Source organism: Haemophilus parainfluenzae, assembly GCF_900450995.1.
Taxonomy (GTDB): Bacteria; Pseudomonadota; Gammaproteobacteria; order Enterobacterales; family Pasteurellaceae; genus Haemophilus_D; species Haemophilus_D parainfluenzae_O.
Window position 1 is genome coordinate 783872 of record NZ_UGHY01000002.1, and the last position, 53629, is coordinate 837500.

54 protein-coding genes, 2 rRNA genes and 2 pseudogenes (2 of these 58 cut by a window edge) are annotated in these 53629 nt (G+C 40.3%); 27 read left to right on the plus strand and 31 right to left on the minus strand.

What is annotated here, in order from left to right:
• From aroQ to menB, 3 genes are all read right to left on the minus strand, one after another.
• Nucleotides 1–393 carry the 5' portion of a type II 3-dehydroquinate dehydratase gene (gene aroQ / locus DX522_RS03960; RefSeq protein ID WP_049363389.1) on the minus strand. The gene continues 60 nt to the left of window position 1, outside the view, so the window shows 393 of its 453 coding nt (coding positions 1–393); the start codon lies at nt 391–393; its stop codon lies beyond the left edge, outside the window.
• A gap of 60 nt (nt 394–453) precedes the next feature.
• Nucleotides 454–1443, minus strand: coding sequence for an o-succinylbenzoate synthase (gene menC / locus DX522_RS03965; RefSeq protein WP_115179902.1), 990 nt, complete (start codon nt 1441–1443; stop codon nt 454–456).
• Nucleotides 1444–1512: 69 nt separating this feature from the next.
• Entirely contained in the window at nt 1513–2370 is an 858-nt protein-coding gene (gene menB, locus DX522_RS03970) for a 1,4-dihydroxy-2-naphthoyl-CoA synthase (protein WP_005698319.1), read from the minus strand.
• 174 nt (nt 2371–2544) lie between these two features.
• Here menB and DX522_RS03975 point away from each other — a divergent pair, with 174 nt between their 5' ends.
• Entirely contained in the window at nt 2545–3084 is a 540-nt protein-coding gene (locus DX522_RS03975; RefSeq protein ID WP_081380449.1) for a DUF5358 domain-containing protein, read from the plus strand.
• 191 nt (nt 3085–3275) lie between these two features.
• Nucleotides 3276–4934 (plus strand): phospho-sugar mutase, encoded by a 1659-nt coding sequence (locus DX522_RS03980; protein ID WP_115179903.1) that lies wholly within the window; start codon nt 3276–3278, stop codon nt 4932–4934.
• A gap of 60 nt (nt 4935–4994) precedes the next feature.
• On the opposite strand, the gene murQ is transcribed toward DX522_RS03980, so the two are convergent.
• The 8 genes and pseudogenes from murQ to DX522_RS04020 all read right to left on the minus strand — a co-directional run bounded on the left by murQ (nt 4995) and on the right by DX522_RS04020 (nt 13672).
• Nucleotides 4995–5903: an N-acetylmuramic acid 6-phosphate etherase gene (murQ, locus tag DX522_RS03985; RefSeq protein ID WP_115179904.1), complete on the minus strand. Its 909-nt coding sequence runs from the start codon at nt 5901–5903 to the stop codon at nt 4995–4997.
• Nucleotides 5904–5906: 3 nt separating this feature from the next.
• Nucleotides 5907–7024: pseudogene (locus DX522_RS03990) on the minus strand (anhydro-N-acetylmuramic acid kinase).
• Nucleotides 7025–7121: 97 nt separating this feature from the next.
• Complete coding sequence (locus DX522_RS03995) at nt 7122–7820, minus strand: lactate utilization protein C (protein WP_115179905.1); 699 nt, start codon at nt 7818–7820, stop codon at nt 7122–7124.
• Between the two features lie 5 nt (nt 7821–7825).
• The gene (locus tag DX522_RS04000) at nt 7826–9238 is read right to left on the minus strand and encodes a LutB/LldF family L-lactate oxidation iron-sulfur protein (RefSeq protein WP_075875173.1); all 1413 of its coding nucleotides are present in this window, start codon (nt 9236–9238) and stop codon (nt 7826–7828) included.
• A gap of 1 nt (nt 9239) precedes the next feature.
• Nucleotides 9240–9971 (minus strand): (Fe-S)-binding protein, encoded by a 732-nt coding sequence (locus DX522_RS04005; RefSeq protein ID WP_115179906.1) that lies wholly within the window; start codon nt 9969–9971, stop codon nt 9240–9242.
• Nucleotides 9972–10067: 96 nt separating this feature from the next.
• Nucleotides 10068–11669, minus strand: coding sequence for a lactate permease LctP family transporter (locus DX522_RS04010; RefSeq protein WP_115179907.1), 1602 nt, complete (start codon nt 11667–11669; stop codon nt 10068–10070).
• A 291-nt stretch (nt 11670–11960) separates the two neighbouring features.
• Nucleotides 11961–12800 (minus strand): folate-binding protein YgfZ, encoded by an 840-nt coding sequence (locus DX522_RS04015; protein ID WP_115179908.1) that lies wholly within the window; start codon nt 12798–12800, stop codon nt 11961–11963.
• Nucleotides 12801–12808: 8 nt separating this feature from the next.
• Nucleotides 12809–13672 (minus strand): YicC/YloC family endoribonuclease, encoded by an 864-nt coding sequence (locus DX522_RS04020; protein ID WP_115179909.1) that lies wholly within the window; start codon nt 13670–13672, stop codon nt 12809–12811.
• 176 nt (nt 13673–13848) lie between these two features.
• Between DX522_RS04020 and DX522_RS04025 the strand changes: the two genes are divergently transcribed.
• Nucleotides 13849–15063 (plus strand): aromatic amino acid transport family protein, encoded by a 1215-nt coding sequence (locus DX522_RS04025; RefSeq protein ID WP_115179910.1) that lies wholly within the window; start codon nt 13849–13851, stop codon nt 15061–15063.
• Between the two features lie 42 nt (nt 15064–15105).
• On the opposite strand, the gene DX522_RS04030 is transcribed toward DX522_RS04025, so the two are convergent.
• Together DX522_RS04030 and DX522_RS04035 are read right to left on the minus strand one after the other, a co-directional pair.
• Entirely contained in the window at nt 15106–15741 is a 636-nt protein-coding gene (locus DX522_RS04030; protein WP_049365275.1) for a DUF421 domain-containing protein, read from the minus strand.
• Nucleotides 15741–16196 carry a DUF3290 family protein gene (locus DX522_RS04035; RefSeq protein WP_065244655.1) on the minus strand — a complete coding sequence of 152 codons (456 nt, stop codon included), beginning with the start codon at nt 16194–16196 and terminating at the stop codon, nt 15741–15743. Before DX522_RS04035 ends, DX522_RS04030 begins: the two co-directional genes overlap by 1 nt.
• A 148-nt stretch (nt 16197–16344) precedes the next feature.
• On the opposite strand from DX522_RS04035, the gene nudC reads away from it, so the two are divergent.
• The 6 genes from nudC (at nt 16345) to glmS (ending at nt 22018) form a co-directional block, all read left to right on the plus strand.
• A complete protein-coding gene (nudC, locus tag DX522_RS04040) occupies nt 16345–17139 on the plus strand; it encodes an NAD(+) diphosphatase (RefSeq protein WP_049356113.1) in 795 nt (264 codons plus the stop codon).
• Nucleotides 17140–17149: 10 nt separating this feature from the next.
• Nucleotides 17150–18214, plus strand: a complete 1065-nt coding sequence (hemE, locus tag DX522_RS04045) for a uroporphyrinogen decarboxylase (RefSeq protein WP_115179911.1) — start codon at nt 17150–17152, stop codon at nt 18212–18214.
• Nucleotides 18215–18225: 11 nt separating this feature from the next.
• The gene (locus tag DX522_RS04050) at nt 18226–18816 is read left to right on the plus strand and encodes a YjaG family protein (RefSeq protein WP_115179912.1); all 591 of its coding nucleotides are present in this window, start codon (nt 18226–18228) and stop codon (nt 18814–18816) included.
• 137 nt (nt 18817–18953) lie between these two features.
• On the plus strand, nt 18954–19226 hold the full coding sequence (locus DX522_RS04055; protein ID WP_005696943.1) for an HU family DNA-binding protein: 273 nt from the start codon (nt 18954–18956) through the stop codon (nt 19224–19226).
• 126 nt (nt 19227–19352) lie between these two features.
• Nucleotides 19353–20135 (plus strand): DeoR/GlpR family DNA-binding transcription regulator, encoded by a 783-nt coding sequence (locus DX522_RS04060; protein WP_115179913.1) that lies wholly within the window; start codon nt 19353–19355, stop codon nt 20133–20135.
• Nucleotides 20136–20185: 50 nt separating this feature from the next.
• Nucleotides 20186–22018, plus strand: coding sequence for a glutamine--fructose-6-phosphate transaminase (isomerizing) (gene glmS, locus DX522_RS04065; protein WP_115179914.1), 1833 nt, complete (start codon nt 20186–20188; stop codon nt 22016–22018).
• 64 nt (nt 22019–22082) lie between these two features.
• Here glmS and lpxH read toward each other — a convergent pair whose 3' ends face one another.
• Nucleotides 22083–22787, minus strand: a complete 705-nt coding sequence (gene lpxH, locus DX522_RS04070; RefSeq protein WP_115179915.1) for a UDP-2,3-diacylglucosamine diphosphatase — start codon at nt 22785–22787, stop codon at nt 22083–22085.
• 87 nt (nt 22788–22874) lie between these two features.
• Here lpxH and DX522_RS04075 point away from each other — a divergent pair, with 87 nt between their 5' ends.
• The 8 genes from DX522_RS04075 (at nt 22875) to DX522_RS04110 (ending at nt 29744) form a co-directional block, all read left to right on the plus strand.
• The gene (locus DX522_RS04075) at nt 22875–23597 is read left to right on the plus strand and encodes a 1-acylglycerol-3-phosphate O-acyltransferase (RefSeq protein WP_115179916.1); all 723 of its coding nucleotides are present in this window, start codon (nt 22875–22877) and stop codon (nt 23595–23597) included.
• A 1-nt stretch (nt 23598) separates the two neighbouring features.
• The gene (locus DX522_RS04080) at nt 23599–25008 is read left to right on the plus strand and encodes a multicopper oxidase domain-containing protein (protein WP_115179917.1); all 1410 of its coding nucleotides are present in this window, start codon (nt 23599–23601) and stop codon (nt 25006–25008) included.
• A 127-nt stretch (nt 25009–25135) separates the two neighbouring features.
• Complete coding sequence (locus DX522_RS04085; RefSeq protein ID WP_262054159.1) at nt 25136–25525, plus strand: hypothetical protein; 390 nt, start codon at nt 25136–25138, stop codon at nt 25523–25525.
• A 147-nt stretch (nt 25526–25672) separates the two neighbouring features.
• Nucleotides 25673–26032, plus strand: coding sequence for an MmcQ/YjbR family DNA-binding protein (locus DX522_RS04090; RefSeq protein ID WP_115179918.1), 360 nt, complete (start codon nt 25673–25675; stop codon nt 26030–26032).
• Nucleotides 26033–26165: 133 nt separating this feature from the next.
• A complete protein-coding gene (locus tag DX522_RS04095; RefSeq protein ID WP_115179919.1) occupies nt 26166–27143 on the plus strand; it encodes an ABC transporter substrate-binding protein in 978 nt (325 codons plus the stop codon).
• Between the two features lie 21 nt (nt 27144–27164).
• The gene (locus tag DX522_RS04100) at nt 27165–27962 is read left to right on the plus strand and encodes an ABC transporter permease (RefSeq protein WP_111406601.1); all 798 of its coding nucleotides are present in this window, start codon (nt 27165–27167) and stop codon (nt 27960–27962) included.
• Entirely contained in the window at nt 27962–28654 is a 693-nt protein-coding gene (locus DX522_RS04105) for an ATP-binding cassette domain-containing protein (RefSeq protein ID WP_178410690.1), read from the plus strand. The genes DX522_RS04100 and DX522_RS04105 overlap by 1 nt, the downstream gene beginning before the upstream one ends.
• Nucleotides 28647–29744 (plus strand): NnrS family protein, encoded by a 1098-nt coding sequence (locus tag DX522_RS04110; protein WP_115179920.1) that lies wholly within the window; start codon nt 28647–28649, stop codon nt 29742–29744. The genes DX522_RS04105 and DX522_RS04110 overlap by 8 nt, the downstream gene beginning before the upstream one ends.
• Before the next feature lie 51 nt (nt 29745–29795).
• Here the strand turns inward: DX522_RS04110 and DX522_RS04115 are convergent, their stop codons facing one another.
• Nucleotides 29796–30179: a MerR family transcriptional regulator gene (locus DX522_RS04115; RefSeq protein ID WP_049363434.1), complete on the minus strand. Its 384-nt coding sequence runs from the start codon at nt 30177–30179 to the stop codon at nt 29796–29798.
• A gap of 85 nt (nt 30180–30264) precedes the next feature.
• Here DX522_RS04115 and DX522_RS04120 point away from each other — a divergent pair, with 85 nt between their 5' ends.
• Complete coding sequence (locus tag DX522_RS04120) at nt 30265–30876, plus strand: cation diffusion facilitator family transporter (RefSeq protein ID WP_049363436.1); 612 nt, start codon at nt 30265–30267, stop codon at nt 30874–30876.
• A gap of 54 nt (nt 30877–30930) precedes the next feature.
• Here the strand turns inward: DX522_RS04120 and folB are convergent, their stop codons facing one another.
• Nucleotides 30931–31287, minus strand: coding sequence for a dihydroneopterin aldolase (folB, locus tag DX522_RS04125; RefSeq protein ID WP_049363438.1), 357 nt, complete (start codon nt 31285–31287; stop codon nt 30931–30933).
• A 97-nt stretch (nt 31288–31384) separates the two neighbouring features.
• Between folB and plsY the strand changes: the two genes are divergently transcribed.
• Nucleotides 31385–31984, plus strand: a complete 600-nt coding sequence (gene plsY, locus DX522_RS04130) for a glycerol-3-phosphate 1-O-acyltransferase PlsY (RefSeq protein WP_049363440.1) — start codon at nt 31385–31387, stop codon at nt 31982–31984.
• A 49-nt stretch (nt 31985–32033) separates the two neighbouring features.
• On the opposite strand, the gene rpoH is transcribed toward plsY, so the two are convergent.
• The 7 genes from rpoH to DX522_RS04165 all read right to left on the minus strand — a co-directional run bounded on the left by rpoH (nt 32034) and on the right by DX522_RS04165 (nt 38032).
• Nucleotides 32034–32876, minus strand: coding sequence for an RNA polymerase sigma factor RpoH (gene rpoH, locus DX522_RS04135; protein ID WP_070714948.1), 843 nt, complete (start codon nt 32874–32876; stop codon nt 32034–32036).
• 146 nt (nt 32877–33022) lie between these two features.
• Nucleotides 33023–33334, minus strand: a complete 312-nt coding sequence (locus DX522_RS04140; protein ID WP_115179921.1) for a DUF2322 family protein — start codon at nt 33332–33334, stop codon at nt 33023–33025.
• Nucleotides 33335–33353: 19 nt separating this feature from the next.
• On the minus strand, nt 33354–34379 hold the full coding sequence (murB, locus tag DX522_RS04145) for a UDP-N-acetylmuramate dehydrogenase (RefSeq protein WP_115179922.1): 1026 nt from the start codon (nt 34377–34379) through the stop codon (nt 33354–33356).
• A gap of 9 nt (nt 34380–34388) precedes the next feature.
• On the minus strand, nt 34389–36092 hold the full coding sequence (narQ, locus tag DX522_RS04150; RefSeq protein ID WP_115179923.1) for a nitrate/nitrite two-component system sensor histidine kinase NarQ: 1704 nt from the start codon (nt 36090–36092) through the stop codon (nt 34389–34391).
• A 134-nt stretch (nt 36093–36226) separates the two neighbouring features.
• Nucleotides 36227–37441 (minus strand): MFS transporter, encoded by a 1215-nt coding sequence (locus DX522_RS04155; RefSeq protein WP_115179924.1) that lies wholly within the window; start codon nt 37439–37441, stop codon nt 36227–36229.
• Between the two features lie 142 nt (nt 37442–37583).
• Nucleotides 37584–37736, minus strand: a complete 153-nt coding sequence (locus DX522_RS04160) for a DUF1232 domain-containing protein (protein WP_005696968.1) — start codon at nt 37734–37736, stop codon at nt 37584–37586.
• A gap of 35 nt (nt 37737–37771) precedes the next feature.
• Nucleotides 37772–38032 carry a YfhL family 4Fe-4S dicluster ferredoxin gene (locus DX522_RS04165; RefSeq protein ID WP_014064693.1) on the minus strand — a complete coding sequence of 87 codons (261 nt, stop codon included), beginning with the start codon at nt 38030–38032 and terminating at the stop codon, nt 37772–37774.
• 75 nt (nt 38033–38107) lie between these two features.
• On the opposite strand from DX522_RS04165, the gene DX522_RS04170 reads away from it, so the two are divergent.
• From DX522_RS04170 to DX522_RS04190, 5 genes are all read left to right on the plus strand, one after another.
• Complete coding sequence (locus tag DX522_RS04170) at nt 38108–38821, plus strand: ribonuclease T2 family protein (RefSeq protein WP_115179925.1); 714 nt, start codon at nt 38108–38110, stop codon at nt 38819–38821.
• 98 nt (nt 38822–38919) lie between these two features.
• The gene (gene pgk, locus DX522_RS04175; RefSeq protein WP_115179926.1) at nt 38920–40080 is read left to right on the plus strand and encodes a phosphoglycerate kinase; all 1161 of its coding nucleotides are present in this window, start codon (nt 38920–38922) and stop codon (nt 40078–40080) included.
• Between the two features lie 92 nt (nt 40081–40172).
• Nucleotides 40173–41252 carry a class II fructose-bisphosphate aldolase gene (gene fbaA, locus DX522_RS04180; RefSeq protein ID WP_115179927.1) on the plus strand — a complete coding sequence of 360 codons (1080 nt, stop codon included), beginning with the start codon at nt 40173–40175 and terminating at the stop codon, nt 41250–41252.
• An 81-nt stretch (nt 41253–41333) separates the two neighbouring features.
• Nucleotides 41334–42578 (plus strand): O-antigen ligase family protein, encoded by a 1245-nt coding sequence (locus tag DX522_RS04185; protein ID WP_115179928.1) that lies wholly within the window; start codon nt 41334–41336, stop codon nt 42576–42578.
• Nucleotides 42575–43606, plus strand: coding sequence for a glycosyltransferase family 9 protein (locus DX522_RS04190; RefSeq protein WP_115179929.1), 1032 nt, complete (start codon nt 42575–42577; stop codon nt 43604–43606). The genes DX522_RS04185 and DX522_RS04190 overlap by 4 nt, the downstream gene beginning before the upstream one ends.
• Here DX522_RS04190 and DX522_RS04195 read toward each other — a convergent pair.
• The gene (locus tag DX522_RS04195) at nt 43556–44221 is read right to left on the minus strand and encodes a YczE/YyaS/YitT family protein (RefSeq protein ID WP_115179930.1); all 666 of its coding nucleotides are present in this window, start codon (nt 44219–44221) and stop codon (nt 43556–43558) included. The genes DX522_RS04190 and DX522_RS04195 overlap by 51 nt on opposite strands.
• A 190-nt stretch (nt 44222–44411) precedes the next feature.
• Here DX522_RS04195 and DX522_RS04200 point away from each other — a divergent pair, with 190 nt between their 5' ends.
• Nucleotides 44412–45953, plus strand: coding sequence for a YjjI family glycine radical enzyme (locus DX522_RS04200; RefSeq protein WP_115179931.1), 1542 nt, complete (start codon nt 44412–44414; stop codon nt 45951–45953).
• Nucleotides 45954–45993: 40 nt separating this feature from the next.
• Here the strand turns inward: DX522_RS04200 and recQ are convergent.
• A pseudogene (recQ, locus tag DX522_RS04205) lies at nt 45994–47858 on the minus strand (DNA helicase RecQ).
• Complete coding sequence (gene cyaY, locus DX522_RS04210; protein ID WP_115179932.1) at nt 47858–48163, minus strand: iron donor protein CyaY; 306 nt, start codon at nt 48161–48163, stop codon at nt 47858–47860. The pseudogene recQ and the gene cyaY overlap by 1 nt, the downstream one beginning before the upstream one ends.
• Before the next feature lie 95 nt (nt 48164–48258).
• On the opposite strand from cyaY, the gene lptM reads away from it, so the two are divergent.
• On the plus strand, nt 48259–48384 hold the full coding sequence (gene lptM / locus DX522_RS04215) for an LPS translocon maturation chaperone LptM (protein ID WP_005697346.1): 126 nt from the start codon (nt 48259–48261) through the stop codon (nt 48382–48384).
• A gap of 27 nt (nt 48385–48411) precedes the next feature.
• Nucleotides 48412–49662 (plus strand): diaminopimelate decarboxylase, encoded by a 1251-nt coding sequence (lysA, locus tag DX522_RS04220; protein WP_115179933.1) that lies wholly within the window; start codon nt 48412–48414, stop codon nt 49660–49662.
• Nucleotides 49663–49715: 53 nt separating this feature from the next.
• On the opposite strand, the gene hemN is transcribed toward lysA, so the two are convergent.
• From hemN to DX522_RS04245, 5 genes are all read right to left on the minus strand, one after another.
• Nucleotides 49716–51083 (minus strand): oxygen-independent coproporphyrinogen III oxidase, encoded by a 1368-nt coding sequence (gene hemN / locus DX522_RS04225; RefSeq protein ID WP_049374725.1) that lies wholly within the window; start codon nt 51081–51083, stop codon nt 49716–49718.
• Nucleotides 51083–51526, minus strand: coding sequence for a DUF2489 domain-containing protein (locus DX522_RS04230; RefSeq protein WP_115179934.1), 444 nt, complete (start codon nt 51524–51526; stop codon nt 51083–51085). Before DX522_RS04230 ends, hemN begins: the two co-directional genes overlap by 1 nt.
• A 5-nt stretch (nt 51527–51531) precedes the next feature.
• Nucleotides 51532–52089 (minus strand): Der GTPase-activating protein YihI, encoded by a 558-nt coding sequence (gene yihI / locus DX522_RS04235; protein WP_115179935.1) that lies wholly within the window; start codon nt 52087–52089, stop codon nt 51532–51534.
• A gap of 180 nt (nt 52090–52269) precedes the next feature.
• Nucleotides 52270–52385 (minus strand): 5S ribosomal RNA (gene rrf, locus DX522_RS04240).
• A 150-nt stretch (nt 52386–52535) separates the two neighbouring features.
• Nucleotides 52536–53629, minus strand: a 23S ribosomal RNA gene (locus DX522_RS04245) (it continues 1802 nt past the right edge of the window).

A 53629-nucleotide genomic window follows, 5' to 3' on the forward strand; every position in this document is an offset into this window, starting at 1 on the left:
ACCTAAGCCACAAATCACCCCTTCTGCTACATCACTAAAGTAAGAATGATGACGGAATGGCTCGCGCTTATGTACATTAGACAAATGGATTTCAACAAAAGGAATTGACACAGCAAGCAACGCATCACGTAATGCAACACTGGTATGCGTATAAGCTGCAGGGTTAATTAAAATAAAATCCACTTTCTGAAAACTTTGATGAATCTTATCGATTAACTTTTCTTCGCTATTTGCTTGAAAGCACGACAAATTCACATCATGCTGCGCCGCAAGTTTTTCCACATTTTCTTCAATGACAGATAACGAAAGCGAACCATAATGTTTTGGCTCTCTTGCGCCCAACATATTTAAGTTCGGGCCATTTAACAGCAAAATATTGAATTTTTTTGACATTTTCACATCCTTTAACTTGTGCGAATTATAGCGATTTTTTGTGTAATGGTGGTCGTATCTCTAGACGATTTTGGTAATAAATTCTGAATTTAAATCAATTAGCGGTAAATCTGAGCCTGGCCACGCACGTAATACTTGATGTTGCATCAAATTTAACGTATCTAGTCCTGGCGTCACATTGGGTGTATATTGTGCCGCGATACGAGCAAGTTGAGTCAATCCTAGACTACTTTCAATGCTCGAGCTAATCACTGCTTTTATGCCTAAACTATGTGCTTTTGCAATCAACTTTTGACAATCTTGTAGTGAACCAACCAGTGTTGGTTTAATCACAATGGCACTTAAGTGAGGTTCCTTTTCTAAAAGAAAATCCGGCTCGCGCACACTTTCATCCCAAGCAATATTAATGCCTGTTTGAGCTGCAAACTGGCGGCTTTCTTCATGGGTTTTACAAGGTTCTTCTAAAAATTGAATACGTGAACGATGTTGCGGTTTCACTTTCTCCGCAAATTTTAAGGCTTTTTCTAATGTCCATTGACGATTCGCATCTAGACGTAATTGCAAATCAGGAATAGCTTCCAAAAACATGTCGGCAATTAAACCATCACGATTTGCTTCATACATGCCGACTTTGATTTTAGCAACTTTATCACCTGGCATTTGATTCAGTTCTGAATATAACTCATCAGGATCACCATAGCACAACGGTGCAGTATGATAGTTACCTTCCTCATTTAAATAACGTTTCATTTCATCCATCGCCGTGCTAATACCGAAGGCAACAGAAGGATAACAACCGTCAAGGGGGACTCTTGGTTCTTCGCAGCTTGCATGACACCAATTCGTCAGCCATTCAATGGCTTGCTCTTGCGCTTGTTCAATGGTTTCTTCGCTAAACCCAGGCAAAGGTGCAATTTCGCCCCAGCCATCACGGCTGCAAGCAACACGTACAATCAAACCTTCTCGACGTTTCAAAAAGCGTCCACGTAAAATTAATTGGCTGTCGACGGGAATAGAATAACGATAAAGATTAAATGATTTGTTTTCCATTTTATTCTCCTTGATGACAAAAGTGCGGTTAAAAACACACTGATTTTTAACCGCACTTTTATGTTCAAATTAAGGATTACGTCTGAATTTACTGAAGTCTGGTGCACGTTTTTCATTAAACGCGTTACGACCTTCTTGACCTTCTTCAGTCATATAGAACAACATGGTTGCGTTACCCGCGAGTTCTTGTAAACCTGATTGACCATCGCAGTCTGCATTCAATGCAGCTTTCAAGCAACGTAACGCAATTGGACTGTTACGTAACATTTCACGGCACCAACGAACGGTTTCTTTTTCTAAATCAGCATAAGGCACCACAGTATTCACTAAGCCCATATCTAATGCTTCTTGCGCATTATATTGACGGCATAAGAACCAAATTTCGCGTGCTTTTTTCTGACCCACTAAACGCGCCATATAGCTTGCGCCCCATCCACCGTCAAATGAACCTACTTTAGGACCAGTTTGACCAAAGATTGCATTGTCTGCTGCAATGGTTAGATCACATAACATATGAAGTACGTGACCACCACCAATTGCGTAACCTGCCACCATTGCTACAACTGGTTTTGGACAAGTACGAATATCACGTTGAAAATCCAATACGTTTAAATGATGCACTCCGCTTTCATCTTTATAACCGCCGTAGTCACCACGAATTTTTTGGTCACCGCCAGAACAGAATGCTTTTTCGCCTTCACCGGTTAACACAATCACACCAATTTTTTCATCGAAACGAGCATTAGAAAATGCATGGATCATTTCTTTAACTGTTTGCGGACGAAATGCATTGCGCACTTCTGGACGATTAATAGTGATTTTTGCAATACCATCAGTCGATTTGTGGAAACGAATATCAGTATAACCTTCGCTATGATCAACCCACTCAACTGGTGCATATAAAACATCATCTTTTGGATTTTGCATTGTTCTTTCCTTTATAAGTGTAAAAAGTGCGGTCATTATAGCGGAAGTTTTTTACTTCGGGAAAGAAAATCAATTATTGAATACTTTACAATTATGTCGTTGTTGTTAAAATTCCGCCATTCCAACTTTAGTAAGGAAATTTAAGTGAAAAAAACTATTTTTTTAAGCAGCATCATGTTATTAAATGCTTGCAGTTTATTCGGTACATCGCAATCATCAATCCCCGCAGAATTTGCACAAGCGGATTACCTTCTTTCAGATAAAAATGCTCAAACATGGGCAACATCAAGTAAACAAGCTGAACAATGTATCTACCCGAATTTAACCCGTATTCAGCAACAACATTTTGCAAAAGAAGATAGCTATATTCATTCTCAATATGTCTTTTTCTATCCGTTAGAAAAAATCATCGGGGAAGACTATGTGAAAATGATTCAAAAAGATGAAAAATCGATGAATTATGCGACCTATCAATTCAAGAAATTCCGCACTGAAGTCGGTGATGTCGAGCCATTAGAACCTAAAGCGTGTCAAATCTTGCGTACTCAAGCAAAAGAAGATTTGGATGTCGTGAAAGGTCAATATATAAATGGTATGGTGGATGAAACAAAGAATGATGATGGCACATTGAAGAAAAGTGGTGATGGCATTGCCACCAATCAGAACAAATTCTTCTTTGATATTATCAAATGGGGATCGGCTCTTCTTCTCTAATTTTTATTATTTTATATAAATTTATATCTCACTCACGGCGTAAATATTTTTACGCCGTTTTTATATCTGAGAAAACGGTTGCGATCAAAAAAAGCTTAAATTTTAAGTAAAAAAGCAAAATAGCCATTTAAATTAAAGTCATTTTCAGCTAGTCTAACTGGAAATATTTTTTACAAGGAGAAAAAAACATCATGACAACGCTTTTTGATATTGCTCAAAACTGGTTAAACCAAGATCCTGATGCTGAAACTCACGCAGAATTAACCGCACTTTTAACGGCGGCAAAAAATGGTGATGAAAAAGCACACGCTGATCTACAAGCTCGCTTTAGCGGCCGTTTACAATTTGGTACTGCTGGGCTGCGAGGACCATTACAAGCTGGCCCTATGGGTATGAACCGTGTTTTAGTGGCACAGGCAGCAGGCGGTTTAGCGGATTATTTAAAAGATTACGACAAACAGCCATCTATCGTGATTGGTTACGATGGCCGTAAAAACTCTGATGTTTTCGCTCGTGATACCGCTGAAATCATGGCGGGTGCAGGCGTGAAAGCTTATTTACTTCCACGTAAATTACCCACTCCAGTATTAGCTTACGCAATTCAATATTTTGATACCACTGCTGGTGTCATGGTGACTGCGAGTCACAACCCTCCGGAAGATAACGGTTATAAAGTTTACTTAGGTAAAGCGAACGGCGGTGGCCAAATCGTTTCTCCTGCCGACAAGGATATCGCCGCATTAATCGATAAAGTAGCAGCGGGCAATGTAAAAGATTTACCACGTAGCCAAGATTATGTGGTGTTAGATGATGAAGTGGTTAACGCTTATATCGAAAAAACCGCTTCTCTTGCTAAAGAACCTAAAGCAGATATTAACTACGTTTATACTGCAATGCATGGTGTAGGCTATGAAGTATTAAGCAAAACCTTAACCAAAGCAGGTCTTCCACAACCTCATATTGTGGCAGAACAAGTATGGCCAGATGGCAAATTCCCAACAGTAAACTTCCCTAACCCAGAAGAAAAAGGTGCATTAGATTTAGCCATTAAAGTAGCAAAAGAACACAATGCAGAATTCATTATTGCCAATGACCCTGATGCAGACCGTTTAGCAGTAGCTGTTCCAGATGCACAAGGTAACTGGAAACCTTTACACGGTAACGTAGTAGGTTGTTTCTTAGGTTGGTATTTAGCAAAACAATATCATGCAAAAGGTGAGAAAGGCGTATTAGCGTGTTCTTTAGTGTCCTCTCCAGCACTTGCTGAAATTGCGAAAAAATACGGCTTCCAATCAGAAGAAACCTTAACCGGTTTCAAATACATCGGTAAAGTTCAAGGCTTATTATTCGGTTTCGAAGAAGCGCTTGGTTACTTAGTTGACCCTGATAAAGTACGCGATAAAGACGGTATTTCTGCGGCGATCGTGTTCTTAGATTTAGTGCGTCACTTAAAAGCACAAGGCAAAACCTTAGCGGATTATGCTAATGACTTCACACAAGAATTCGGTGCTTATGTCAGTGGTCAAATTTCTATCCGTGTAAGCGATTTATCTGAAATTGGTAAATTAATGGCCGCACTTCGTAACACACCTCCAGCTGAAGTAGGTGGTGTTAAAGTGGCACAATTCATCGACCACACTAAAACTGATCGTCAAAGCGACATCCTTGTATTCGTATTAGAAAACGGCAGTCGCTTAATTGTTCGTCCATCTGGTACTGAGCCGAAAATCAAGTTCTATCTTGATGCTCGCGGTAAAGATCCAAAAGACGCGGATCACGTTTTAGCACAATTTGATGAAGGCGTTCGTCAAATCCTTCGTCAAGATGCTTACGGCAAACAAGATTGCTAATTGAGCAAACTATAAAATGATAAAAAACGCTAGGTTTGATGCCTAGCGTTTTATTTTTGCTTATCCCAATGCAAGTTGCAACTTGCCCTGATGTTTTTCTAATAAATCCTCTGCTTGAGCACGATCTAATCCACTCAGAATCATCATAATCGCTAATTTCGCATTTTGATCAGCTTGCTTTAATGTCTCTTCTGCGAGTGACTTATCGCAATCCGTAGCTTGCATAACAATGCGAATGGCACGAGCTTTCAATTTTTCATTACTTGCCTGCACATCCACCATTAAGTTTTGATAGCATTTACCCATTAAGATCATAGAAGCCGTAGTCAGCATATTCAGTACTAATTTTTGTGCTGTACCTGATTTTAAACGGCTCGAACCAGTCAGTACTTCTGGCCCCACTACCGTATCAATGGTAATATCCACAATATTCGCCATCGCAGAATTCGGATTACTTGCAATTGAAACGGTCACTGAACCTAAACATTTCGCATATTCCAACGCACCGAGCACATAAGGTGTTCGGCCACTGGCTGCAATACCCACCAATACATCTTTTGAGGAAAATTGAATTGTTTGTAAGTCAACCACGGCTTGTGCTTTACTGTCTTCTGCGCCTTCAATTGGATGACGTAATGCCCGCTCGCCGCCTGCAATAATACCTTTCACCATTTCAGGTGACACGCCAAATGTTGGCGGGCATTCAGACGCATCGAGTACTCCTAATCGACCACTGGTTCCAGCGCCAATATAGACTAATCGACCGCCTTGTTGAAATGCAGCAACAATACATTCGACCGCTTGGGCAATTTGAGGTAAACATTTTTCAATTGCCAAAGGCACTTGCTTATCTTCCTGATTCATTAACTGCACAATTTCCAATGCAGATAAGCTATCTACATGCATGGAATTGGGATTCCGTTGTTCAGTAATTAAAGTTGAAAGGGTTTGTAATAAATTCTCTGCCATGGTTTATTCCTTTGGAAAAATCGCCCCTAAACTGACCGCACTTGTGGCGCCCGTCACACTCGGCAAATTAGCCGGCAAATTATACATACGACGATAGGCCAACCAAGCAAAGGCTGCCGCTTCCACATAATCGATATCAAGCTCTAATTCAGTCGTCAGTTGAATACGCCAAGTTGGCAACGCCTGTTTTAAACCATTCATGATCGCCTGATTTTTAGCGCCACCACCACAAACAAGTAATCGACATGGTAATGTCGTCTGGATATTATTAAGGGCTAAAACAATACTTTGCACGGTAAATTCTGCCAAAGTAGCTTGCACATCTTGTGGTAAAAGTGCGGTCGTTTTGCGTGCTATTTTTTGAATTTTATTCTCTAGCCAAACCAAATTAAATAATTCACGCCCTGTGCTTTTCGGTGGTGGAAGCTGAAAGAAATCCTCATCTAATAATACCGCTAACAAATCTGGATTCACTTGACCTGAAACCGCCCATTCACCATTTTTGTCGTAAGCTTTGCCTTGATATTTTTCGAACCATTGGTCGAGCAAGGTATTACCGGTTCCCGTATCAAAGCCAATGACAGGCTGTTCGGGTATCAATAACGATACATTACTAATACCGCCAATATTCAGCACCACGGTTGCCCAGTGAGGATCAAAAAATACTGCTTGATGAAAAGCGGGTACCAGAGGCGCCCCTTGTCCACCAAACGCCATATCTTTGCGTCGTAAATCACCAACGACCGTAATGCCTGTTTTAGCGGCCAATAAATTCATATCACCAATTTGCATGGTAAACGGAAATTGACCTTTTGGGGAATGCCACACCGTTTGCCCATGGCAACCAATAGCGTCGATCTGTTCTGGCTTTAACTGGTGTTTACGTAAAAAGGCATTTACGCAATCGGCATAAAGTAAACCAAATTGATGATCGAGTTCACCCAATGCTTGTAACGACGTTTCACCTGATTGAATAAGTGCGGTCACTTTTTCGCGTAAATTTGCCGGCATCGGCGTAAAATCTGCTGCAATTAATTTGGTTTGATTCGAATGGATGTCAGTAAGGGCAATATCCACCCATCAAGGCTGGTGCCGGACATAATGCCAAGATAATAAGTCATAGTGTTCAATTCGTGAGTTTTTCAGAATTATAGCGGATTTTAAAAAAATAAAAAAAGAGAGAACATTGCGGCTCTCTCTTTTCATCACTAATGATGCTTATAAGTCATCAATGACTAAATAGATTTTTGCTACAGGGCCATGTACACCAATCACTTTAATCAATTCAATATCCGCTGTTGAACTTGGACCTGAGATAATATTGATACAAGATGGCATACGCTCGCCTTGTTGTGCTTTATCGTGTAATACTTTCGCCACTTGTGCAACACGTGGTAGTACTTGGCTTTTACGTACAACAACAATTGATTTTTCAGGTAATAAACTCACTGAACGTCCACGATCTGCGCTAGAGAATAAGACGATTCCGCCAGTTTCCGCCAAACCATATTCTGCATAAACTACACCAAGATTAGCTTTTTCAGAGAAACTAATATTATCTTGTGCCCTTTCTGGTGACCATATATGGCAAGTATATTTCGCTTCAAGCGCTGCAGGAATACCAAGTGCAGTCAATCTTTCATCTGAATTAAGCACAACATCACCGCCACCATATTTTTCACAGAGAGCAAGTAAGGTTTGTACTGCATCAGACTCTTTACATACATTTACGTCCACCATCATGGTTTTAGCAGAATTGGTAAATTCATTCGCTAAATCAACCGCACTTAAATGGGTTAAACGCTCAGTTGGGTATGTATTGACTGGTGCATCCATCGGTTCAGGTACGATAGCACGGGCTTTACCCATTTTCGCCGCTAATTTATTAAGAAAATTTTCGCGATTTTGTAAATCCATGCTTATTACCCTCTCTCTCTATTATTAAACCATTGACGGAAACTTTCACCATCTGCTTGTGGTAAATCTCGTGCTTTTGTCCATTCACCCAATGCACCAAATGTAATTGGTGCTTTACCATTTTTGATCAGCTTACCCGCTAATTTCGCACCGATATTCACACCTGTTTTCCATAGCATTGGGTTGGCATTGGCTGTGGTGAAGCCAAAAATAGATAAACGTTCCATCGCAGGAGTTTTACCTAACTCTACCATTTTCTCACGGTGTTTTAAGATTAACTGCGCTAATGGAATACGCACCGGGCAGACCGAATTACACGCATTACATAAAGAACAAGCATACGGCAATTCTTTGAATTCATCATAGCCACCTAATAACGGAGAAATCACTGCACCAATTGGACCCGGGTAAATAGAACCATAACCATGACCACCGATTTGACGATATGCTGGACAGGTATTCAAACAGGCACCGCAACGGATACAACGTAAAACTTCTTGGAATTCAGAAGCTAAAATATCTGAACGACCATTATCCACGATAACCAAATGGAATTCTTCAGGACCGTCAGTTTCACCAGCAAGACGAGGCCCCGTTAACCAAGTGTTATAACCGGTTAATTTCGCCCCTACCGCACTACGAGCAAGCATCGTAATTAACACATCCACCTCTTGGAAAGTCGGCGCTAAACGCTCCATTCCCATCACTGCAATATGCGTTTTTGGTAAGGTCGTCGCTAAACGTAAATTACCTTCGTTTGTCACCAAACAAACTGAGCCGGTTTCCGCTACGGCAAAGTTACAACCGCTGATACCGATATCAGCTTCTAAAAAATCTTGACGAATTTTTTCACGTACGAAACGCGTCATATCTTCAGGCGTTTCTTCGCCTTCGTAGCCGAGTTTTTCAGACAAATCTTTGCGGATTTGGTGACGATCTTTGTGAATTGCTGGCACAACGATATGGGATGGTTTATCACCTGAAATTTGTAATAGATATTCACCCAAATCGGTTTCGATCACTTGCATACCCTCTTTTTCAAGCACTTCGTTTAAACCGATTTCTTCAGTCACCATGGATTTGGATTTTACGATTTTCTTCGCATTTTTCTCTAATGCTACTTTACGAATATAAGCACTCGCTTCTTCGGCAGTTTCAGCAAAATACACTTTACCGCCATTTTCAATCACTTTTTCGCTTAATTGATACAAATAAGCATCTAAATTAGCTAAAACATGGTTACGAATCTGTTTAGATAAATCACGCCATTCTTCCCAATGACCTAATTCGTCCACCATTTTTTGACGATTAGCCCCAATAGTTTCTTGGGCTTTCACTACCGCTTTACGCATGATAGTGTTATGTACTTCATGATCGACACGCGCTTTAAAAGGAAGATTACTGGTTTTCAATGACATCTTATTTCTCCCCTTGCATTAATACTTCCGCAATGTGCATCACTTTGATCTTGCTGCCTTCGCGTTGTAAACGACCACCAATGTTTAATAAACAACTTACATCTGCACCAATTAAATATTGTGGTTCAACCTCTTCAATATGCTCAACTTTTTCTTTTACCATTTCGCCAGAAATCTCTGCCATTTTCACAGAGAAAGTTCCACCGAAGCCACAGCAAGTTTGTTGATTATGAATAGGAAGAAGATCTAACCCTTTTACGCCTTTCAAGAGAGCGATTGGTTCATCAACAATGCCTAATTTACGAGTAAGACTACAAGAAGGATGATAAACCGCTTTACCCGGCAAATAGGCGCCAACATCTGTTACACCTAATTTATTGACGATGAAATCCGTTAAATCACAGAAACGTGCAACGACCTTTTTTGCTCGCTCAGCCCAATCTAAGTCACCAACTTTGGTGAAATACTCAGGATAGTTTTTGATAGCATAAACACAGGAACCTGCTGGAGCAACGATTGGATAATCGTTCACTTCAAAGGTTTCGACTAAGTTTTTCATGCCAGGGATGGCTTGTTTGGTGTAACCGCTGTTTAATGCTGGTTGCCCACAACAGCCTTGTTTTTCAAGGAAGATAACATTACAACCGAGTTTTTCCAGTAGTAATACGGTGTTTTTCGCCACACCGCTCTTTACTACGTCAGCAATACAGGTAACGTAGAAATTTACGTTCATAAATAATTACTCCAACAGTAATAGAAAATAAAAAGTAAAATATTCGATAAAAGTTAAGCAACCGCCGACAAAGTGCGGTTGCTTTTTGCCTCTATTTTAGAGCGCATAGAATAGCGGAATTAAGAAACTTGCGCAAAGGGCTGCAATGATACCGTAAACGATCATTGGTACAATCGTAGTCTTAATGATTGTTCCTTCTTTGTTTTGAATATTCAACACAGAAGAAACTGCTACGATATTATTAATACATACCATATTACCCATCGCACCACCGACTGATTGTAACGCCAGAATTAAAGTCACAGATAAACCTGTAGTTTCTGCTGTTGATAATTGCACACTACCGAATGTTAAGTTAGATACGGTATTTGACCCTGAGAAGAATGCGCCTACCGCACCTAAGAAGGAAGAGAAGATTGTCCAGTCACTACCGGTAACTTCTGCAAAGGTACGACCTATAATTTTCACCATAGAATGCTCACCACCCACTAACATCAAGTTTACCATTACTAAAGCCCCCATTAAGGCGATGAATGGATTTTTTACTTGGCTTAAGCTTGCACTAAAAATGCCTTTTGTTTTGCTGAAGTTCACGCCAAAAAGTGGTAATGAAATTAATACTGTAATTACAAATGGAATTAACGCAGGCACATAAAGTAGTTTATAGCTTTCACTCACTTCTGAACCGAAGATATTTTTCAAACTAAAAATTAAACCTTTGCTGACTTCAAATGTACCTAATGAACCTAACGCGGTAGAGAACCACACATCTTTGTTATTCATTAAGCCTTTTAAGCCTAATTCCGGAATACGTGTAACGATTAAGAATAAAATTAATAAACCAGTTGGTAGTAATGCTTTAGCAACTTGGCCTGTGCTAACAACATTATTATCTAACTTGTTTTCAACTTTCGCTAAACCAATACCTTTATTCGCTACAAATACAGAAATAAAGAGACCAATTGCACCACCGACTAATGATGGAAATTCATAGTTAAACTGTGCAATTAAGAAGTAAGGAATCACGCAAGAGAATACGCTAATATAAATGAAAACAATATTTTGACGGATTTCTTTCCAGGTCACCATGATACGTAATGCCATCAATGGAATCACTAATGCCGCAATGGAGTGGATAAACGCTGTTATCGAACCAATTTCAAGAATCGATTTTGAATCTAATTTTAATGGACCAAAACCGAACCAAGTTGGTGTACCTACCGCCCCAAAAGAAACCGGAACCGAATTCATCACTAACGCCAACATGGCGACTTTTAATGGATTAAAACCTAAGCCCATTAAAATTGGAGCTGCAATCGCTGCTGGTGTACCAAAACCACTTGCACCCTCAATCATAAAAGCAAATGCCCAACCGATAATCATTAATTGTGCAACTGGGTTTGGGTTAATATTGCCTAACCATTTACGCATCGTATCAGTTGCGCCAGATACTTCTGAAAATTTGTTAAAGAGAATTGCGCCAAAAATAACAGTAATTGGTGTTTGAACCGCTACGATTGCGGCGGTCACATTGGCACTGATCGTTACAATGTCAGTATTAAAATGAAGAAGGTGAACGCCAATCACCAAGGTTGCAATCCAAGGTAATGCAACATAAGAAGGTAACGCATTACGCTTTACCATTAAATAAATCAATAAAATGATTGGAAAAACACTAAGAATAAAAGACAAGCTCATAATCACTCCTCTGTACGACTAAAAAGTGGCGCGTATTCTATGAATTCTTAATGAAAAACCCACTCCCCTTTAGTGGTAGTTAATTGAAAATGTGACAAAGTTCTCACATTTTTTTAACATTTTTCACTTTTCTTTATAACATTATTTTAACTCTTAAAAAAAACCAATAAAAATGCATAATTTATGGTAAAAAATAAATTTTCATTACAAATATACATAATAGAAAAATCCTTGTGGAAATTGACTCCAGCAAGGATTTTTTAAGCTTAAAAAGAATTAAAAGAAGCTTTTCTAGCCATTGATGGAATAAGGTAACGGTTCAATTTTCAGAACAATTCCATCTTCAGGTAAACGGAAATACATCCCTTCTTCTAAATCGTTATTCATCACCACTTGTAGCCATAAAACGCCGTCAAAATTGACCGCACTTACGATAGTGCCGGTTTTACGCCAAGCTGTTTCTAATTGCATTTCAATTTCGCTGCCAAGTTTCGGTGTAACCGTGGTTTCCCCTGAAAGCACATACATCGCACGCTTATTGGCGCCACGGTATTTAGCTCGCGCAACAATTTCTTGCCCGATATAACAGCCTTTAGTAAAAGAAATCGCTTGTTCAATCGCTTGTAAATTTAATGCCTGCGGGATAAATTCATTTTGTGTTTCCGCACTCAAGCTTGGTAAGCCCGCTTGAATATCCGCACAAAGCCATTGTTTTTCATCGCCATTAAAGGTGACATCTAACGGTGTAGGATTGATCAAAATTGCACGATTTTCATCAATATCCAATTCAATCTGCGCATGAATCCGACCGCACTTTTCACCAATCAAGCCGACAACTTGCCAATCCAATACTTGGAAAGTGACTTTTGAAAACACTGCGTATTTTTTTAAATGATCGAGTGGAGCCAATAAAGCTTTCGGCATTAAAATCAAAAACTGTTCTGCTGAAAGCTTAATTAAGCGGAACAACAAATTCATTTTGCCTTTAGGATCGCAATGCGCTGTAAGCGTTGAAGCGCCAGGTGCTAAATGCACCACATCACAAGTTAATTGGCCTTGCAGATATTTCTCCGCATCCACGCCCGCCACTTCCACCAAATCATAGTGGTTTAATGAAATAAATGTTGCCATGATTTTTCCTATTCAAGGTTTTGAATTTGCTCACGCATTTGTTCAATTAATACTTTCAACTCCACAGCAGAAGCGGTGATATCGGCATTAATGGATTTTGATGCCAAAGTGTTCGATTCACGATTGAGCTCTTGCATCATAAAATCCAGTTTACGGCCCACTGCCCCGCCTTTTTTCAAAATATTATTGGTTTCTTTCACGTGCATTTGCAGACGATCTAATTCTTCCGCCACATCCACACGTTGTGCCAATAAAATCATTTCCTGTTCAACACGTTGTGGATCGAGTTGAATCTTCGCTTCTTCAAAACGTTGCAATAAACGCTCACGCTGCCATTGTAAAACCACCGGCATTTGTGACCGCACTTTTTCAGCTTCTACAGTAATACCATCAAGACGTTGTTGAATAATGGCTTGCAATTTTTCGCCTTCACGTCCACGCATTGCAATAAATTCCACCAACAATTCATCAAAAGCTGTCAACAAATCTTGACTGATGGCATCTAAATCTTGCTCAGTCGCTTCCACCACGCCGGGATAACGCAATACGTCCGCTAAATTGATTTCGCCCTCACCAGCCTGTGCCTTAATCCATTGTAAAGATTGGATAACTTGATTCGCTAATTCTTTATTTAAATTAAGCTCAGCCGCCGCTTGTTTTTTGCTATCAATACGCAATGAACATTCAATTTTACCGCGAGTGAGATTTTGACGAAGTTTCTCACGCAAAGCATTTTCCAAGCCACGGAATTGCTCTGGCAAGCGGAAAAAGTTTTCCAAATAACGTTGATTAACCGAACGAATTTCCCAAACTGCATCGCCCCAATTCTTCTTGATTTCAAGGCGTGCAAAGGCTGTCATACTATAAATCATAAGCGCTCTCCTACTATTGTCTCTTGTCTTAATTGATTTGCCAGCTATTTTATCGGGAAAGTGCGGTCATTTCTACCGTACATTTTGTAGAAGAATTTTGTTTTCCCTACTTTACACACTGTAAAGATTAAAATACAATTATCGTAAATTTATTATTACAACCTAAGGAAGATAAAATGAACAAGACCGTGGGAAGTACCTTACTTGTTGCAGGAACCATGATTGGTGCAGGGATGTTGGCAATGCCACTCACCTCTGCAGGGATTGGCTTGACTGCGACTGTTTTCTTATTACTTGGCTTGTGGGCGGTACTTACTTTCACCGCACTTTTATTCGTGGAACTGTATCAAACCGCTGACAGCGATGCGGGGATCGGCACACTTGCTGCACAATATTTTGGTAAAGCGGGGCGAATTATTTCCACTGCTGTTTTAATTGTCTTCTTATATGCCTTAATTGCTGCTTATGTGAGTGGTGGTGGTTCCTTATTAATGGATTTACTCCCAGCCATGGGCGATAAAGACACCATGAATAAAATCGCGGTGCTTGTATTCACCATTTTCTTCGGCAGTTTTATTGTCATCGGCACCCACAGCGTGGATAAAATCAATCGCGTATTATTCTTTGTGATGATTGCTGCTTTTATCTTAGTGCTCGCATTAATGCTACCAAACATCAAATTTGATAACTTAATGGCGATGCCAATTGATAACGCTTTAATTATTTCTGCAAGCCCTGTATTTTTCACGGCATTTGGTTTCCATGGTTCCATTCCAAGTTTAAATAAATACTTAGACGGTAATGTGAAATCCTTACGCATTGCGATTTTAGTGGGTTCTGGCATCACGTTATTTGCTTACTTTTTATGGCAGCTTTCTACGCACGGCTTACTCAGCCAAAATGAGTTTTTACAAATTTTACGTGAAGACGCCACGTTAAATGGCTTGGTGAAAGCAACCTTAGAAATCACCCAAAGCCCAATTATTGCGAATGCGGTAAAAATCTTCTCCACTTTAGCATTGGTCACTTCATTCTTAGGGGTGGCATTAGGTTTATTAGAATGTATCGAAGACTTACTCAAACAATCTTTTGATATTCATGCAGGGCGTATTTCATTAGGTTTAATGACCTTTATTCCCCCAGTGCTTTTCTCCCTTTTCTATCCGGAAGGTTTTATTCTCGCTCTGGGTTATGCTGGTCAAATGTTCGCGTTCTACGCAGTGGTTTTACCGGTAGCATTAGTTTGGAAAGCACGCTCAATTCATCCAAACTTGCCATATCGAGTATGGGGCGGTAACACATTGTTAGTACTTGTATTGGTACTCGGTGTGATTATTACTTCAATTCCTTTTGCCATCCGAGCGGGTTATTTACCTTTTGTTGTCGGTTAAAATGAGCGAAAAAAAGACCGCACTTTTAAGGTGCGGTCTCTTTTATTTGTTTTCATATACATGTGCCACTAACTGACCATTCAAGTATTCGCCAATATACACTTGCTCAATCGTTATGTTCTGTTTTTCTAACTCAGCTTTAACCCATTCTTCATCACGATCAATAATGTCTAAAACATCATCATCTAATTGTCCATCAACAATTAATGGATAACGTAAGTTATCATCGCCGTATTGAATAATCGAGAGTTGCCCATTTTGTTCGAATACCGCACGTTTAACCGTTTTGATTTCATAAATACCGGCAGCACGTAACTTAAACATGAGGTCATTAGCAGTAATACTGTGTTTCATACATTCAGCGGTTTTAACCTTACCGTTTGAAATCACCCAAACAGGTTTACCATCAATCAAAGATTTAACTAATTTGTTATGATTTTTGATAAAACGGAGGGTAAAAACCAATAATGTCCAAAGCACGAGCACGAGAGAGAACTGGAATACCCCAATACTATCGCTATAAATCACACCACCAATAATGCCACCTAGCACATAGTTTTGTACCTGATCCATCGCGGAAGTCGGTGCAAGGTTACCTTTTCCCATTAAGTTAATTTGGAGTACCAGTCCAATAATACCCATGGCCAATTTCAAGCCTAATAATGTGTAGCCATCCATTATTTATCCTCCTTATCAATCACAGTAACATTAGGGTTTACTAAGTTAATTGGGGATAAGGTATACGCTGAAAAATCATTATTAAAATGGACTTCGAAATACTGATCCCGAATATTTAAAATCATGCCGTTCATTAATGTACGGCTATTGGTACTAATATCTTCTTTCTGTAAATTTTGACTATCTTTCACCGAATTTAAAAATGTCACCACGCTAGAGATATCAGCTGCATAGACTTCATTTCGCTCATATTGCTTATATTGCACACCGAGCAAGAAAATAATTAATAAAAGAAAGATAATACTGAGATCGCGATATTTGGTTTGTAACCGATGACGTAAATATAAGCTTGTCACCACAAGCAATGCACCTAACGAGACAAAAATGGTGATATATTTAAAATAACCTTCAAAAGACATCGCATTTTCTAAAAAAGCAAAAGAGAAAAAAGTCATTTGTCATTCCTAATTTTAAAGAGAAAAACAGGTTACTACTGTAGCACAACGAAAACTGACTAGCTATTTTTGTCACAGAAATTAAATTCGTTTTTCCGAAAAATCCCTTTTATAATGACCGCACTTTTGAAATAAAAAAGAGAAAAATATGAAAGCAATTCAGCCCGAAGATCAGGGATATTGGCTGCTCACCAAAGGATCGACGCTTTATTGGCAGGAAAATAATCTACCTTTTGGAACAGCAAAGGAACTCGGCCTCACAACACAAAAAGCAATGTTGCTCGGGAAATGGAAATCACAACCTTTATGGCTTGTGGCAGAAAATGATCAAGATGAACGAGAATACCTTTCCTTACGGAGTTTGTTGTCATTACCGACTGAAGATTTTCATTTATTAAGCCGAGGCGTGGAAATCAATCATTTTTTGAAAACCCACCAATTCTGCGGAAAGTGCGGTCAAAAAGCGGAACAAACTCACGATGAGCTTGCGGTTCAATGCACAAGTTGTGGCTATCGTACTTACCCCGTTATTTGCCCTTCGATTATTGTCGCCGTTCGTCGTGGCACAGAGATTTTATTAGCCAACCATAAACGCCATTACACGCCAGGCAAAGCTGGCATTTACACCACGCTAGCCGGTTTTGTGGAAGTGGGTGAAACCTTCGAAGATGCCGTTCGTCGTGAAGTGTTTGAAGAAACTGGTATTCGCGTGAAGAATATTCGCTATTTCGGGAGCCAACCTTGGGCATTCCCGAATTCACAAATGGTGGGTTTTTTAGCTGATTACGACAGCGGAGAAATTCAACTGCAAGAAACAGAACTGCATGATGCACAATGGTTTTCTAGTACTGCCCCCTTGCCAGAATTACCGCCAACAGGTACTATCGCACTCAAATTAATTAATGCGACGCTTGAGCTTTGTAAAGCGGAACAAAATAAATAAAGGAAAGTCCATGTCTGAATTAAAAAATGATCGTTATTTAAAAGCCTTATTACGTGAACCTGTGGATATGACCCCCGTATGGATGATGCGCCAAGCGGGACGCTATTTGCCTGAATATAAAGCAACACGTGCAGAAGCGGGCGATTTTATGTCTCTTTGCCGCAATGCGGATTTAGCTTGTGAAGTTACCTTACAGCCACTTCGTCGCTATGCTTTAGATGCAGCTATTTTGTTCTCTGATATTCTGACTATTCCTGATGCGATGGGATTAGGCTTAAGTTTTGGTGCAGGTGAAGGCCCGAAATTTGCCCATCCAATTGAAAACAAAAGTGCGGTCGAAAATTTACCGATTCCTGACCCTGAAGGCGAACTTCAATATGTGATGAATGCTGTGCGTACAATTCGTCTCGAACTAAAAGGCGAAGTGCCACTGATTGGTTTCTCTGGTAGCCCGTGGACACTGGCAACTTATATGGTTGAAGGTGGTAGCAGCAAAACCTTCAATAAAATCAAAAAAATGATGTATGCCGAACCGCAAACCTTACATCTTTTATTAGATAAAGTGGCGGATTCCGTGATTTTATACCTAAATGCACAAATCAAAGCAGGTGCACAAGCGGTCATGGTGTTTGATACCTGGGGCGGTGTATTAGGTCATCGTGAATATTTAGACTTCTCTCTGCAATATATGCATAAAATCGTTGATGGTTTAATTCGTGAACACGATGGCCGTAAAGTACCGGTAACCTTATTTACTAAAGGTGGCGGCTTATGGTTAGAAGCCATGGCTAATACAGGCTGTGATGCACTCGGATTAGACTGGACAGTTAATTTGGCTGATGCGAAAGCGCGTGTGGGCCATAAAGTGGCACTACAAGGCAATATGGATCCAAGCGTGTTATATGCACCAGCAGAGCGTATTGAGCAAGAAGTGCGGTCAATTTTAGCTGATTTTGGTCAAGGCAGCGGACATGTATTTAACTTAGGCCATGGAATCCACCAAGATGTGCCTGAAAGTGCACCAAAAATCTTCGTAGATGCCATTCATGAATTCTCAAAAGCCTATCATAAATAAGCGAGAAAAAAATGCGAAATCCAATTCACAAGCGCCTGGAAAATGTTGAAAGTTGGCAACATCTAACCTTTATGGCTTGCTTATGCGAACGCATGGCACCAAACTTTGCCCTATTTTGTCAGATGACCGAACAGGAGCAAGCAGAAAAGACCTATCACAACATTTTAAACTTAGTGTGGGAATTTCTGACGGTTAAAGGGGCGAAAATCAATTTCGAGAACCAATTAGAGAAGCTCGAAGAGATTATTCCTGATGTGAATGATTATGACTTCTTTGGTGTGGTACCCGCTCTCGATGCTTGTGAAGCATTAGGTGAATTATTGCATGCTATTATCGCAGGCGAAACATTAGAAAAATCGATTCAAATCAGCCAAATTTCGTTAGGTACGGTTTGTTCTTTGTTAGAAACACAAGAAAATCGAGATCTTTCTGAGAGCGAACTAAAAAGCTGTGAAGAAATTGAGGAGGAACTTGACCTTCAATGGCAAATCTATCGCTTACTCAAAGACTGTGAAAAACGCGACGTAGACCTGATTTTATCCCTCCGAAATGAGATCAAACAGGAGGGAATCTCCAATATTGGTATAAAAATTGAGCAATAACGTGAGATTTGTCACAATTTTTACAAATCGAGCTTTTATTTCCTGCTCAGTTAGATTAGACTTGCCAAGCCGTAGCAGTTAAAAGCTACGCTTATTTAAATAGAGTCAAATTTTAATTTAACAGAAGGTACAAATTTATGAACAAAACAGATTTAATCGATGCAATTGCAAGTGCAGCTGAATTAAACAAAAAACAAGCTAAAGCTGCATTAGAAGCTACTCTAGCGGCGATTACTGGTAGCCTTAAAAAAGGTGAACCTGTTCAATTAATCGGTTTCGGTACATTCAAAGTAAACAAACGTGCAGCACGTACTGGCCGTAACCCACAAACTGGTGCAGAAATCAAAATCGCAGCATCTAAAGTTCCAGCTTTCGTATCTGGTAAAGCATTAAAAGACGCAATCAAATAATTAGTCTTAAAACAGATTTTAATTAAACCCTGCTTTGTCAGGGTTTTTTGTTGCCTAAATTTTAGCTTTACATTCATCATTTTGCCGATATAATTCCGAACCGAAATTTATTACGGAATATAAATAATGAAACGAAACATTCAACACCGAAATACCCAACAACGCAGACATGCCATTATGCAGCTACTGCAAGAACAAGGTGAAGTCAGTGTAGAACAGCTAGTACAATTATTTGACACTTCTGAAGTGACGATTCGAAAAGATCTCACTGCATTAGAAAGTAATGGTTTCCTTCTTCGTAAATACGGTGGTGCCATTTTAATGCCACAAGAAATCATCGAAGAAGAACAAGATGATGAACTTTCGCAACGAAAGTTAGTCTTAGCAAAGGCAGCTGCAGAACGTATTCGTGATCACAATCGCATTATTGTAGATAGTGGCAGCACGACCGCAGCATTGATTAAGCAGCTTAATCGTAAACAAGGCTTAGTTGTGATGACAAATTCGCTTTCTGTGACCACGGCATTACGTTCACTCGAAAATGAACCGACACTCTTAATGACGGGAGGTACTTGGGACACGCGTTCTGAATCCTTCCAAGGCAATATTGCCGAGCAAGTGCTACGTTCTTATGATTTTGACCAATTATTTATTGGTGCCGATGGCATTGATTTAGAACGTGGTACAACAACATTTAATGAGTTAGTTCGCTTAAGCCAAGTGATGGCTGAAGTGTCTCGTGAAGTGATTGTGATGGTGGAATCACAAAAAATTGGCAGAAAAATGCCAAATGTGGAATTAACCTGGCAGCAAATTGATGTGCTGATTACCGATAACAAATTATCTCAGGCCGACAAAGAAGCCATAATGGCGCAAGGCGTAGAAGTAATTTGTGTAGATGTGGCATAAAGTGCGGTCAGAAAAACAAGACTTTTAATTTTAGTAAATAAGGAAAAACTATGTGTGGTATTGTTGGTGCGGTAGCACAACGTGATGTAGCAGAAATTTTAATTAATGGTTTACACCGCTTAGAATATCGTGGTTATGACTCTGCGGGTGTTGCTGTCGTGGCTCCAAACCATGAATTACACCGCGTACGCTGCTTGGGTAAAGTAAAAGCCCTTGATGAAGCGGTAGCAGTAAAACCATTAATCGGTGGTACAGGGATTGCACACACGCGTTGGGCAACCCATGGTGAACCATCTGAAGCCAATGCTCACCCGCATACTTCGGGTAACTTTGCTGTCGTACATAACGGCATCATCGAAAATCACGAAGAATTACGTGAATTGCTTAAATCTCGTGGTTATGTGTTCAATTCTCAAACCGATACAGAAGTGATCGCTCACCTTGTTGAATGGGAAATGCGCACAGCCGCTACTCTACTTGAAGCCGTACAAAAAACTGTAAAACAACTTACTGGTGCATACGGTATGGTGGTATTAGATCGCGAACATCCAGAACATTTAGTTGCAGCGCGTTCAGGTAGCCCATTAGTAATTGGTTTAGGGATTGGTGAAAATTTCCTGGCATCTGACCAACTTGCGTTATTAAGCGTGACTCGTCGTTTCATCTATTTAGAAGAAGGCGACATTGCCGAAATTACACGTCGCACTGTAGATATTTACGATGCAAATGGTCAAAAAGTAGAACGTGAAGTACACGAATCTAACCTTGAAAATGATGCAGCAGAAAAAGGCAAATTCCGCCATTTCATGCAAAAAGAAATCTATGAGCAACCAAATGCATTAATCAACACCATGGAAGGTCGTATCCTTCACAATAACGTGATTGTGGATGCTATTGGTAATGGCGCAGCTGAAATTTTAGAAAAAGTTGAACACATTCAAATTGTGGCTTGTGGTACCTCTTATAATGCAGGGATGACTGCTCGTTACTGGTTTGAAGCACTTGCTGGCGTGAGCTGTGATGTCGAAATCGCGTCTGAATTCCGCTATCGCAAATTTGTCACTCGCCCAAATAGCTTGTTAGTGACTATCTCTCAATCAGGTGAAACAGCGGATACTCTTGCAGCACTTCGTCTTGCAAAAGAAAAAGGTTACATGGCTGCCTTAACAATCTGTAACGTATCAAGTTCATCTTTAGTACGTGAATCGGATCTTGCATTCATGATTCGTGCAGGCGTTGAAGTCGGTGTGGCATCAACCAAAGCATTTACCACTCAGTTAGCAGCATTATTAATGTTAGTGACTGCAATCGGTAAAGTAAAAGGCAATATCTCAAACGAAAAAGAAGTGGAAATTGTAAAAGCGTTACAATCACTTCCGGCTGAAATTGAAAAAGCCCTTGCCTTTGATAAAGACATCGAAACATTAGCAGAAGACTTCGCTGAGAAAAACCATGCGCTTTTCTTAGGTCGTGGTGAGTTCTACCCTATCGCAATGGAAGCTTCATTGAAGTTAAAAGAAATTTCTTATATCCATGCTGAAGCTTATGCAGCAGGTGAATTAAAACACGGTCCACTTGCCTTGATTGATGCGGACATGCCGGTTATCGTAGTTGCACCAAACAATGAATTACTTGAAAAAGTAAAATCAAACATTGAAGAAGTGCGCGCGCGTGGCGGCCAACTTTATGTTTTCGCGGATAAAGAAGCGGGCTTCACACCAAGTGAAGGCATGAAAATCATCACCATGCCAAAAGTAAATGAAATTGTTGCACCAATTTTCTATACCGTTCCAATGCAATTATTGTCATACCATGTAGCATTAATTAAAGGAACCGACGTGGATCAACCTCGTAACTTAGCAAAATCGGTAACAGTAGAATAAAGTGCGGTTGAAAATCAGCACATTTTAATACAAAAAAGCACAGGTTTAATCCTGTGCTTTTTGTTTAAATAAACCGATAACCGTTTTCTGTCACTTCCAAAATTGAGGCATAATCCTTTCGCCAATCGCCTAACACAATTCGCGTGTATGTTTCTTCCTGATGAATGGCTTCTCGATGCGTATGACCGTGAATTAACCGCTCAACGCCAAATTCTTTCACTGTTTGTGCCGTAAACGCTAAATTCACATCCATAATATCCAGTGACTTATATTGCTTATCTTGTTTACTCTTCGCGCGAATTTTCTCTGCAATTTTTAACCGCACTTTTAGTGGCAAACATAAAAACAGCCTTTGTCGCCAATTTTGATGCACTTTTCGGCGAAATTGCTGATATTTCACATCATCAACACATAAGGTATCACCGTGGCAAATTAAGGTTTTCACACCATAGAGATCAACACAATGATAGTCCAGCAATAACATTAAACCACAATCTTGTGCAAATTTTTTCCCGATGAGAAAATCTCGATTGCCATGAATGAAATAACAAGCAATGCCCTTTTCTGTCAGGTTTTTAATCAACTGTTTTACTTGTGAAATTAAAGGTGAAATTTCATCATCACCAATCCAAAAATCAAAAAGATCCCCCAGAATATAAACCGCTTGCGCTTCTTGCGCCTTGGTTTTCATAAAATCGTTAAAAAGTGCGGTTAATTCTGGATGCGTTTCGCTCAAATGAAGATCTGCAATAAAATAAATGGGTTTCATAACTATTCCGTCATTTTTTTCATTAGATTAGCACACATTTTTGTGTAATTTGCTATACTTTCCAAAAATTTTAATTAGGTATTTTCTATGTTAAAAATCGCCAGAATTCTCATCGTTGCACTTTGTTGTATTTTAATTTGTGTGCTCGGTACGATCTATTCCTTTATTCGTTTCAAAAATCCAAGCAATGTGGGCGTTATGGCTCGCTGGTTTGGTCGCTTATACCCTTTATTTGGCTTAGAAGTAGAACACCGTTTTCCACAAAATAAAGAGAATATGCCTCGTTGTATTTATATCGGTAACCACCAAAATAATTTCGATATGGTCACCATCTCTTACATGGTATTACCTCGCACGGTGAGTGTAGGTAAAAAAAGCCTGATTTGGATTCCTTTTTTCGGCATTTTGTATTGGGTGACGGGCAATATTTTCTTAGATCGTGAAAATCGCTCTAAAGCACACAGCACGATGACAGAACTTGCTCGTCGTATCAATAAAGATAACCTGTCAATTTGGATGTTCCCTGAAGGCACTCGTAGCCGTGGTCGCGGCTTATTGCCATTCAAAACAGGGGCATTCCATGCAGCAATTGCAGCTGGCGTACCAATCGTGCCTGTTGTGTGTTCGACGACTCATAACAAAATTGATTTAAATCGTTGGGATAACGGTAAAGTGATTTGTGAAATGATGGAGCCGATTGATGTGTCATCCTACACCAAAGACAATGTTCGCGAACTTGCTACTTACTGCCACGATTTGATGGAAAAACGCATCGCTGAACTTGATGCTGAAATTGCACAAGGAAAATAATATGTTGCGTCTTTCTCGTCGCCAATTATTAAAAACTACCGCAATTTCAACCGCACTTGCTGCCACACCTCAATCGGTATTAGCGGCATCCCGTGAAAAATTAACCATTCCGCCGTTGATGGAAGCAAAACGTGGTCGCCCAATTATTCTTAATATGGAAGAAACCGGCTACAAGTTAGATGGCTCACATAGTGTCAGTGTATGGGGCTTTAACGGCAATTATCTTGGACCCACTATTCGCATCAAATCGGGTTCCTTTGCAAAACTCAATTATCACAACAATTTGCCACAAAGTATTGCTCTCTCTATTCAGGGATTACAAGCCAGTGGCGAATTATTTGGCGGTGCCGCAAAAGTCCTCAAAAAAGGAGAATCTTGGGCACCAATTATCCCTATAGACCAACCTGCCTCGACTTGCTGGTATCGTTCAGCGACCCTTGCTAACTCGGCCTATCAAACCTATCGTGGCATTGTGGGAATGTGGTTGATTGAAGATGATCAAAGCCTAAAATCACAACTTCCTCACAAATATGGTGTGGACGATATTCCATTAATCTTACAAGACATGGAATTTAACGGAGACGGATTACAATTATTCAAGCAAAATCAACCGCACTTTGTCGGTAATCGTCTTCTCGTTAATGGACAGGAAGCCCCTTATCTTGACGTCCCTCGCGGTTGGGTGCGTTTGCGTTTGCTCAATGCTTCATTAGCAAGAGCCTATGATCTCCGTTTAGATAACGAACAAGACATGTTGCTCGTTGCACGAGACCTAGGCTTTTTACCACAAGGCAAAGCAATTAATTCTCTCATTCTTGCACCAGGTGAACGTGCTGAAGTATTAGTCAATTTAAGCGAAGGGGAAGGTGTATCGCTCATCTCTGGGGCTAAACGTGGTTTCTTCGACAAAATCAAAAATGTGTTCAGCTCAGGCAATGATTTTGCAGATAACACCGTTTTAGAACTTCGCCCACAAGGTGAAATCTCCGCATTCAGTAAAAAAATGAATGAGCAATTTAATACTGATGCCACGACTATGCTCGAAAGTAAAATCGCCCAAGAACGCACCTTTGAACTAGATGTGACTAACGGCTTAATCAACAAGCAACGTTTTGACCCGCGTCGACTTGATGTTTCGGCTAAAGTCGGTACCGTCGAACGTTGGATCATCAACAGCTCGCTGCCTGTCGGTTTCACCATTCAAGGCGCTAAATTTGTGATTGAAAGCCAAGATGATGTTAACGTCGATGCGTCGGAGCTAGCCTGGAAAGACACGGTTTGGGTGAAAAAGAAAGTACAAATTTTAGTAAAATTTGAACAAGCTTCATCAAATACCCATCCATTCTTATTTGGCTCATCCAATTTAATGCTGGCAGATATGGGCTGCCTTGGTATAACGATCGTTCAATAAAATAATGATATAAAAAGGAATCTAACATGAAAAAAAATCTCAACATTCGCTTTAATTGCGACCTTATTTTCAGCTGCTGCCTTGGCTACAGCACCTGAATCAAAAGATAACTCTAAAGATACGACAAATGAGCCAACAATTTATCTTTCTGTTTTTGATAGAACAAACGAGCCTGCTCCATCACCAGACTTACACAAAAAGAAATGTCTCGCTCAAAAAAACAGAGAAGGTATGTTGGGTAGCAACAGGTAATTTTGGTAAAAAAGCGATGGTAAGTGAAACTTTTAAGGCTCAAGCTAAAATTGAATTCACCAGCTCGATTGAGAATGCAAAAGTGGTGTCATCACCAAATAAAAAACTCCATACTATCACTTATACCAGACCAACATTGGAAAATGGTAAATACATGATGAACTGTTGGGCATTCGACCGCCGAGATCCAATCGACAAATATGTGCTGACTGTCAAAATTGGTAAACGCGAATTTGAAAAACAAGTTTTCTACGTGACTGAGTAAGAAAAACACTCAAAAAACGACCTCACTTATATATGCGATGTTTTAAAACTAAAGCAAAAGACCGTCTAGAATTCAATTTTCAGACGGTCTTTCTTTTCTCTGCTTTACGGCTGATAATAAACCCATTCATCATTCAAGGAGCAAACCATGCGCCAAGCACAACAAATCTTTGATTATGCAGCCAATCAATATTCGACGCAGCCAGAATATCTTTGGGAAAAATATCCCGAATATGCCATCTTACGCCATGGTAATGCCAAAGGGAAATGGTATGCACTTATTGGCAAAATCAGAAAAATGAAGCTTGGTTTACAAGAAGAAGGAGAGACTGATTTTATCAATCTTAAATGTCCACCCGATATGGTGAGCATTTTGAGACAATCACCTAATTTCTTGCCAGCCTACCACATGAACAAAACTCACTGGCTAACGATTGTGTTAGATCATGGCGTAGAAACCGAAGAAATCTTCAAATTGTTGGATTGGAGCTACGACTTAACAAAGTAGGAGAATTTAAAAACACCTAAAAATCTGACCGCACTTTTGTCTTTCTTTACTTTAGTCACAGCTAGTAAGATAATAAATGAAAACTATTATCAAAATACAAGTGTTAGACTTGTTTCATTATAAGGAGATAATCATGACAATGAATAGACGTGATTTTTTAAGAATGAGCGCAGCACTCACGGCAGCGGGCATGTCGCCTTCTCTCTTTGCAGCAACAAAAGAGCAATTTACCATTTATGGCGCACCAGCGATGCCAAGTGTGACCATTGCGGTGGCGGCAGCACAAGGTAAATTAGCCAAACAAGCGGATGTAGCATTAGAAATTTGGCGTTCGCCTGATCAGTTGCGCGCAGGCGTGGCAAGTGGACAATTTAAAGTGATGATGAGCCCGAGTAATGTGGGTGTGAATTTACGTAATCAAGGGCAACAAGTTGGCATGGTGAATATTCTCACCAATGGGATTACGCAATTGATGTGCAAAGGTAGTGCCATTACTTCACCGCAAGAATTAGTGGGTAAAAAAATCCTTGTGCCATTTAAAAACGATATGCCAGACATCGTATTACAAGCTTTACTGAAAAAACTGAATATTGATATTAATAAAGTGGATATCACCTATGCGGCAACACCAACTGAAGCAATTGGTTTGTTCTTGCTTAAAGATTTCCATGCGGCCATCTTGCCAGAACCGATGGCGAGTGCCGTTGTGCTGAAAGCTAAAATTGTTGGTACGGAGATTGTACGCGGCTTTGATTTAGTGAAAGAATGGGGTCAAGCGTTTAACACGAAACCGCTTATTCCAATGGCGGGCATTATTGCTAACGAAGAATACTTCCACGCACACAAGGCTGAGTTTGATCTACTTCACCAAGATTTAAGTGATGCGTTAAACTGGATTATGGCTAACCGAAAAAGTGCGGCTGAAATTGGCGCTAATTATCTTCCTGCTCCAGAAGCCGCTATTGAAATGGGCTTAGACGGTGCGCGCTTGACGGTGACCAAAGCCAGTGAACTGAAGAATGAAATCATGCAATTCTATGAAACTTTGATGGCGTTCAATCCAAAACTCTTAGGTGGTAAATTACCAGATGATAAATTCTTCTTGGCTTAATTTGAAACTGAATCACATAACATGATTAAAACTGACAAAATCCGTAAACCACAACCAGTCCTGTTTTACATCATCGACTACCTCTGGAGCGGTTTTACCGGCTTGAGTGTAGCGATGATGGTTGTTGCTTTGTGGGCTTGGGGCAGTGCGATATTTGGTGAATTTATGCTGCCTGCTCCCGCGGATGTTTTTCAAAAAGCCCTTGAGCTGCTCGATCATTTCCAACAAAACGAAATCGGTATTTCGTTATGGCGTTCTGTGGTAGGTATTACCATTGCATTAGTCGCTGGCTTAGCTGCAGGGTTGATTGCGGGCAGCTTTAAAACCGCTATGGCATTGCTTAAACCCGTCATTACGATTTTGTTAGCCATGCCGCCAATTATTTGGGTTGTGATGGCCTTATTTTGGTTTGGCTTTGGCAATCCTAGCGTACTATTTACCATTATCGTATTAGTCGCCCCGCTGACCTTTGCCAGTGCTGCCATGGGCATGGCAAGTGTAAACAAACAACATGAAGAATTGTTTGATGCGTACAAGCTTGGATTGTGGAAAAAAATCCGCTATTTGTATATTCCCCATCTCACGGGCTATGTGATTTCCAGCATTGGCGTCGCGGTTGCGATGGGCGTAAAAGTGGTAATTATGGCAGAGCTTTTGGGTGCCAATGAGGGGGTGGGAGCACAGATTGCCGATGCCAGAGCCATGTTAGATACTTCAACGGTCATGGCTTATGTGTTGTTGGTGATTGTGTTTGTTTCCCTCTTTGAATATTTGATTACCAAGCCATTGGAAATCCTGTTTATGCCGTGGAGAAGATAATGCTGAGTTTAAAGAATGTGCGTTTTGAAATTCTCCGGGATCCCATCGTGCGCGATTTCAGTATGGATTTACAACCAGGCGAAGTGAAAACTTTATTCGGTCCTAGTGGCTGTGGCAAAACTACGGTACTGCGTTTAATTTCAGGTTTGGAAACGCCAAAATCGGGCGAAATCAAGAATACATTCCGTAAAACCGGATTTCTGTTTCAAGAAAATCGTCTATTAGAAAATCTCACTGCTATGCAGAATATCGCCATTTTTATGGATAATCCTAATGAAAATGAAATCATTGCGCTGGCAGAAAAGATCGGGCTTTCTTCGGGTGATTTGAATAAATACCCGACCGAATTATCGGGCGGTATGGCAAAACGCGTGGCATTTTTGCGTCTATTACTATGCGGCTGTGATTTAGCCTTATTGGACGAACCTTTTGTCGGTTTGGATCGCGATTTACGTGATATTTTAGCCGCTATGTTAGTGGAAAAAATTGAGCAACAAGGCATGGCTTGCATTTTAGTGACGCACGATCGCTTTGAAGCGGCTCGATTAAGCCGAGAGATTATGCAGCTTTCTCCAAAAGGGATGGATGTTCAAAATGTGATTACCTTGCCAACGCCATTATCCGAACGTAATTCAGCCTTTGAAGAAACCGTAGTCGCACGCGAATTTCAAGGAATCCATTACTATGAATAATTTCTTTACCCATCCGATGCGACCCTTCTTTGTTGGTGCAGCCATTCTTGCGATTGTTGGTGCATTGAGCTTTTTCATCAGCCCCGATGATCTCATCCTACACCGCAAAATATTCTTAGAATTTATGCTACCAGCCGCATACGGCGGCTTTCTGACGGCTTCCATGCTCGAATGGACAAATTACAAAGGTAATTTAAAACCTATTGCGACGATTTTAGCGGTGCTCTTGCTTGCAGGATTAGTGTTATTGCCATTTTCCCCGCAAACTGCCTCGTTTTTAGTGGCAGCTTATTGGCTCACGTTGTTACTCTTTTGTGCTTGGCTGTTTTGGTTGGATCGCAATACCGACAATTTTACTTTACTGATGTTACTTGCAGCATTTACGGTTTGCCAGACGGCTTACGCCATGACTGATAGTCTGAAATTATTGCGAGCACAGGTGCATTTAAATATGGCGGCAGTGATGTTTGTATCAATTCGAGTCAGCATACTCTTAGGCGCAGAGGCACTGAAAGAAAGTACATTGAAAGATCCCGTATTTATCCCGAATGTCGTGTATAAAAATATCGCGATTACATTTTTATTACTTCATACCGCAGCAGAGCTTTGGTTGCCTGCACAAACAGCCGCTTTTACAGCCTTTGCCGCTGGCTTTATTTTGCTTGCCAAACTGCGAGAATTGCACCATCACGAACTACTACGTAAACATTACGTACGCACTTATTATTTCCTTCAATTGTTCGCCGCAATTGGTTATTTGTGGATTGGCATAAATAAATTAATTGATGAACCTACTGCCGATCCGTTACACATGGTAACACTCGGCGGCATTCTCGGCAGTATGATGATGATTTGGCTCACTGCAGGATTATGGCATAGTGGCTTTACGAAACTGGATTACCCAAAACTCTGTCGCCTTGCCGTACTTTGTCTTTTCACGGCGGCACTTTCCCGAGCTTGTTTGATGTATGTGGACGAGCTGTTTTTTATCACGATTCCCGCTATTTTAATTGCCATTGTGTTTGTGCTTTATCTCGCAACCTTTGTGCCGATATTCCGAAACAATGCCTTTACGGATGATCCGGAGTAATGACTAATCCGCACATCAATGTGCGGATGTTTGATATTTTTTAGACCGCACTTAATAGGCTTTTAATTGGGCCATTGCTTTACAATCTGCAGCTTGATGCTCATCTTCGGTAATTAAACTTTGTAGGAAATGTTTAATTTCAGTCAGTTCGGTAATTTTTTCTTCGACTGAAACCAAATGTTTTGCCAACATACTATCCACTTCACAATGTTGAGATTGCTGCGTTTTCATCTCATTAAAAAATTTAATTTCGGCCAAGCTAAAATCTAACGCTCGGCAGGTTTTAATAAATTTTAATTGCTTCAAACTGGCTTCATCATAATCTCGATAACCATTTGCCAGCCGTTTAGGCTCCGGCATTAAACCCATTTTTTCATAATAACGAATGGTTTCTAAATGAATACCGCTTTGTTTGCTGAGTTCGTGAATCTTCATTTTTTTAAAATCAAGCCTTGACCTTGTAGTTCCTACGGACTTTATACTTTATCTCAAGTTAATTAAAGACACAATGAGGAGCATTATGTCCGACCACCATTCCCATGAACATCATGACCATTCATCTCATGAACATATTCCACAAGATAAAAAAATCTTAGCGCTCAGTTTTGCCATCATTACCGGCTTTATGGTTGTCGAATTTGTTGGCGGCTATTGGTTTAACAGTTTGGTACTCATGGCTGATGCGGGACACATGGCAAATGATAGCTTATCGTTATTTTTAGCCTTGTTAGCGTTGTTTCTATCCGCTCAAAAACAACGATACATTGCCCTACTTAATAGCGGCTCATTGATTGTTGTGGCATTGATGATTTTAGTTGAAGCGATTCAACGCTGGCAAAATCCCATCGAGATGATGGCATTACCGATGCTTGGTGTGGCATCTTTAGGATTACTCGTCAATCTTTTCGTTGCTTGGATAATGTTGAAAAGTGATCATGACAATCTCAATATCAAAGCAGCTTATCTGCATGTATTAACAGATTTATTTGGCTCCGTTATCGCGATTCTTTCAGGATTAGGCGCTTATTTTCTCGGATGGCAATGGGTTGATCCATTGGCAAGTATGATATTGAGTGTTCTCGTGCTAAAAAGCGGAATTGAGGCATTTCGCTTGGCATTAAAAAACACCTAAAAAACTGACTGCACTTTGGTTTGATATTTCCAAAGTGCAGTCAATTTTCAGCGATTATTTCCACTCACCTCGCTCTACAATAATTCCCACATTACTTGCTTGGGCAACCGCTTTAGGTTTGCTTAATTTGAGGCGTAACCATGAAATCCCAAAACGTTGTTGTAATTGATCTGCTACTTCATAAGCCACGCGCTCAATCAATAAAAATGGCTTAGCTTGGACATAATCTAAAATAAATTGGCTCACTTCCGCATAATTGAGGCAGTATTGCACATCATCCGTTTCTGCAGCTTTTTGACAATCCCATGCCATTTCCAAATCAAAAACGAGCTTTTGTTTAATTTGTTGTTCCCAGTCATACACACCGATTTGTGCGAAGACCACTAATTCTTCAATAAAAATACGATCCATCTCTCATTCCTGTAAAAATATAGTGGGCTTATGCTATCAAGTTTGGTTAAAATAACGAACAAGTTTTTCAAATACAATCAAGATTGTGGAGCACAAAATGAGCCTATTTGCCCTTTTTTATATGATTTTTGCTTATTTACTGAGTTCGATTTCCAGTGCAATTTTGATTTGTAAGGTAGCGGGCTTACCTGACCCACGAAAAAATGGTTCTCATAATCCTGGTGCGACCAATGTATTGCGTATTGGCGGACGTTGGGCGGCGCTTGCAGTACTAATTTGCGATATTTTAAAAGGGATGTTACCTGTTTGGGCGGGTTATTATTTAGGGCTTACGCAATTTGAATTAGGCATGGTTGCATTAGGGGCTTGCTTGGGGCACATCTTCCCTATTTTCTTTCAGTTTAAAGGCGGGAAAGGTGTAGCGACCGCATTCGGTGCCATTGCGCCTATCTCTTGGGGCGTAGCCGGCTCAACGCTAGGTACGTGGTTGTTGGTTTTCTTAATTAGTCGCTATTCTTCATTAAGTGCGGTTATCACTGCACTTCTCGTGCCATTTTATGTTTGGTGGCTTAAACCGGAATTTACCTTCCCCGTTGCCTTAGTTTGCTGTTTGCTGATTTATCGTCACCACGACAATATTCAGCGCTTATGGCGAGGCCAAGAAGATAAAATGTGGGGAAAATCCAAGAAGAAATAAATAAAAAAACCTGTCGATAATCGACAGGTTTTCTTTTTATCAAAATGGCTTAGAAATCAACCGCACTTTTAAGTTTTTTCAGTGCGTTTGCTTCAAGCTGACGAATACGTTCTGCAGACACATTATACTTTGCTGCAAGATCATGAAGGGTGGCTTTATCATCATCTAACCAACGTGCTTTGATAATATCTTGGCTACGTTCGTCAAGATTTGCTAAGGCTGTACCTAACTTTTCTGTTGCTTGTTCTTCAAAGTTTTCGCTTTCAAGTTCTGCCGCAAAGTTTGAGCTTTTATCTTCTAAATATAAAGAAGGCGCATAAGCTTCGTCATCATCGTCTGTTGGCAAATCAAAGCCCACATCGGCCCCTGTCATACGGGATTCCATTTCGATGACATCTTCTTTTGACACGCCAAGCTCATTCGCCACCATATCCACTTCGTTTTCATTGAACCAACCTAAACGTTGTTTGGTTTTACGTAGGTTAAAGAACAATTTACGTTGTGCTTTCGTGGTAGCAACTTTCACAATACGCCAGTTGCGAAGGACATATTCATGGATTTCAGCTTTGATCCAATGCACCGCAAAAGACACAAGGCGAACTCCCATTTCAGGATTAAAACGTTTTACCGCTTTCATTAATCCGATATTACCTTCTTGAATTAAATCTGCTTGCGGTAATCCATAACCTGAATAACCACGCGCAACATGAATAACAAAACGTAAGTGTGATAAAACTAACTTTTTCGCTGCTTCAATATCACCGTCATAATACAAACGTTCTGCTAAGCTTTTTTCTTCCTCTGCAGTCAGCATCGGATATTCGTTTGCTGCTCGAATATAACCTTCGATGCTACCTTGAGGTACTAACATCATTTGAGTTTCTTTATTCATTCTTCTCCTCACAGCATGCGGAGCGACGCCCCGACTCATTACTTATTTGTTATTGTATAACAACTATTGTCATTATACCTCAACTTGTTTCATTTGACAGTTTTTAACGATTGAAAGTTCAAATTAATCACTGAAAATTTTCCAAATTAATTTAATGGCACAAGTGAATAAACTACATCCTCTGCCACAACCTTAAACAATAGATCAATATTTGGGTGTTTTCCAGGATTTTGTTTGGCATCTTCAACATGCTCTGCAAACCATTCAATGCCTTGCTGCGCTGAAGTGCGGTCTAATTTTCCGTTAAATTTTTCAGCCAGTGCATTATAAAGACGAAGTGAGCCAAGTTTGCCTAGCGCAGCAGGAATATGATGAATCACGGTTTCACCGTTTAATACATCCAAACCTGTTAGATGCTCAATGCTTGGTAAAGTCTCTAAAATGTCTTTAAAGTTCATGATTGCTTTCCTCTATAAATTAACTAATGGCTTGCTCTGAATTCACTTCGCCATTCGCGCCCATAAAGCGCACTTCAGGCTGTAAATATACACCAAATTTATCTGCCACGGTTTGGCGGATATGATGCGCAAGCTTAACCACATCCTGCCCAGTAGCATTGCTCTTATTAATCAGCACTAAAGCTTGTTGTTGATGAACCGCTGCGCCACCGATTTGAAAACCTTTTAAATGGCATTGATCGATTAACCAACCCGCTGCCAGTTTCACTGAACCGTCTGCTTGTGGAAAGTGCGGTAGATTTTCGACCTGTTTTTGAATTTTCACAAATTGCTCTGCACTCACCACAGGATTTTTGAAGAAACTGCCCGCATTACCAAACTCTTTAGGATCGGGCAATTTACTGCGGCGAATATGGCACACTTCATCAAACACTTGTTTTGCCGTTACAGTTTGAGGATCAAAATTCACTAATGAGCCATATTTTAAAATCGGTTGCCAATTTTTGGCTAATTTCAATCCAACAGCTGTAATCACATAACCTTGCGCATAGCGATGCTTAAAAATACTTTCACGATAACCAAATTCACATTCGCTCGCCTGCAAACGGAATTGTTCGCCCGTATTGAGATTCAATACATCCACATAATCGCATACATCTTTAAATTCCACACCATACGCACCAATATTTTGAATCGGCGCAGAACCGGCACAACCAGGAATAAGCGCGAGGTTTTCTAAGCCCCCCATCCCTTGTGAAAGCGACCATTCCACCAGCTTATGCCAATTTTCACCACCATTAACATGCAAATAATGGTCATCGCGATCTTCTGTATGTTGAATACCCGATAAACGGTTAACAATTACAACACCTTGGAAATCTTCTAAAAACAGCATATTGCTGCCTTGTCCTAAAAATAAGACAGGTAGATTTTCAGCTTGCGCTTTTTGCCAAGCTTGTTGGATTTGTTCAATCGATGTAGCTTCAATAATTTCACGCGCATTTACTGGAATATTGAAGGTGTGAAACGGCTGTAAACTTTGCATTAACTTTCCTTAAAAAAGCGTGTGAGGAAGCGTGATTTTCACGATAGTACCACCTTGCTCCCCTTTTGAAATACTGAACTGAGCATTTAATTGCCGACTGCGCTCAGTCATGATATTTAAACCATAATGTCCGTCTGGCTCGTCTAGTGTAGGAATCCCTACGCCATTATCTTGTACAAGGATTTCGTATTCGCCCTCAGCATTAATATGGGCTTTTACTTCTATACGTGTGCCTTTGGAGTGTTTAATCGCATTTAACGTTGCTTCACGTACAATTTGCAAAACGTGCACTAACTCTTGTGGATTTAAACTTTGTGAGGGCAAACTACATTCTACGGTCATTTGCATCTTCGTTTGTGAGCGCAAACTTTCGATAACTTGTTCCAATGCAACCTGTAAGTTGGCTTCTTGCACCGTTAAACGGAAGGTCGCCAATAATTCTCGTAATTGAGAATAACCATCTGATAAGGCTTGTTCAAATTCACCAATGATGGCAATGCTTTTCTCTTTTGATTCCTCGTCTTCTTTCTTTAAATTATGCTTTAACAGCGTTAATTGAATTTGTAAGAAAGACAGCACTTGCGCCAACGAGTCATGTAATTCCCGTGCAATAATTGACCGCTCTTCCATCAATAAGAGTTGCTCTTGCTGGCGTTGCGTTTTGTGTGAATACAACGCTTTTGCCACCATTTGCCCTAAGTTTTTCATCATACGAGGATCAGGGCAAGGCAAACCCGCTTGCCACGAAAGCACCGCTAAATTTTCATTTTCAATGGAAAGCTCTTCGACTTGAATCGTTTGTTTTGGATCTTTTTGTCCAAAAGAAATTTCCCAATGCTCCGCCCCTAAAATCTCTAATTCGATATAGCGCAAATGTTCACTAACACGAATATGATTGAGCACTTGGCTTAAGATTTTATCATTAATCTTTGTTGGCGTAAGTAACTGCGAGCTTTGATAAAGCGTCGTTAAAGAGCGGTTAGTTTGGCGTAACTTTTGTGTTTTTTCATTTACTGCATCTTCTAAACGGGAATAAAGTTGCTCTAACTCTGATGACATTTGGGTAAACACTTTCGCTAAAATACCGAGCTCATTATTGCTTTCTGTATCAAGTTGGATATGGTTAAACTGCCCCATTTGTACTTGCATACTGGCTTTGGTCATAATCTCTAACGGTTTCACTACTTCGCACTTCATATACCAAATCACATAAGACACCATCGCAAGAATCAATAGCATTGAAACACACAATACTGAAACCGCAATAATCCATTTTAGTTCAGCAAAGCGTTGTAATTCCAACACGAAATCATCGACATCTTGTACATAACTTTTTAGTTCTGCGTGGTATTTTTCGATTTGATGGCTACGAGCGAAATCGGACATCACTGCCCAGCGTTTTAGAATTTTTTGGTAGGACTCCCTCACCCCTGATGGTGCAAAAAGTTGATTCTGCACAGAAAGCAAGGCCTCAGCATTGAGGCTGCGTTGGTAACGCACTAAGTTCTGTTCTACCGTATCCGGTGAACGTTCCATTTCCGTTAATAGTCGATAACTTTGCATACGCAAAGAGCCTGATATATTAATGGCTTCCGCATCCGATTTATTGCTTGCCATCACAAGTAAACTCAATGAGCTAATAATGCCCATGAAAATAATGACCACAAATAAATATTTAGCAATACGAGTAGAAACTGAACGTTTAGCGTACACGATAATTCTTCAAAATTGGAAAAAGTGACCATAGTTTAGCACAAAGTGCGGTTGAAATTGGCTGATTTTTCACAAATAAAAAACATCGGCTTTGACACCGATGTTTTCAAAAACTTGAATTTTTTTAACCGAACTTAGCTCAATTCTTTGCCTTTTAATTCTGGCACTAAGAAGACTGTCGCTACCATGTCGATGACATAAATCACCGCCAAGAAAGCAATTGCAATACTGAATGAGTACGCAGAGACAATCGCCCCGACAACAACTGGCCCGAAGCCACCTACGGCACGACCTAAGTTAAACAACACATTTTGTGCCGTTGCACGTGCTTCTGTCGGATAAGCTTCTGCCATTAATGCGCCATAACCGCCCATCATGCCATTCACAAACATCCCCAAGAATGCACCGGCCACCAACATAGCGGTTGGGTCAGCTAATTGAGAGTAAGTGATGATGCTGATCACAGCACCAAGTTGGAATAGTAAGAAACTTGGTTTACGTCCGATTCTATCGGCTAGACGACCAAAAATCCAAATCCCTGCCATCATGCCGCATACCGTAACAGCCGTCCATAAACCTGATTTCGTTAAACTAAAGCCAAGTTGTTTAGATAAGAAGTTTGGCATCCAAATCATAATGCCGTAGTAACCAAAATTTTGTACGGAAGTTAACACCACCACACCAAGGCTCACTTTTGTGGTTGCTTTGTCTTTCACTAAGAGTTTAAAAGATTCCAGTTTGGATATTTTTTGGGTAGAAAGTGCGGTCTGTTTTCGTGAGAAAATTTCAGGTTCGTGTAAACGGGTACGTAAATACCAGGCCACAAATGCTGGGAAGATACCAACAACGAACATACCGCGCCAGCCGATATGTGGAAGCAATACAGGGGTGAGTAACGCTGCTGCTAACACACCAACTTGCCAACCTAACGCCACATAGGAAGCAGCTTTTGCACGGTGTTTTGCGGGCCAAGCTTCAATGGCTAATGCCATACCGATACCAAATTCACCGCCCAAACCGATACCCGCAATGGTGCGATAAATTAATAAATCCCAATAGCCTTGTGCGATTGCACATAAACCGGTAAATACGGCGAAAAGTACGATTGTCCAAGTCAGCACCCGTACACGCCCATAACGATCACTTAATGCACCAAATACAATACCGCCCACCACAGCACCAATAAGTGTCCAAGTGACTAATGAGCCAGATTGTGCGGGAGTTAAATTAAGATCTGCCGAAATGGCACTAAGCATAAATCCAAGAATAAGAAGATCGAATCCATCCATCGCGTAGCCGACAGCTGATCCAATCAAGGCTTTCCAGCCATATTGATTGACGTTTGTCATGATTGAGGTCCCTTTTGCTACTCACGGATAGCGTTTAAAGTGAAATGATGAGGAAAGAAATTTTCCGATGCGTAGTTTAGAGAAATTAAAGGAATTTTGCAAGAATGAGAAAAGCAAAGTGCGGTTGATTTTATTCAAGTTTTTATTTTTTCAATAAAATTCGAATTAATAAGGCAATGGCTGCCGCATCATCTACTAAACCTAATGGGCCAAGCACCGCTTCAGGCAAAATATCAATGGGACTGAACAAATAAATCAGAATGATGGCGATTTTAATTAACTTCGTTTTATTCATAGTCATTGGACGAAAAGAAAAAGATCAGGTAAATTCTACAACTTATCCGAATGATGAATCATCACAAAACGCTCCCAAAGCTGCTCTTCGCTTTCTTGGTGCTCAGGATCTGGCTTGATGCAGTTTGTAATCGGGCAAACTTTTTGGCAGGTTGGCGTGTCATAATGACCAACACATTCCGTGCAAAGTACAGGATCGATCACATAGATCTCCTCGCCGATTGAAATTGCTTCATTCGGACACTCGGGGAGGCACATATCGCAGTTTGTGCATTTGTTTGTGATCAGTAACGCCATACGATTCCTTTATATGAGAGAGCGGCGAATTATAGCCGACAAAAGCAAAATTGACAAAATTTAAACAGGATTTTTATGAAAAAACAGGTTTCCACTCTTTCCCTTATTGCCCTTGCCGCATTTAGCATTTGGCAATATTTCACTGAACACAAAAAAGACACTAAACCCGCTCCAACAACTACACAACAACAAAGCCAAAGTGCAGTCAAAAATACCAACGATTTTGGAAATTATGATGTCATCATGCGCGATGATGCCATTGGACAAAATAAAAATGCCCCTGTTGATTACTATATGTTGGCCTTATCTTGGTCGCCGGCATTCTGTGAAAAACAACGTGCGCAATATGGCAATAATTTACCTGATTCAGCGCAATATCAATGTAGTACAAAAAATCAATTTGGCTGGGTAGTACATGGCTTATGGCCACAAAATGCGAATGCACGTTCTGTTACGGATCACCCACGTTTTTGTAAGGGTGATTTAGCGCCACTTCCTTTTGAAACGCTCGAGACTTACCTTTCAATCTCGCCTGGCGCAAAATTATTGCAAGGCGAATGGGAAAAACACGGTAGCTGCGCCTTTGATTCAGCGGAAGCTTATTTCAAACAAGAGAAAGCATTATTTGAATCACTCTCTTTGCCAAACGAACAATTAAGCCGTAAAGAATTATTTCAATGGATGAAGCAATATAATCCGCAATTAAAAGGCGCTTATTTAGGGGCGAGCCATAATGAACTATTCATTTGTTACAATCGCCAGTGGGAAGTAATCGATTGCCAAAAATAGGTGAAATTCGCTTTTTTATTTGATCTACATCGTTACAACCTAGTCAGAACTAGGTATAATATTCAAGTTTAATTTTAACTAACCCAAGAGGAAAGATTATGTCAGTAATCAAAATGACCGACTTAGATTTAAAAGGTAAACGTGTATTTATTCGCGCGGACTTAAACGTACCGGTAAAAGATGGCAAAGTGACATCTGATGCGCGTATTCGTGCGACTATCCCGACGTTAAAACTGGCTTTAGAGAAAGGCGCAAAAGTGATGGTTACCTCTCACTTAGGTCGTCCAACTGAAGGTGAATTCAAACCTGAAGACTCTTTACAACCGGTTGTTGATTACTTAAAAAACGCAGGCTTCAATGTGCGTTTAGAACAAGACTACTTAAACGGTGTGGATGTTAAAGAAGGCGAAATCGTTGTTTTAGAAAACGTTCGTGTAAACAAAGGCGAGAAGAAAAACGATCCTGAATTAGGTAAAAAATATGCCGCACTTTGTGATGTATTCGTGATGGATGCATTCGGTACAGCTCACCGTGCGCAAGCATCAACTTACGGCGTAGCAGAGTTTGCACCCATTGCCTGTGCAGGTCCATTACTTGCAGCAGAATTAGATGCGTTAGGCAAAGCATTAAAAGAGCCTGCTCGTCCGATGGTCGCAATTGTAGGCGGTTCTAAAGTTTCCACTAAATTAGAAGTATTAAACTCTCTTTCAAAAATTGCTGACCAAATTATCGTAGGCGGTGGTATTGCAAATACGTTCATTGCAGCAGCGGGCCACAATGTGGGTAAATCGTTATATGAAGCAGATTTAATCCCTGTAGCAAAAGAATTAGCAGCAAGCACTGATATCCCAGTTCCAGTTGATGTACGTGTTGGTACTGAATTCTCTGAAACTGCACCTGCAACAGAAAAATCAGTGACTGAAGTAAAAGATGACGAATCTATCTTCGATATTGGTGACAAATCTGCTGAACAATTAGCTGAAATCATCAAAAATGCAAAAACCGTTTTATGGAATGGTCCAGTTGGCGTATTTGAATTCCCGAACTTCCGCAAAGGGACTGAAATCATTTCTCACGCGATTGCAAACAGTGATGCATTCTCTATCGCAGGGGGTGGTGATACTTTAGCAGCTATCGATTTATTCGGTATTGCAGATAAAATCTCTTACATCTCTACTGGTGGCGGTGCATTCTTAGAATTCGTTGAAGGTAAAGTATTACCTGCAGTAGAAATTCTTGAAAAACGTGCGAACGGTTAATTAAATGGTTTCTATCCCCTCTGCACAGAGGGGATAAATATTGATTCTTCAAACAGAGGAATAAATCCTCCAAAACAAAAGGAAACACAACTATGGCTAAATTATTAGATATCGTAAAACCTGGCGTAGTAACAGGTGAAGATGTTCAAAAAATCTTTGCTTATGCCAAAGCAAACAACTTCGCGATTCCTGCAGTAAACTGCGTGGGCTCTGACTCCGTAAACACTGTATTGGAAACCGCTGCACGTGTGAAAGCGCCAGTAATTATCCAATTCTCAAACGGTGGGGCAGCTTTCTACGCAGGTAAAGGTATCAAACCAACAAGTGGTGCTCGTTCAGACGTTTTAGGTGCGATTGCAGGTGCGAAACACGTTCATACTTTAGCCAAAGAATATGGTGTGCCAGTTATTCTTCATACTGACCACGCAGCAAAAAAATTACTTCCATGGATCGATGGCTTACTTGAAGCGGGTGAAAAACACTTTGCTGAAACTGGTCGTCCATTATTCTCTTCTCATATGCTTGACTTATCTGAAGAACCAATGGAAGAAAACATGGCAATCTGCCGTGAATACCTTGCTCGTATGGACAAACTAAGCATGACTCTTGAAATCGAAATCGGTATCACTGGTGGTGAAGAGGATGGCGTGGATAACTCTGATGTAGATGAATCTCGTTTATACACTCAACCATCTGATGTGCTTTACGTTTACGACCAATTAAACCCAGTAAGCCCTAACTTTACCGTTGCTGCAGCATTTGGTAACGTACACGGTGTTTACAAACCAGGTAACGTAAAATTAAAACCATCTATTTTAGGTGCATCACAAGAGTTCGTTGCAAAAGAACGCAATCTTCCTGCTAAACCAATTAACTTCGTCTTCCACGGTGGTTCAGGTTCTAGCCGCGAAGAGATCCGCGAAGCAATTAGCTATGGTGCAATCAAAATGAATATCGATACTGATACTCAATGGGCTGCATGGAATGGTATCTTAAACTTCTATAAAGCAAATGAAGCTTATCTTCAAGGTCAATTAGGTAACCCTGAGGGCCCTGATGCTCCAAACAAAAAATACTACGACCCACGTGTTTGGTTACGTAAAATGGAAGAATCCATGTCTAAACGCTTAGAACAATCTTTCGAAGACTTAAATTGTGTTGATGTTTTATAATCCATAAAAATAGACTAAAATAAGACCGCACTTTCTCGTGCGGTTTTTTATTTTATATAACCTAAATACCGACCATAATCTATGCAAATAACAAAACAAAATTGGTTAGCCACCCTAATAAACTTTGCGGTAACGCTTTTCTTTCTTTCAATATTTATTGTCAAAGGTGGATATAATGCTGCGCCAGCTCTATTGATGTTAGTCGGTTTAGGGTATGGCGTTTATGCTTTGATCAAGAAACCACTTTTAAACTTATCGAAAGTTGATAAATGGTTAATTTATAGCTACCTTTTTTATTTTCTTACATTTGTACTTTCCCTCTGCATTAACGGGGGAAAAATACGTAATCTTGATTCCGCAAGTCGCGTCGTTTTCTTTGTCCCTGTTTTGCTTTTACTATTAAAGTATCCCATCAAAACTTGCGTTTTGAGTTACTCTATTCCACTTGGTGGTATTGTTTCTGTCTGTATCGCGCTTTATGATAAATTTATCTTGAATCTACGCCCAGAGCAAAACCCTCGAATTATGCATATTCAAGGTGGTGATATTTCTATGTCATTAGGCATTTTGAGCCTGATTATTGCCCTATATGCTTATCAGAAAAGAGAGGTGAAACTGACCGTTCTTAGTGTGATTGGTGGCTTATGTGGCATCGTAGGAAGTTTGCTTTCTACCGCTCGTGGAGGATGGGTTGCACTACCGATCTTACTTATTGTTATCCTTTGGATTTATCGCCATTCCCTTTCAAAAGGTTTTTTCCTGACTTTCTTTGGAATCATTGCCGTAGCAAGCGTTGGCATTAGCCAAATGCCCAATAACCGAATTATGGAACGGATTGACGTTGCACGAAAAGATATTCAACTTTACCTGGATAACCATGATGGAAATACTTCTCTTGGAGCTCGTTTTGAAATGTGGAAAAGCGCACTTGAAATGGCGAAAGAAAAACCTTTATTTGGTTGGGGCATTCAAGGTGCGACAGAAAAACGTAAGTTAGATACGAAAGAAAAAATTGTCACGGGTGACATTGGACAATTTACGCATGCCCATAACCAATATTTAGATGACCTCTCCAAACGAGGAATTGTTGGGTTGCTCGCCTTACTTGCTGTTTTATTTATCCCTCTTAGAGCCTTTATGGAAAAGCTGAACACCACGAATGATGAGATCAAGCTGATTGCAACGTTAGGCGTTGCCCATATTTTATCTGTGATGATTTATGGCTTAAGCCAAGGTTTCTTGGTACATAATTCAGGCACTATTTTTTACTTTTTCTTAACGATTGTGTTTTATACCGCAATACGAACACGGCAAAAGGCAGAATAATGAAAATTTTAGTCATTCGTAACGATAAACTGGGGGATTTTGTTCAGGCGTTTCCGGCTTTTGCGATGTTAAAAGCCTCAAATTCTGAGCTAAAACTGACCGCACTTGTGCCAGCTTATACAGCCCCATTGGCTCAAATTTGCCTCTATTTAGATGATGTCATCATTGATAGTGCCAAGAACGACAAAGCGGATTTCAATCGTCTTGTTAAAGAAATCAAAGAGCAGCAATTTGACGGCATGATTAGCTTCTTTTCCAATACCCATAACGGTAAATTAGCGTGGAAAAGTGGGATTCCTTATCGTCTTGCACCCGCAACAAAGTGGGTGCAAATCCTTTATAACCATCGTTTAACACAACGCCGTTCACGCTCAGAAAAATCTGAAGCAGAGTACAATCAAGATCTGGCTCGAGCGTTCTTAAAAAAACACAACATGCCGATTGTGGAACCCAAACCACCTTACCTTTCACTTCCTGAAAGTACGGTTAAAAATCAACGTGTTTTTCTGCAAGAACAATTAGGCTTATCGGCAGATAAAAAATGGGTATTTGTGCATAGCGGAACAGGTGGTTCAGCAACAAGCCTTTCGTTGACACAATATGCTCAATTGATACAAGGTTTGTTAAGCAAATTTGATTGCCAGATTATCTTAACAGCAGGACCGGGTGAAAGTGAAAAAGCCCATGAGTTAGCGGCAAAAATCGACAGCCCAAATGTGGTTATTTATGATAAGAATAAAGGATTAGTTGATTTTGCTCACTCTCTGGCTTGTGCGGATTTATTCATTGCGGGATCTACTGGACCATTACATTTAAGCAGTGTATTCAATGTGCCAACAATTGGGTTCTATCCAAATAGTCGCTCATCTCAGCCTCGTCGTTGGAAACCGATTAACGATGCAGACAAACACCTTGCTTTCTGCCCGCCAAAAGGGAAAGAGGAAATGAATTTAGGCTTAATTTCTATTGATGATGCCTTAGTGGAGATTATCCCCTTCGTGCGGAAGATGTGGCAAGCGAGCACTTGAGTTTAAGCATAACTGCACTATCCAACCTATTGCGGCGGCAAAAACAACAGTACCAATTCCGACTGTGCCGCCGAGAATATAACCTAACACACAAACCGACACTTCAAGGCTTGTTCTCACAATCCCCACTTTTAAATGAAGTCGTTGACAAAGCCCCACCATTAAACCATCCCGCGGGCCTGCCCCCTGATGACAGGTTAAATACAATGCCGTCCCTAATCCATAAAGCAAAAGCCCAATGCCACCGAATAAAATTCGGCTAAAAAGTGCGGTTGGTTCTGGTACAATTTTCGTGGTTAAGCCAAGGAAAAAGGCAATCACAATAATATTCAGAATGGTGCCAAGCCCAAGCCTTAATTTTAGGGGAATCCAGGCTAACATCACCAAACAGCTAATCCAAAATGATGACCAACCGATACTCACTTTAGCTTGTAATGCCACACCTTGAGAAAGCACGGTCCAAGGTGAAGAGCCCAAATTAGCAAGCACAATTAAGCCATCTCCAATACCCAGTATTGCCAATGCAAATAAGAGCATCAACATGGTTTTACCTTCGACTGACCATAGCGATTTGGCGGCCCAACTGGTGTGGGGAATTACCCGTGCTTTTTTCATATTATTCCTGTTTATATTTAACGCCGACATCATAATGGGAAACCCGATAAAACCCAAACATTTTAACGTCATATGATATAACCGAATTGACTGATAAATATCATAAATGTGATGCAGATCACATTGTCAAAATTGTCATCACTCATTCACTGACTTAAAATAAGCTACCCTTTTTAATCAGGACATTATTATGCTTGCATCTCTTCAAGATATTTTGGATACCGTAAAATCCAACACGCTCACCTATCAACAAAAACTCATGTGTTTAGGCAATATCACCGAGCGATTATTTGATCCTCGTGAATTATTAGGCTACACGGATGAAGAATGGCAATTCCTTCAAAATCAAATGATCTGTGATTTAAATGAAGGCTATGCGATTTATCGTCCCCGCTATATTTTGCCAGATTACAATGTATATATTAAAAAAGGCTGTGAATTCCTTGAATTGCCAGCACCAAAAAATCTTGATGACGCATTAGATGGCTTATTGATTTTATATTCCCACGTGCCATCAATTACCACATTCCCGGTTTACATTGGGCGTTTAGACATGCTACTTGACCCATTTATTACCGATGAAGAACAAGACTACATCAAAATTAAACGTTTCTTAAATCATGTGGATAAAACTGTGCCAGATTCATTCTGCCATGCCAATATTGGGCCTTATGACACCAAAGCAGGGCGTTTGATTTTAAAAGCGGTGATTGAGTTGGAAGCGCCAACACCAAATATGACCATTCGTTACGATAAGAGTAAAACAAGTCGTGAATTTGCAGAATTAGCGGCAAAAGCCTGCTTATTGGTTTCTAAACCGTCTTTTGCCAATGATGCTTACTACATTTCTGACTTAGGCGAACAATATGGTATTGCTAGTTGCTATAACGCACTACCTGAATGTGGTGGGGCTTATACTCTCACTCGTTTGCGCTTAGGTACTATTGCGCGTGCCTGTAAAACTGTGGATGAAATGGTCAATGAACTTTTACCTCGTGTTGCAAAATGCGCGCTCTCCACTATGGATAAACGCCATAAATTTGTAGTGGAAGAAAGCAACTTCTTCAATACCTCATTCCTCGAAAAAGAAGGGTTTATCAAACGCACTAATTTTACGGGAATGTTTGCCATTGTTGGTCTCGCTGATGCAGCAAATCATTTATTGCAACAAGAAGGCTTAAATGAAACCTTTGGTAAAAGCCGACGCGGTGATGAAATTGCGACCTTGATTATGGATAAATTAAAAGAAGTCACGGATAACCATGAAGGCGTGTATGTTGAACGCACGGGCAACCGTTATTTATTACATGCGCAAGTAGGCGCAAGCAATCATGAAGAAGATAAACGTAATGCGCCAGCGCATCGTATTCGCGTGGGGGAAGAACCAACATTATTAGCTCATTTAAAACAATCGGCACCATTCCATAAGTACTTCCCATCAGGTACGGGAGATTTGTTTGCCTTTGACCAAACCTATGTGGATCATTTAGATGCCGTCGTTGATATTATCGATGGTTCATTTGCGCAAGGTTACCGCTATATCACCACTTACCTTAAAAACACCGATTTGATTCGTGTAACGGGTTATTTGGTAAAGAAAAGCGAAGTGGAAAAATACCGTAAAGGTGAAGTGGCATTGCGTGATACCACTTGGTATGGTTCGGGCACCGATGATTGTGCACAAGTGTTTGGCCGTCAATTACGCGATGAACAAGATGTAAATGCAAGCTAGAAAAAAGTGTGGTCGAAAAATTCTTTGTTTTTGACCGCACTTATTCTTTTTCTGCCTTTTCTAAAATTGCCTTGTGCTCTCGAATCAATGCCATAAACGGCTGCCCAAAGCGTTCTAATTTGATCGTACCCACCCCATTAATTTGTAGCATTTCAATATTACTTGTTGGCATATATTGCGCCATTTCCTGTAACGTTGCATCGTTAAAGACAATATAAGGCGGAATATTTTCTTTATCCGCTAGCTGCTTCCGTAAGAAACGCAAGCGAGCAAACAGATCTTTATCGTAATTTGCCACTGTATTTTTATGGGACGTATGCACAATTTTATTAATGGATGAAATGCGCGGCATTGCTAATTCAAGCGGCACTTCGCCTTTTAAAACTGGTCTTGCACTTTCGGTGAGCTGAAGCGTTGCACTATTAAACTCACCAAGCACTTGTTGAATAAAACCAAGGTGGATAAGCTGGCGAATCACGGATTGCCAATGTTCTTTGCTTTTATCTTTGCCAATGCCATAAACACTTAACTTATTATGTTGACGTTCCACAATTTTTTGGTTATGCATCCCTCGCAATACCGCAATCACATATTGCACACCGAAACATTGACCCACTCGATAAATCGTCGACATCACTTTTTGCGCATCAATTAAGCCATCATATTTCTTTGGCGGGTCAAGACAAATATCGCAGTTTTGACAAGGTGTTTGACGATATTCACCAAAATAATTGAGTAATACCAAGCGGCGACAAGTTTGACTTTCGGCAAATTCACCAATGGCTTCCAATTTATGTTGTTCAATTTGACGTTGTGGTGTCTCTGGTTTCTCAAGCAAAATTTTCTGCAACCAAGCATAATCAGCTGGTTCGTAGAAAAGCACCGCTTCCGCAGGTAAATCATCTCGCCCCGCACGACCAGTTTCTTGATAATATGATTCAATGCTTCTCGGTAAATCAAAATGGGCGACAAAACGCACATTAGATTTATTAATGCCCATACCAAACGCAATCGTCGCAACTACAACTTGAACATTATCTCGTTGAAAATCTTGCTGGACGCGTTCTCGCAGCGCGGTTTCCATTCCCGCATGATACGCTGCAGCCGACACGCCTTTATTTCGCAAAGCTTCGGCTATACGTTCCACCTTCGAACGACTATTACAATATACAATGCCGCTTTTGCCTTTTTGAGCTAAGACAAAACGCGTAAGCTGCTCCATCGGCTTAAATTTTTCTTCCAATGTATAACGAATATTTGGGCGATCAAAACTGCCAATGTGTTTATGAGGATTATCTAATTTAAGATGAGTGAGAATATCTTGTCTCGTGGCGTAATCCGCTGTCGCCGTTAATGCCATAATTGGCGCATTTGGAAACGACGCTTTTAACCCGCCAAGTTGGGTATATTCAGGGCGGAAATCATGCCCCCACTGTGAAATACAATGTGCTTCATCAATGGCGATAAAGGAAATTTGAGCATAAGAAATCAGCTGAAAAAATCTGTTTGTCATCACTTTTTCAGGCGAAACATATAATAATTTTAATTGACCTGAAATCAGCTTATTTTCAACTTGCTGTTGTTGTTCTGGCGTCTGACTAGAGTTTAGAAAATCGGCTTCAATGCCGTTTGCTTGGAGTTGATCCACCTGATCTTTCATTAAAGAAATCAAAGGCGAAATCACTAATGTGAGACCAGGAAAACAAAGTGCTGGATTTGATAACACAAGGATTTGCCATTTCCTGTGGCCATCACCACTAAGGCATCCTGACCGCTTAACGCAGCGTGAATCACTTCTTCCTGCCCTTTACGGAAAGATTGGTAACCAAAAACAGACCGCAACGTATGAAGTGCGGTCATTTTTAAGTCTGTTTTTTGCGGGGCATGTTCCGCGAATTCGGCCATTAGAATGTTACCGTTTCTCCGTGAGCGGCAACTGCCTCGGTTAAACAATCCCAAAAGCGTTTGCCATCATTTGCTACCCAATCATTGTTTTTATAGGTAAAATGAAATCCACCCAAGCGGCTCGCAAGCCAAAGCTCAAGAAGCGGTTCTTGCTTATTAATCACGATTTGTGAGCGGTCATCAAATGTAATCGTGAATACCGAACCTTGCGTTTCACAATCCACATCACAATCTTGATTCTCTAACGCTTCTTCAATTTTTTGCCAAACCTGTTCAATATTTTGGTGAAATTCTGCAACATTCATAAAATTTTCCGATTAAATCTGATAGAATGCCGTGAATTATAAAGCCTTTCGCCTCGTTGGCAAAGGCAGATTTTACTTATTAGAGAGATTGAAAAATGAAAAAATTACTTTCTATTTTGTTATTAAGTGCATTCTGCACTTTGGCTACAGGTTGCGGTGTAAAAGGGCCATTATATTTTCCTGAAAAAGAACAGCCGCAAAACACACAAAAAACACAATAAAAACTGACCGCACTAAAAGGATTCATCATGGATTTTTTCCAATATAAAAACGAGCAACTTTATGTTGAAGATTTGCCCGTCAAACAACTCGCTGAAGAATTCGGCACACCGCTTTATATTTATTCTCGTGCAACACTTGAACGCCATTGGCATGCCTTTGATTCAGCCTTAGGAGATCATCCGCACTTAATTTGTTATGCCGTTAAAGCCAATTCTAATATCGGCATATTAAATGTAATGGCAAAATTAGGCTCAGGCTTTGATATTGTTTCACAGGGTGAATTAGAACGCGTATTGGCGGCAGGTGGGGACGCATCAAAAGTGGTTTTTTCCGGCGTGGCAAAATCTCGTGCCGAAATTATGCGTGCGTTAGAAGTGGGCATTTGTTGTTTTAATGTGGAATCTGTTGCGGAATTACACCATATCAACCAAATTGCTGGCGAAATGGAGAAAATTGCCCCCATTTCTTTACGCGTGAATCCCGATGTTGATGCTCATACACACCCTTACATTTCCACAGGATTGAAAGAAAATAAATTTGGTGTGAGCGTAGATGAAGCGCGTGAGGTATATAAATTAGCTGCAACCTTACCTCATGTAAAAATTACGGGTATGGATTGCCATATTGGCTCTCAGCTGACTGAATTACAGCCCTTCTTAGATGCAACTGATCGCCTTATTCGTTTAATGGAACAATTAAAAGAAGATGGTATTACGTTAAAACATTTAGATCTCGGCGGAGGTTTAGGCGTAACTTATACTGATGAAACACCGCCACATCCAAGTGATTATGCCGCTGCGTTACTGAATAAATTAAAAGGCTATGAAAGTCTCGAAATTATTCTAGAACCAGGTCGAGCAATCGCGGCGAATGCGGGTATTTTAGTGGCTAAAGTGCAATACTTAAAAAGTAATGAAAGCCGTCACTTCGCGATTACTGATACGGGCATGAACGACATGATTCGCCCGGCACTCTATGAAGCTTATATGAACATCATTGAAATTGACCGCTCTTTAGAGCGTAAAAAAGCCATTTATGATGTTGTTGGCCCAGTATGTGAGACCTCTGATTTTTTAGGCAAACAGCGTGAACTCGCCATTGCTAAAGGTGATTATATTGCTCAACGCTCTGCTGGTGCCTATGGTGCAAGTATGTCTTCTAACTACAATTCTCGTCCACGTACGGCTGAAGTGTTAGTGGATGGAAACAAAGCTCACTTAATTCGTCGCAGAGAAAATCTCAGCGAATTATGGGCACTAGAAAGCATAGCGAAATAAATAGATTGAAAGAAAAACGGTCAAGATTTAAGTCTTGACCGTTTTTTGTATAACTAAATAATTCGAGAGAATTGTTGTCGTTTTGCCGCTGCTCTTGAATAAGTATCAAAGCATAAGCAAATATTACGGATTAATAATCGACCTTTAGGTGAAACTTGTAAGCCTGTTTCGGTTTCAGAAATTAATCCATCTTCAAGTAATGGCTGTAATAACTGTAAATCTTCAACAAAGTGCTCTCTGAAATCAATATTATATTGTTTTTCAATTGGTGCAAAATCAAGCTTAAAGTTACAAATCAATTGCTTAATCACATCACGACGTAAGCAATCTTCTTCTGTCATCGCTAAACCTTTATGCAGTGCAATACCTGAATTTTCTATATCATGATAATAATGTTTTAACTCTTTTTGGTTTTGAGCATATGTATCACCTAATAAACTAATGGCTGATACACCTAAACCGAGCAAATCACATTCTTCCTGAGTGGTATAGCCTTGGAAATTTCGGTGTAAGACGCCTTTCTCTTGAGCAATCGCTAATTCATCATCTGGTTTAGCAAAGTGATCCATACCGATAAACTTATAACCAGCATTGCCTAAGGTTTCAATCGTTTTCTGTAAAATTTCTAATTTAGTTTCCGGTGGCGGTAATTGATCTTCTTTAATTTTTGCTTGCCCTGCAAATCGACTTGGTAAATGAGCATAGTTAAAGATACTTAAACGATCTGGATTCAATTCAATCACTTTATGCAATGTAAACATAAAGCTTTCCACATTTTGAAGTGGCAATCCATAAATTAAATCAAGATTCGTTGATTGGAAACCTAACTCACGCGCACGAACAAGCAAAGCATTTACAAACTCTTCATCTTGTTCACGATTTACCGCTTTTTGAACCGCTTTATTGAAATCTTGTACACCCATGCTAATTCGGTTAAAACCAATATTGCGTAAATGATCAAGCATATCGAGTTCAATCTCGCGTGGGTCCATTTCAATACTGACTTCTGCATTATCCGCAATCGTAAAATGATCTTTAAGCATCTTCATCAAACGAGCAGATTGTTCCTCTGTCAAATAAGTCGGTGTGCCGCCGCCCCAATGCACTTGAGTCGCAACACGATTTTTGAATAATTCTGAGCGTGCTTTGATTTCTTTTTCAAGGTAATCAAGATAAATATCCGCCTTATGTTGATGACGAGTAATCACCTTATTACAGCCACAGAAATAGCAAAGTTTGTGACAAAACGGAATGTGTACGTAAAGGGAAAGTGGTCTTTCCGGATAACGATTAGCCGCTGCAATAAAATCTTCGTTTGTGTAACTTTCATTAAATTCTAATGCAGTTGGATAAGATGTATAACGAGGTCCTGATTGGTTATATTTTTGAATTAACGCAAGATCCCAAATAATTTCAGACATTAAGCTTCCCCAAATTTTTCTACGTCATTTAAAAACTGACGTAACTCCAATATAATTTCTTCTTCAAATTTTGCTTCTGCACTTTCTCGCTCAAGATCGAGTTTCATTCTTTCTTTTTTTAACAATGCTTTCCGAGCTTCATGCGTAGGCATTTCTTTTACAATATTATAAAGTGCATACATCGCTTGATATGGCTGCAAAGATTGTCCCAAAGGGAGTAAAAGCATTGATAAACGAATCACCCCTTCTGAATGGTTACAATCTCCATTTTGCATCGCTTTAGCTATAATTACCATACTCTCTTTTAAGCGTTTTGTACGTGCTATTTTAGCCTGTTTGATGAGAGTGTTTTGCTCGCGTAACTTCCTAAGTAATTTGAAAGCATAGAATGATACGCCAGCAATAATTCCCAAAGCAATGATACTTAAAATAATCGGCCACATGACAATTATCTGAATTGGTTGATATCAATCTTCTCGAAGGTTCGATAGAGATCATCCTCTGTCTCATCTTCATCTTGAATACCCAATTCTTCCATTAACTGAGCAATACGATCTAAGCATTCATCCACAAATTGTTGATCAGCTTTACTAATCGTTTTACCTTCATCTAAGGCATCCAACAATTCATTTAGAATTTCATTATTTTCTAAACGTTCTAACTCAACTTCAGGCGCAAGTTTTTTCGGTTCTTTGACGACTGGAATTGTCATCCCTTTCTCAGGCTTGTTCACAAATTCAACAATCAGTGGAACCTTTTTACGACTGCCAATACGCGGATCTTTTTGTTCAACGACTTGATTATACTTATTTTGCTCAGCGTTACTATGACGAGAACCCGATGCTAAACCTTTATGTTTACGTTTTTTCTTATCTTCTCTTGCCTTAGCATCTAATTCATAACGTGTTAATTTCTTACCTGATAGCTTCGGTGCTTCAGGTTTCTTATCTGATTTACGAATTGGCATAATATCGCTAATTTTACGACTTTTCTTTTTACGAGCCATTTGTGTTATTTATCCTATAAAAAATTTTGGTGATTGTACCATTCCACCTATATTTTCTCATTAAAAGATTTAAACATCTTTTAATAAAACTATTCTGATTTTGACCGCACTTTTATTTTATTAAAATCCAATCTAAAAACAAAAACCCCAAGCCATTCAGCTCGGGGTTCTACATTCACTACCTGGCGGTGTCCTACTCTCACATGGGGAAGCCCCACACTACCATCGGCGCATCGGCGTTTCACTTCTGAGTTCGGTATGGGGTCAGGTGGGACCACCGCTCTATCGCCGCCAGGATTATTCCTTTAATAACTTTTCTATTTCTCTCTGCTCCGCTATCTCTAGCGTCTCACAACCAAACAAGCTGATTCACCTTCAATACTTTCTCTTTCTTCTCTGAGTTTCGTCTTTGTATCATTACAACACCCAAAACCCTTGAGCGTTGTATAGTTAAGCCTCTCGGGCAATTAGTACATGTTAGCTCAACGGTTCACACCGCTTACACACCATGCCTATCTACGTCTTAGTCTTAAACAACCCTTACAGATTTGTAATCTGGGAGAACTCATCTCTTGGCAAGTTTCGTGCTTAGATGCTTTCAGCACTTATCTCTTCCGCACTTAGCTACCCGGCAATGCGTCTGGCGACACAACCGGAACACCAGTGGTGCGTCCACTCCGGTCCTCTCGTACTAGGAGCAGCCCCAATCAATTCTCCAACGCCCACGGCAGATAGGGACCGAACTGTCTCACGACGTTCTAAACCCAGCTCGCGTACCACTTTAAATGGCGAACAGCCATACCCTTGGGACCTACTTCAGCCCCAGGATGTGATGAGCCGACATCGAGGTGCCAAACACCGCCGTCGATATGAACTCTTGGGCGGTATCAGCCTGTTATCCCCGGAGTACCTTTTATCCGTTGAGCGATGGCCCTTCCATTCAGAACCACCGGATCACTATGACCTACTTTCGTACCTGCTCGACTTGTCTGTCTCGCAGTTAAGCTTGCTTATACCATTGCACTAACCTGACGATGTCCGACCGTCATTAGCAAACCTTCGTGCTCCTCCGTTACTCTTTGGGAGGAGACCGCCCCAGTCAAACTACCCACCAGACACTGTCCGAGACCACGTTTCGTAATCTTCGTTAGAACATCAAACGTTAAAGGGTGGTATTTCAAGGACGACTCCATAATCACTGGCGTGACTACTTCTAAGTCTCCCACCTATCCTACACATCAAAATTCAATGTTCAGTGTCAAGCTATAGTAAAGGTTCACGGGGTCTTTCCGTCTAGCCGCGGGTACACCGCATCTTCACGGCGATTTCAATTTCACTGAGTCTCGGGTGGAGACAGCCTGGCCATCATTATGCCATTCGTGCAGGTCGGAACTTACCCGACAAGGAATTTCGCTACCTTAGGACCGTTATAGTTACGGCCGCCGTTTACTGGGGCTTCGATCAGGAGCTTCTCTTTCGATTACACCATCAATTAACCTTCCAGCACCGGGCAGGCATCACACCCTATACGTCCACTTTC

Excerpts from the sequence above, each read along its gene's own strand:
- menC (WP_115179902.1), bottom strand. The coding sequence starts at position 1,443 with ATGGAAAACAAATCATTTAATCTTTATCGTTATTCTATTCCCGTCGAC.
- menB (WP_005698319.1), bottom strand. The coding sequence starts at position 2,370 with ATGCAAAATCCAAAAGATGATGTTTTATATGCACCAGTTGAGTGGGTT.
- DX522_RS03975 (WP_081380449.1), top strand. The coding sequence starts at position 2,545 with ATGTTATTAAATGCTTGCAGTTTATTCGGTACATCGCAATCATCAATC.
- DX522_RS03980 (WP_115179903.1), top strand. The coding sequence starts at position 3,276 with ATGACAACGCTTTTTGATATTGCTCAAAACTGGTTAAACCAAGATCCT.
- murQ (WP_115179904.1), bottom strand. The coding sequence starts at position 5,903 with ATGGCAGAGAATTTATTACAAACCCTTTCAACTTTAATTACTGAACAA.
- DX522_RS03995 (WP_115179905.1), bottom strand. The coding sequence starts at position 7,820 with ATGGATTTACAAAATCGCGAAAATTTTCTTAATAAATTAGCGGCGAAA.
- DX522_RS04000 (WP_075875173.1), bottom strand. The coding sequence starts at position 9,238 with ATGTCATTGAAAACCAGTAATCTTCCTTTTAAAGCGCGTGTCGATCAT.
- DX522_RS04005 (WP_115179906.1), bottom strand. The coding sequence starts at position 9,971 with ATGAACGTAAATTTCTACGTTACCTGTATTGCTGACGTAGTAAAGAGC.
- DX522_RS04010 (WP_115179907.1), bottom strand. The coding sequence starts at position 11,669 with ATGAGCTTGTCTTTTATTCTTAGTGTTTTTCCAATCATTTTATTGATT.
- DX522_RS04015 (WP_115179908.1), bottom strand. The coding sequence starts at position 12,800 with ATGGCAACATTTATTTCATTAAACCACTATGATTTGGTGGAAGTGGCG.
- DX522_RS04020 (WP_115179909.1), bottom strand. The coding sequence starts at position 13,672 with ATGATTTATAGTATGACAGCCTTTGCACGCCTTGAAATCAAGAAGAAT.
- DX522_RS04025 (WP_115179910.1), top strand. The coding sequence starts at position 13,849 with ATGAACAAGACCGTGGGAAGTACCTTACTTGTTGCAGGAACCATGATT.
- DX522_RS04030 (WP_049365275.1), bottom strand. The coding sequence starts at position 15,741 with ATGGATGGCTACACATTATTAGGCTTGAAATTGGCCATGGGTATTATT.
- DX522_RS04035 (WP_065244655.1), bottom strand. The coding sequence starts at position 16,196 with ATGACTTTTTTCTCTTTTGCTTTTTTAGAAAATGCGATGTCTTTTGAA.
- nudC (WP_049356113.1), top strand. The coding sequence starts at position 16,345 with ATGAAAGCAATTCAGCCCGAAGATCAGGGATATTGGCTGCTCACCAAA.
- hemE (WP_115179911.1), top strand. The coding sequence starts at position 17,150 with ATGTCTGAATTAAAAAATGATCGTTATTTAAAAGCCTTATTACGTGAA.
- DX522_RS04050 (WP_115179912.1), top strand. The coding sequence starts at position 18,226 with ATGCGAAATCCAATTCACAAGCGCCTGGAAAATGTTGAAAGTTGGCAA.
- DX522_RS04055 (WP_005696943.1), top strand. The coding sequence starts at position 18,954 with ATGAACAAAACAGATTTAATCGATGCAATTGCAAGTGCAGCTGAATTA.
- DX522_RS04060 (WP_115179913.1), top strand. The coding sequence starts at position 19,353 with ATGAAACGAAACATTCAACACCGAAATACCCAACAACGCAGACATGCC.
- glmS (WP_115179914.1), top strand. The coding sequence starts at position 20,186 with ATGTGTGGTATTGTTGGTGCGGTAGCACAACGTGATGTAGCAGAAATT.
- lpxH (WP_115179915.1), bottom strand. The coding sequence starts at position 22,787 with ATGAAACCCATTTATTTTATTGCAGATCTTCATTTGAGCGAAACGCAT.
- DX522_RS04075 (WP_115179916.1), top strand. The coding sequence starts at position 22,875 with ATGTTAAAAATCGCCAGAATTCTCATCGTTGCACTTTGTTGTATTTTA.
- DX522_RS04080 (WP_115179917.1), top strand. The coding sequence starts at position 23,599 with ATGTTGCGTCTTTCTCGTCGCCAATTATTAAAAACTACCGCAATTTCA.
- DX522_RS04085 (WP_262054159.1), top strand. The coding sequence starts at position 25,136 with ATGAGCCAACAATTTATCTTTCTGTTTTTGATAGAACAAACGAGCCTG.
- DX522_RS04090 (WP_115179918.1), top strand. The coding sequence starts at position 25,673 with ATGCGCCAAGCACAACAAATCTTTGATTATGCAGCCAATCAATATTCG.
- DX522_RS04095 (WP_115179919.1), top strand. The coding sequence starts at position 26,166 with ATGACAATGAATAGACGTGATTTTTTAAGAATGAGCGCAGCACTCACG.
- DX522_RS04100 (WP_111406601.1), top strand. The coding sequence starts at position 27,165 with ATGATTAAAACTGACAAAATCCGTAAACCACAACCAGTCCTGTTTTAC.
- DX522_RS04105 (WP_178410690.1), top strand. The coding sequence starts at position 27,962 with ATGCTGAGTTTAAAGAATGTGCGTTTTGAAATTCTCCGGGATCCCATC.
- DX522_RS04110 (WP_115179920.1), top strand. The coding sequence starts at position 28,647 with ATGAATAATTTCTTTACCCATCCGATGCGACCCTTCTTTGTTGGTGCA.
- DX522_RS04115 (WP_049363434.1), bottom strand. The coding sequence starts at position 30,179 with ATGAAGATTCACGAACTCAGCAAACAAAGCGGTATTCATTTAGAAACC.
- DX522_RS04120 (WP_049363436.1), top strand. The coding sequence starts at position 30,265 with ATGTCCGACCACCATTCCCATGAACATCATGACCATTCATCTCATGAA.
- folB (WP_049363438.1), bottom strand. The coding sequence starts at position 31,287 with ATGGATCGTATTTTTATTGAAGAATTAGTGGTCTTCGCACAAATCGGT.
- plsY (WP_049363440.1), top strand. The coding sequence starts at position 31,385 with ATGAGCCTATTTGCCCTTTTTTATATGATTTTTGCTTATTTACTGAGT.
- rpoH (WP_070714948.1), bottom strand. The coding sequence starts at position 32,876 with ATGAATAAAGAAACTCAAATGATGTTAGTACCTCAAGGTAGCATCGAA.
- DX522_RS04140 (WP_115179921.1), bottom strand. The coding sequence starts at position 33,334 with ATGAACTTTAAAGACATTTTAGAGACTTTACCAAGCATTGAGCATCTA.
- murB (WP_115179922.1), bottom strand. The coding sequence starts at position 34,379 with ATGCAAAGTTTACAGCCGTTTCACACCTTCAATATTCCAGTAAATGCG.
- DX522_RS04155 (WP_115179924.1), bottom strand. The coding sequence starts at position 37,441 with ATGACAAACGTCAATCAATATGGCTGGAAAGCCTTGATTGGATCAGCT.
- DX522_RS04160 (WP_005696968.1), bottom strand. The coding sequence starts at position 37,736 with ATGAATAAAACGAAGTTAATTAAAATCGCCATCATTCTGATTTATTTG.
- DX522_RS04165 (WP_014064693.1), bottom strand. The coding sequence starts at position 38,032 with ATGGCGTTACTGATCACAAACAAATGCACAAACTGCGATATGTGCCTC.
- DX522_RS04170 (WP_115179925.1), top strand. The coding sequence starts at position 38,108 with ATGAAAAAACAGGTTTCCACTCTTTCCCTTATTGCCCTTGCCGCATTT.
- pgk (WP_115179926.1), top strand. The coding sequence starts at position 38,920 with ATGTCAGTAATCAAAATGACCGACTTAGATTTAAAAGGTAAACGTGTA.
- fbaA (WP_115179927.1), top strand. The coding sequence starts at position 40,173 with ATGGCTAAATTATTAGATATCGTAAAACCTGGCGTAGTAACAGGTGAA.
- DX522_RS04185 (WP_115179928.1), top strand. The coding sequence starts at position 41,334 with ATGCAAATAACAAAACAAAATTGGTTAGCCACCCTAATAAACTTTGCG.
- DX522_RS04195 (WP_115179930.1), bottom strand. The coding sequence starts at position 44,221 with ATGAAAAAAGCACGGGTAATTCCCCACACCAGTTGGGCCGCCAAATCG.
- DX522_RS04200 (WP_115179931.1), top strand. The coding sequence starts at position 44,412 with ATGCTTGCATCTCTTCAAGATATTTTGGATACCGTAAAATCCAACACG.
- cyaY (WP_115179932.1), bottom strand. The coding sequence starts at position 48,163 with ATGAATGTTGCAGAATTTCACCAAAATATTGAACAGGTTTGGCAAAAA.
- lptM (WP_005697346.1), top strand. The coding sequence starts at position 48,259 with ATGAAAAAATTACTTTCTATTTTGTTATTAAGTGCATTCTGCACTTTG.
- lysA (WP_115179933.1), top strand. The coding sequence starts at position 48,412 with ATGGATTTTTTCCAATATAAAAACGAGCAACTTTATGTTGAAGATTTG.
- hemN (WP_049374725.1), bottom strand. The coding sequence starts at position 51,083 with ATGTCTGAAATTATTTGGGATCTTGCGTTAATTCAAAAATATAACCAA.
- DX522_RS04230 (WP_115179934.1), bottom strand. The coding sequence starts at position 51,526 with ATGTGGCCGATTATTTTAAGTATCATTGCTTTGGGAATTATTGCTGGC.
- yihI (WP_115179935.1), bottom strand. The coding sequence starts at position 52,089 with ATGGCTCGTAAAAAGAAAAGTCGTAAAATTAGCGATATTATGCCAATT.